Origin of the sequence: Citrobacter sp. CK202 (genome assembly GCF_030333225.1) — a bacterium.
GTDB lineage: Bacteria > Pseudomonadota > Gammaproteobacteria > Enterobacterales > Enterobacteriaceae > Citrobacter_B > Citrobacter_B koseri.
Genome location: NZ_JAOWGI010000015.1, coordinates 173015 through 214241, shown reverse-complemented (window position 1 = coordinate 214241; position 41227 = coordinate 173015). Strand labels below are relative to the sequence as shown.

The window sequence follows — 41227 nt, the reverse complement described above, 5'->3', positions numbered from 1 at the left end:
GGAAACGAGACTCGAACTCGCGACCCCGACCTTGGCAAGGTCGTGCTCTACCAACTGAGCTATTCCCGCTTAATCTTCGTTTTTCAGACTGTTATCTGAAATTCTGTGATTAAATTTGTTGCTGTCGTAATTCGCATTTCTGCGTCGTTACGGGAGGCGCATTATACGAGAAATCCTTTCTGCTGCAACCCCCTAAAACGCAATTTTTTCCGTTTTCGTTCTGAGTGTTGAATTTATCAGCAAAGCGTACAATTTAGCGCCAAATTCACCCCGCCGCAAGCACACCCGGCAGGCAAATCGTAAGCCGGATAAGACGCTTCGCTTCGCCATCCGGCAAATACGCCGTTTACAGCTTAATAAAATTCTCGCGGTAATAAGCCAGCTCCGCCACCGACTCGCGAATATCATCCATTGCCTGGTGCGTCCCCTGCTTGGTAAAACCGGCAAGGATTTCCGGCTTCCAGCGACGCGCCAGCTCTTTCAGCGTACTCACATCCAGATAGCGATAGTGGAAATAGGCTTCCAGTTCAGGCATGTACTTAAACAGAAAACGGCGATCCTGGCCGATGCTGTTGCCACAAATCGGTGATTTACCTGCCGGAACCCACTCTTTTAAAAATTCAATGGTCGCCAGTTCTGCGGCGCGATCGTCAAACGTGCTGGCTTTTACCCGATCCACCAGACCACTTCCGGTATGGGTACGCACGTTCCAGTCATCCATTAACGCCAGCTGTTCAGCAGACTGATGCACCGCAATCGTCGGCCCTTCCGCCAGGATATTCAGGTTGGCATCGGTCACCAGCGTCGCGATCTCAATAATGCGATCGCGCTCGGGATCCAGGCCGGTCATCTCAAGATCTATCCAAATGAGGTTGTTTTCATTGGCACTCATGCTATTTTCCACCCTTCAGAGGTCACAGTCAGTGTGACTATATTCATCTAAAATAGCGTGTATCATAGATGTTTTGCCCATTGCGGGCGACCAGGAGCCAGTACGATTGAGTAAAAATAAACTCTCCAAAGGCCAACAGCGCCGCGTGAAAGCCAATCACCAGCGTCGTCTAAAAACGTCCACGGAGAAGGCAGACTTCGATGACAACCTGTTCGGCGAGACCGCTGAAGGTATCGTCATCAGCCGCTTTGGCATGCATGCCGACGTAGAATCCGCCGATGGCGAGATTCACCGCTGCAACATCCGTCGCACGATCCGTTCGCTGGTCACCGGCGATCGCGTCGTCTGGCGTCCGGGTAAAGCGGCGGCTGAAGGCGTTAACGTCAAAGGGATCGTCGAAGCCGTACACGAACGCACCTCCGTGCTAACGCGCCCGGATTTCTACGACGGCGTGAAGCCTATTGCCGCCAATATCAACCAAATCGTCATTGTCTCCGCCATTTTGCCGGAGCTGTCGCTCAATATTATCGACCGCTACCTGGTGGCCTGCGAAACGTTGCAGGTTGAACCGATAATCGTGCTCAATAAAATCGATCTGCTGGATGACGAAGGGATGGACTTCGTTAACGAGCAGATGGATATCTATCGCGGCATCGGCTATCGCGTGTTGATGGTATCCAGCCATACGCAAGATGGCCTCAAACCATTAGAAGAGGCGCTAACCGGCCGCATCAGCATCTTTGCCGGGCAGTCTGGCGTTGGAAAATCGAGCCTGTTGAACGCCCTTCTGGGCCTACAGGAAGCGATCCTCACCAATGATGTGTCGGATAACTCCGGTCTGGGGCAGCACACCACGACCGCCGCGCGCCTGTATCACTTCCCGCACGGCGGCGATGTGATTGACTCCCCTGGGGTACGCGAATTTGGCCTCTGGCATCTCGAACCGGAACAAATCACCCACGGATTTGTCGAATTTCATGACTACCTGGGCCATTGCAAATATCGCGACTGCAAGCATGATACCGACCCAGGTTGCGCCATCCGTGAAGCGGTAGAAGACGGTAAAATTGCAGAAACCCGTTTCGAAAATTATCACCGCATTCTGGAAAGCATGGCACAGGTAAAAACACGTAAAAACTTTTCTGATATGGACGACTGACAACTACGCTAAGCATCGCTAGAATCGTCCCCTTTTTTCAGGATGCCGGCGTCAATGCCGGTTCAGGAACAACAATGGCCTGGAGGCTACCTTGTTAAACTCATTTAAACTTTCGCTACAATACATTCTGCCGAAACTATGGCTCACTCGCCTGGCGGGCTGGGGCGCGAGAAAACGAGCGGGCTGGCTGACCAAACTGGTTATCGATCTGTTCGTGAAATACTACAAGGTCGATATGAAAGAGGCGCAGAAGCCGGATACCGCCAGCTATCGCACCTTTAACGATTTCTTTGTTCGTCCGCTGCGTGACGACGTCCGTCCGGTGAATACCGATCCAAACGTACTGGTAATGCCGGCTGACGGCGTGATCAGCCAGTCAGGTAAAATCGAAGAAGATAAAATCCTGCAAGCGAAAGGTCACAACTACAGCCTGGAAGCGCTGCTGGCAGGTAACTACCTGATGGCGGACCTGTTCCGCAACGGCTCGTTTGTCACCACCTACCTCTCTCCGCGCGACTACCACCGCGTACACATGCCGTGCAACGGTATCCTGCGCGAGATGATCTACGTACCGGGCGATCTGTTCTCGGTGAATCACCTGACCGCGCAAAACGTGCCAAACCTGTTTGCCCGTAACGAACGCGTGATCTGCCTGTTTGACACGGAGTTTGGCCCAATGGCGCAAATTCTGGTCGGGGCGACCATTGTCGGCAGCATCGAAACCGTCTGGGCGGGAACCATTACGCCGCCGCGTGAAGGCGTGATCAAACGCTGGACATGGCCGGAAGGGGAAAGCGAAGGGTCCGTGGCGCTGTTGAAAGGTCAGGAGATGGGCCGTTTCAAACTGGGTTCAACCGTGATCAACCTGTTTGCGCCGGGTAAAGTCACGCTGGCTGAACAGCTGCAAAGCCTGTCAGTGACCAAAATCGGTCAGCCGCTGGCCGTTTCTACCGAACTCTTCGTGACCCCTGAAGCGGAACCCGCGCCGCTGCCGGAAGAAGAGATCAACGCCGAACACGACGCCAGCCCGCTGGTTGACGACAAGAAAGACGAAAGTTAAATAAAGGATCGCTGCTGTGCGCCTGATTATCACTTTTCTGATGGCCTGGTGCCTCAGCCTGGGGGCGTACGCTGCGACGGCCCCCGACGCCAAACTGATTGCCCAGGAACTGGAGCAGGCTAAAGCGGCAAAACCCGCTCAGCCAGAGGCCGTAGAGGCCCTCCAGTCCGCGCTGAACGCGCTTGAGGAACGAAAAGGTTCTCTTGAGCGCGCCGAACAATATCAGCAGGTCATCGACAATTTCCCTAAGCTGTCCGCGACGCTACGCGCACAGCTCAATAACTTGCGCGATGAACCGCGCAGCGTGCCGCCAGGCATGTCCACCGATGCGCTAAGCCAGGAGATCCTCCAGGTCAGCAGCCAGTTGCTGGATAAAAGCCGTCAGGCCCAGCAGGAGCGAGAGCGCGCCCGTGAAATCGCCGATTCGTTAAGCCAGCTTCCACAACAGCAAACGGATGCCCGTCGCCAGTTAAATGAGATTGAGCGGCGCATTGGCACCGCCAGCGGCAACTCCCCGCTCAACCAGGCGCAAAATCTGAGTATGCAGGCCGAATCCGCCAGACTCAAAGCGCAGGTTGATGAGCTGGAACTGGCGCAGCTTTCGGCGAATAACCGTCAGGAACTGGCGCGAATGCGCTCCGAACTGGCGGAAAAACAGAGCCAACAGCTGGATGCCTGGTTACAGGCATTACGCAATCAATTAAACAGCCAGCGCCAACGAGAAGCAGAGCGAGCGCTGGAAAGCACCGAACTGCTGGCGGAAAACAGCGCTGACCTGCCGCCGGGCATTATCGAACAGTTCAAGGTGAACCGCGAGCTGTCGCAGGCGCTTAACCAGCAGGCGCAACGCATGGATCTGGTGGCCTCACAGCAACGCCAGGCCACCAGCCAGACGCTACAGGTTCGTCAGGCCCTGAACACCCTGCGGGAACAGTCGCAGTGGTTAGGCGTATCGAATATGCTGGGGGAAGCCCTGCGCGCGCAGGTATCGCGTCTCCCGGAAATGCCCAAGCCGCAGCAGTTAGATACCGAAATGGCGCAGCTGCGCGTACACCGTATGCGCTACGAAGATCTGCTCAACAAACAACCGCAACTGCGTCAGATTCGCCAGGCCGACGGTCAAACGCTGACCTCTGAGCAGAGCCGCATTCTTGACGCCCAACTGCGTACCCAACGCGAGCTGCTGAATTCACTGTTGCAGGGCGGTGATACGCTGATCCTCGAACTCACCAAGCTGAAAGTGTCCAATAGTCAACTGGAAGACGCGCTGAAAGAGGTCAACGAAGCCACTCACCGTTACCTGTTCTGGACGTCTGACGTGAGTCCGATGTCGCTCTCGTGGCCTATCAGCCTCGTTCAGGATCTGCGTCGACTGATCTCACTGGATACGTTCAATCAGCTCGGCAAAGCCAGCATCATGATGCTTACCAGCAAGGAGACGTTGCTGCCGCTGTTTGGCGCGCTGGTGCTGGTTGGTTTTAGTCTCTATTCGCGCAAACATTTCACCCGTTTTCTGGAGCGTTCATCCTCCCGCGTCGGGAAAGTCACGCAGGATCACTTCTGGCTGACGCTGCGCACCGTGTTCTGGTCTATTCTGGTCGCCTCCCCGCTGCCCGTACTGTGGGCCACGCTGGGCTATGGGTTGCAGGAGGCATGGCCTTATCCTCTGGCCGTCGCCATCGGCGACGGGGTGACAGCAACGGTTCCGCTGCTGTGGGTCGTCATGATTTGCGCCACCTTTGCCCGCCCTAACGGTCTGTTTGTGGCGCATTTTGGCTGGCCCCGAAACCGTGTCGCGCGCGCCATGCGCTATTACCTGATGAGCATCGGGCTGATTGTCCCGCTCATTATGGCGCTGATTATGTTTGATAATCTTAACGATCGGGAGTTCTCCGCGTCGCTGGGGCGTCTCTGCTTCATCCTGATTTGCGGCGCGCTCGCGATTGTCACGCTGAGTCTGAAGCGCGCCGGTATCCCGCTGTACCTCGATAAAGAGGGCAGCGGCGACAATATGGTCAACAGTATGCTCTGGAACCTGCTGATGGGCGCGCCGCTCATTGCGATCCTTGCGGCCGCTGTCGGCTATCTGGCCACCGCGCAGGCGCTGCTGGCGCGACTGGAGACCTCCGTTGCCATCTGGTTCCTGCTGCTGGTTATCTATCACGTCATTCGCCGCTGGATGCTGATTCAGCGTCGCCGTCTGGCGTTCGATCGCGCTAAGCATCGCCGGGCCGAAATGCTGGCGCAACGTGCGCGCGGCGAAGAAGAACCCGCCCACTCCACCAGCCTCGAAGGGGCCGTCGAAGTGGATGAAAGCGAAGTGGATCTCGACGCCATCAGCGCCCAGTCGCTGCGCCTGGTACGTTCTATCCTGATGCTTATCGCCCTGCTGTCGGTCATTGTGCTGTGGTCGGAAATCCATTCCGCCTTTGGCTTCCTGGAGAATATCTCGCTGTGGGATGTCACCTCCACGGTGCAAGGGGTTGAAAGTCTGGAGCCGATTACGCTGGGCGCGGTGTTGATTGCGATCCTGGTGTTTATCATCACCACGCAACTGGTGCGTAACCTGCCCGCACTGCTGGAGCTGGCGCTCTTGCAGCATCTGGATCTGACGCCCGGCACCGGCTACGCCATCACCACCATCACCAAGTATCTGTTGATGCTGATTGGCGGGCTGGTCGGTTTCTCGATGATTGGCATTGAATGGTCGAAGTTACAATGGCTGGTCGCCGCGCTCGGTGTCGGTCTGGGCTTTGGTTTACAGGAGATCTTCGCCAACTTTATTTCCGGCTTAATCATCCTGTTCGAAAAGCCGATTCGTATTGGCGATACGGTGACCATTCGCGACCTTACCGGCAGCGTGACCAAAATCAACACCCGCGCCACCACCATCAGCGACTGGGACCGTAAAGAGATTATCGTGCCGAACAAAGCGTTCATCACCGAGCAGTTTATCAACTGGTCGCTGTCGGATTCGGTAACGCGTGTGGTGCTGACCATCCCGGCGCCGTCAGACGCTAATAGCGAAGAGGTGACGCAAATTCTGCTGACTGCGGCGCACCGCTGTTCACTGGTGATCGACAACCCGGCGCCGGAAGTATTCCTGGTTGACCTGCAACAGGGGATTCAGATCTTCGAACTGCGTATCTATGCCGCAGAGATGGGGCACCGTATGCCGTTGCGCCATGAAATCCACCAGTTGATTCTGGCGGGCTTCCATGAGCACGGTATCGATATGCCATTCCCGCCGTTCCAGATGCGCCTGGAAAGCCTGAATGGCAGGCAGACTGGAAGAACGCTGACATCCGCCGCCAGGAAAAGTCGCCCGGCGGGAAGTTTGTAAGCCGTAATAATGCCGGATGGCGGCTTCGCCTTATCCGGCCTACAGAACAGCAATGAACGCGTAGGCCGGGTAACGGCAAAAAGATTACTCCACCGCCCACTGGGGCTGGTTTGCCATCCGGCGGCTGTAGTTCTGATAAATCGCCATCGCTAACAGCGAGAAGAATATCGGGCCACCGGTCATCCACAGCGTGCTATTCCAGTCCCCGGCTTCAATCACCGGCTGAATGATGGTAAACACATTCGCAAACGTCACCACCAGCACGACCACGCCCGTTGCCAGCATCGTTGAAACATGGGTTTTGAAGATCACAAATGGCCGTTCCAGGCCTTCGCGAGACTTAAAGAACGGGAAGGCCAGCGCGAGGAACAGGTACGGCAACGTCATCGACACGTTCGCCATCAGCGTCAGTTTGTTGTAGAACGCCGACGCGGTATCACCGCCAAAAGAGACCAGCAGAATAAACAGACTCACCAGCAGACACTGCATCCACATTGCGGTGGCTGGCATACCTGCCGCGTTCAGCGTCGTCATCGGCGCAGGCCACAGCGCTTTTGGCGTTCCCTGGATAATGGCCTTCAATGGCGAGTAGCTCAGCGTAAAGAACGCGCCGGTATAGGCAAGGAACATGGAGAGGCCAGTGATACGCGCAAACCAGACGCCGGTCGCCATTGCCGCTTCCGGCGACAGATGCAGCGCGTTACCCAACGTCATCCCTAGGCTTTTCATCAGAATATAGGTGATATTTCCGAGGTTAACGGAGCCATTACTTAATACCTGTTGCCAGTTGGTGCTAACGCCCCATAAAAATATCGCCAGCGAATAACCAACGGAAATAACAATTGCCGCAAAAACAATTCCTTTCGCAAAGTTCTTTTCCGGCTTTTCTGTTTTATCCACCAGGCCGCCTACCGCTTCAATTCCGCCGTAGGCAAAAATAGCGAAAACAACAAATGAGAGCATGGCCAGGCCGGATTGATATCCGGGATTGGGCGAGGAGACAAAATTAATATTTTCCGCAAAATGCCCACCATTTAATAACAAAATAGCGACACTCACTAACAACAAAACTAAATTAAGACACATCACGGCAATCCCCCCTACTGCCGTAATACGCGCAATTTTATTAATTCCCTTTGATGCGATACAGGTCACCAGAATCATCCAGCCGACGGCGAGCAGACCAACAACCTGCGTCGGTTCAAGCCCGGCGATCCGCCAGTGCTGCGTCATATCTGCACCAAACAAGAACGTAGAGAAAGGCACCCAGACTTTCGCCGCAGTACTCACCATCCAGATAACATAGGAGGAGAACCACATAAAAGTGCCGATAAACGCATAACGCGGGCCAACGCTATTATTCATCCACGAATAGATTCCGCCCTCTTCTTTTCGATAAGCAGAACCCATTTCAGCCATCATTAAGGCAAATGGAATAAAGAATAATAATGCAGAAAAGATATACCACGGGATCGCGCTATACCCCATTAAATAAAACGCCGACGGGCTATTGGCAAAACCAAAAACGGACGTAAATATCATCAGGATGAGGCCAGCCAGGCTCATCTTCTTTATTGTCTGGTTCATGAAACCATCCCTTACTCTGGGCACGTTGGCTAAACGGCGCTCACCGGTTTGCACTGCCCCCTTGCAGAGGTCAGCAATAAAAATCAACACAGAATTGATACCTGAATGGTATCAAACATCCAGACTTATATTGTGGCTATAAGAGGGGAATTGAAAAAATGTGCTACAAAATGGCGCTCATTGCGCCATTTTGTTTCGCAAAAGAGGGGTTTTCAGATTTATGCCCGATCAACGGTAAAAGCGATAACCTCAGCGAGGCTTTCCGCCCCCAGCGCCAGCATCACCAGACGATCCACGCCCAGCGCCACGCCGGAACAGTCAGGCATCCCCACCTTCAGCGCCTCCAGCAGGTTGTTATCGATAGGCTGCTGCGGTAAGCCTCGCGCGGCGCGCTTACGGTTATCCTGCTCGAAGCGTTGTTGCTGCTCGCGCGCATCCGTCAGTTCGTGGAAACCATTCGCCAGCTCAATACCTTTGAAGTAAACCTCGAAGCGTTCAGCCACCCGATGGTCTTCAGTGCTGATTTGCGCCAGCGATGCCTGGCTTGCCGGAAAATGGTACACAAACGTCGGCTTCTCTTTGCCAATGTGCGGTTCCACGCCCATAGTAAACAGCAGTTGCAGCAGCGTATCGCGATCTTCTTCGGTATCCGCGATATTGCTTAAATCCAGCTTCGCCGCCGCTTCACGCAGTTGAGTTTTATCCGCAGACAGCGGATCAATCTCCAGATGGCGCTGAAACACCTGCTGGTAAGAAAGACTCTCCGCAGGTTGACATTCCAGCACCTGTTGCAGCAGGTCGTCCACTTCGTTCATCAAACGGTACATGTCGTAGTGGGGACGATACCACTCCAGCATGGTGAATTCCGGGTTGTGATGACGCCCCATCTCTTCGTTGCGAAAGCTACGGCACAGCTGGAAAACCGGGCCGCATCCCGCCACCAGCAGGCGTTTCATGTGGTATTCCGGGCTGGTCATCAGATAAAGGTTCATGCCCTGAGAGTGGCCAGGGCCGACGAAACGCGTTTCGAACGGGAACAGATGAATGTCCGTTACCGTCGCCTGGCTCATGCAGGGCGTCTCAACCTCCAGCACTCCACGATCGGCAAAGAAACGACGGATCTCCGTCATAATTGCCGCACGTTTTAACAGGTTAGGAATGGACGCGCTCGGCTGCCAGGTTGCCGTTTCGCTCATGGTACTTTCTCCGATTTAAGACAAGGGCACGAAGTCTACTCGTAACACGCCAGTGAAACAAATTTTGTGCGGGAATAATGCGCTCCGCCGGAAAAGTAAAAAAAGTGAAGCCAGGTGGTTTAGTAATTAAATTAATCAGAATCAATGATAAATCGACCCGTTGATGCGCTAAAAAAATCGAACACGTCAAATTTCCCTCACATCCGTAAGACTATACTGTTGTACCTATAAAGGAGCAGTGGAAACGCGTTCGCAACCCGCATCAATCAGGAGTTCAATCTGATGGTGTACGGGGACGAAATAACAACAATCTGGAGGAATGTCGTGCAAACCTTTCAAGCCGATCTTGCCATTATAGGCGCCGGTGGCGCGGGATTACGTGCTGCAATAGCTGCCGCGCAGGCGAATCCTAACGCTAAAATCGCACTGATCTCAAAAGTGTACCCGATGCGCAGCCACACCGTTGCTGCCGAAGGGGGTTCAGCCGCTGTCGCCCAGGATCATGACAGCTTTGACTACCATTTCCACGATACGGTAGCGGGCGGAGACTGGCTGTGTGAACAGGATGTCGTGGATTACTTTGTCCACCATTGTCCAACTGAAATGACGCAACTTGAGCAATGGGGTTGCCCGTGGAGCCGTCGCCCGGACGGCAGCGTCAACGTACGTCGTTTCGGCGGTATGAAAATTGAGCGTACCTGGTTTGCCGCGGATAAAACCGGCTTCCATATGCTGCATACCCTGTTCCAGACCTCTTTGCAGTTCCCACAAATCCAACGCTTTGATGAACACTTCGTCCTGGATATCCTGGTCGATGACGGTCATGCCCGTGGCCTCGTGGCCATGAACATGATGGAAGGCACGCTTGTGCAGATCCGCGCCAACGCGGTGGTGATGGCTACCGGCGGCGCAGGCCGCGTGTATCGCTACAACACCAACGGCGGCATCGTGACCGGCGACGGTATGGGCATGGCGCTGGGCCACGGCGTACCGCTGCGCGATATGGAATTCGTTCAGTATCACCCGACCGGTCTGCCGGGTTCCGGTATCCTGATGACCGAAGGCTGCCGTGGTGAAGGCGGTATTCTGGTCAACAAAAACGGCTACCGCTATTTGCAGGATTACGGCATGGGCCCGGAAACGCCGCTTGGCGAGCCGAAAAACAAATACATGGAACTGGGGCCGCGAGACAAAGTGTCTCAGGCGTTCTGGCACGAATGGCGCAAAGGCAACACCATTTCCACGCCGCGTGGCGATGTGGTTTACCTCGACCTGCGTCATCTGGGCGAGAAAAAACTGCTCGAACGTTTACCGTTCATCTGCGAACTGGCGAAAGCCTACGTGGGTGTCGATCCGGTTAAAGAGCCGATTCCGGTTCGTCCGACCGCGCACTACACCATGGGCGGCATCGAAACCGATCAGAATTGCGAAACCCGCATTAAAGGTCTGTTTGCCGTTGGCGAGTGCTCCTCTGTGGGTCTGCACGGCGCTAACCGTCTGGGTTCTAACTCTCTGGCGGAACTGGTGGTCTTTGGCCGTCTGGCGGGCGAACAAGCAATGGAACGCGCCTCAACCGCAGGCACGGCTAACGACGCCGCGCTTGATGCGCAGGTTGCGGGCGTTGAACAACGTCTGAAAGACCTCGTTAACCAGGAAGGCAACGAGAACTGGGCGAAAATCCGCGATGAAATGGGCCTGTCGATGGAAGAAGGTTGCGGTATCTACCGTACGCCGGAACTCATGCAGAAAACCGTGGATAAGCTGGCGGAGTTGCAGGAACGCTTCAAGCGTGTTCGTATCACCGATACCTCCAGCGTATTCAACACCGACCTGCTGTACACCATCGAGCTGGGTCATGGTCTGAACGTAGCGGAATGTATGGCGCACTCCGCGCTGGCACGTAAAGAATCACGCGGCGCTCACCAGCGTCTGGACGAAGGCTGCACCGAGCGTGACGACGTCAACTTCCTCAAACATACCCTCGCCTTCCGCGATGTTGATGGCACAACTCGCCTGGAATACAGCGACGTGAAAATCACCACTCTGCCACCGGCAAAACGTGTGTATGGCGCTGAAGCGGAAGCCGCCGATAAGAAGGAGAAGGCGTAATGGCTGAGATGAAAAACCTGAAAATTGAGGTGGTGCGCTATAACCCGGAAACCGACACCGCGCCGCACAGTGCTTTCTACGAAGTGCCTTACGATGAAGCGACGTCGCTGCTGGATGCGTTAGGCTACATCAAAGATAACCTGGCGCCGGACCTGAGCTACCGCTGGTCCTGCCGTATGGCGATCTGCGGTTCTTGCGGCATGATGGTCAACAACGTGCCAAAACTGGCGTGCAAAACCTTCCTGCGTGATTACACCAAGGGTATGAAGGTTGAAGCCCTGGGGAACTTCCCGATCGAACGCGATCTGGTCGTCGATATGACGCACTTTATCGAGAGCCTGGAAGCGATCAAGCCGTACATCATCGGCAACCCGCGTACGCCGGATCAGGGGCCAAACACCCAGACCCCGGCGCAGATGGCGAAGTATCACCAGTTCTCCGGTTGCATCAACTGTGGTCTGTGCTACGCCGCGTGCCCGCAATTCGGCCTGAACCCTGAGTTCATCGGCCCGGCTGCGATCACGCTGGCGCATCGTTATAACGAAGACAGCCGCGACCACGGTAAGAAGGAGCGTATGGCGCAGTTAAACGGTCAGAACGGCGTATGGACCTGTACCTTCGTGGGCTACTGCTCCGAAGTCTGTCCGAAACACGTCGATCCGGCTGCGGCCATTCAGCAGGGTAAAGTAGAAAGTTCGAAAGACTTTCTTATCGCCACCCTGAAACCACGCTAAGGAGTGCAACATGACGACTAAACGCAAAGCCTATGTGCGGCCAATGACGTCCACCTGGTGGAAAAAACTGCCGTTTTATCGCTTTTACATGCTGCGCGAAGGCACGGCGGTTCCGGCAGTCTGGTTCAGCATTGAACTGATTTTCGGCCTGTTTGCCCTCAAACATGGCGCGGAATCCTGGATGGGCTTCGTTGGCTTCCTGCAAAACCCGGTAGTGGTGATCTTAAACCTGATCGCCCTGGCGGCAGCCTTGCTGCACACCAAAACCTGGTTTGAGCTGGCGCCAAAAGCCGCCAACATCATTGTTAAAGACGAAAAAATGGGGCCAGAGCCGATCATTAAAGGTCTCTGGGTTGTTACTGCGGTTGTCACCGTAGTCATACTGTATGTTGCCCTGTACTGGTAAGGAGTCCGGGATGATTAATCCAAATCCAAAACGCTCTGACGAACCCGTATTCTGGGGCCTGTTCGGTGCAGGTGGTATGTGGGGCGCGATTATTGCGCCGGTAATGGTTCTGTTGGTGGGTATTCTGCTGCCGCTGGGACTTTTCCCGGGCGATGCGCTGAGCTATGAACGCGTACTGGCGTTCGCCCAGAGCTTCATTGGCCGCGCGTTCCTGTTCCTGATGATCGTCCTGCCGCTGTGGTGCGGTTTACACCGTATGCACCATGCGATGCATGACCTGAAAATCCATGTGCCAAGCGGAAAATGGGTATTCTACGGTCTGGCGGCGATTCTGACCGTTGTCACGGCAATCGGCATCCTCACAATCTAAGCCATACGCCCTCTTATCTGCGCGATAAGAGGGCGCTTTTTTATTTCCCCTTCTCCCTTATTTTTCCCGCCAGGTTCTACACTTAGAAAAAACCGCTAAGGAAAATCCCATGCGCCTGCTGCCTGTCGTTGCCGCCGTTACCGCTGCGTTTCTGGTCGTTGCGTGTAGCACGCCTGTCCCGCCCAGGGGCGTTACCGTTGTCACTGACTTTGATGCCAGACGCTACATGGGCACCTGGTATGAAATCGCGCGTTTCGATCACCGCTTTGAAAGCGGTCTTGAAAAAGTGACGACAACCTACAGTCTGCGGGATGACGGTGGCCTGAACGTCCTCAACAAAGGCTACAACCCGGACAGGGGCATGTGGCAGAAAACAGAAGGGAAAGCCTGGTTTACGGGCGACCCCAGCCGCGCCGCGCTGAAGGTATCGTTCTTCGGCCCCTTCTACGGCGGGTATAACGTCATTGCGATCGACAGAGAGTACCGCCATGCGCTGGTGTGCGGCCCGGATCGCGACTACCTGTGGATACTCTCACGCACGCCGACACTCTCTGAAGAGATGAAGCAGCAGATGCTGGCCGTCGCGACCCGGGAAGGGTTTGATGTCAGTAAATTAATCTGGGTAAAACAACCCGGCGCTTAACGCTTTTCCCGGAGGATTAGTGAGCGCTGAGCTTCAGCCCAATAATCCCCGCTACGATCAGCGCAAGGCTCGCCAGACGCGCAGGACTGGCGGATTCGCCAAGCAGCAAAATGCCGGTGATGGCAGCCCCTACCGCGCCGATGCCCGTCCAGACCGCGTATGCCGTGCCAACCGGTAAGGTTTTCATCGCCCATGACAACAGCGCCATACTGACAATCATCGCCGCAATGGTAATGACGCTGGGCGTCAGGCGACTGAATCCGTGAGTATATTTCAGGCCGACCGCCCAAACGACTTCAAGCAGACCCGCAATGAACAAAATTATCCAGGACATATCTGGCTCCAGAAAAATGGGGCCGTCCCCGGTGAAAGATACATTTGCAGGTCGTCCTGCAAAGCAGAGGTGTGAGAAAGCATTTTTGCCTGCGAAAAAATCAAATTCAACCCTTTTATTTTCCGCCGTTGCAAAAGCATGAATTGGGCGCAATTCGCAGCGCAGTTCACGCATTCGACGCTCATCGGACTTCTCTATGATGAGACGCTTTCTGAAGTCAGGAAGCCATCGCCTACTTCTGGATGCGGAAAGTTTATGTTAAAAATTTTAGTGATTGACCGCTGCCATTTCACCCGCACGGGGATAGAGGCCTGGCTTAATCATTCTGGCTTATTTGATTCTTCGTTCCTGGTATCAGGGTTGAATAACTTGCTACTGGCAAAAGAGCATATTTCCCAGTGGAAACCTCATCTGGTTATCGCTGACTTATATAGTTTTTTCAACTACAGCCACTCTTTTAAGCCAGCAGAGCCGCTCCTGATGGCCTGCGGAGCCACACCTTTAATTTTGCTGCAATCAGGCGGCGGACAGTACCAGGCCGATAGCGACCCGCTGTATCAGGTCCATGCCGTAGTATCGAAACAGGCCACGCTGCATGAGCTATCGCGGAATATTCAGGACGTGCTGCTTGCCCAGTCTGTTACTGACACGCCAAAAACCGCCACGCCGCTGCTTACGCCGCAGGAGGAAAAGGTGCTGACAATGTGGATGGAAGGTGCGGGAAACAACGCAATCGCGGCTGCGCTCGGTATTCACGGCAAAACGGTCTACACCTACAAACGCAATATCCGCATGAAATTGCATATGGATAATCGCTACTCGCCGTTTTTATCCTTACCGGAGCAAATCAATTAACGGTACGACGCCACGCCGTACCGTTCACATTTATTGCTGGGCTCTGGTCGCGGCGCCTGAAATGGCGCTGCCGCCTTCAGAGATATCCTGCCCAACGCCGCGTGTTGTATTACACGCAGTTAGCACGGAAGAAAGCACCAAAACAGAAAAGATCGCTGCAATTGTTTTCTTAACCATAACGTCTTCCTTTTCTAGCCAATGTTGTTTGTGTATAGCCACTTAAGCATAGACAAGATCCCGCAATGTGACGGGCGTTCGACGATTTTTTAAGACACCTGGAAGTAATTAGCTGGCAGCGTGAGAGATAGAATTGCCGAGATGTTTGATGTCTTCACCAAAGCCACGCGCGGTATTACACCCCGTCAGCAACGCGCCGGTGAAAAGAATGAGTGCTACAAGACTGATAAGACGTTTCATCATTCCTGCCCTGGAAAAGGTATGGCGCAGCTCAATGCCGCACCATAAATTCAACTTAGCAAATTGCTGACAAACTCCACGTCTGTTTTACCGGATGGCGGTAATACCCATGCGTCACGCAGTCGCCGTAGACCCGATAAACTTGCGCCATCGGGCATTTCAGACGTTGTCATCAATCTTAATGTCAGCGTCTTATTTAACGCGGGATACGTATTCGCCAGAGCGCGTATCCACTTTGATCACTTCGCCAATCTGGACGAACAGCGGAACTTTAACCACTGCGCCAGTAGACAGCGTAGCCGGTTTGCCGCCAGTACCTGCGGTATCGCCTTTCAGGCCTGGATCGGTATCTACGATTTCCAGTTCAACAAAGTTCGGCGGGGTCACGGTGATCGGCTGGCCGTTCCACAGGGTCACGATGCACTCAGCCTGATCCAGCAGCCATTTCGCGCTGTCGCCGATCGCTTTGGCGTCAGCAGACAGTTGTTCGAACGTTTCGTTGTTCATGAAGTGCCAGAACTCACCGTCGTTGTACAGGTAAGTCAGGTTCATATCGACAACATCAGCACCTTCAGCAGAGTCGGTGGATTTGAAGGTTTTCTCTACACGAGTGCCGGTCAGCAGGCGGCGCAGTTTAACGCGTGCGAATGCCTGGCCTTTACCCGGTTTAACGAATTCACTGGCTTCAACCGCATAAGGTTCGCCGTCCAACATGATTTTAAGACCAGCACGAAAATCGTTGCTATAGTACGTTGCCATAAGGCCCTCTGAAAATTGTTAACTGGTAGCTAAGCCACAAAATGGCGCATATTGTAACCCTAAATACCCCATCCAGAGAAGATTGGTTAGCGCAACTTGCCGATGTTGTGACCAATCCCGATGAACTACTGCATCTTTTGAATATAGACGCAGATGAAAAACTGTTGGCCGGACGCGACGCCAAACGCCTGTTCGCCCTGCGCGTACCGCGATCTTTCATCGCGCGTATGGAAAAAGGCAATCCCAACGATCCGCTTCTGCGTCAAGTATTTACCTCGCAGGACGAATTCGTAACCGCCCCCGGTTTTTCCACCGACCCGCTGGAAGAGCAGCACAGCGTCGTGCCCGGATTACTGCACAAATACCGCAACCGCGCGTTGCTGCTGGTAAAAGGCGGATGCGCGGTAAATTGCCGCTACTGCTTCCGTCGCCACTTCCCGTATGCGGATAATCAGGGCAACAAACGCAACTGGCAGGTCGCGCTGGACTACATCGCCGCACACCCTGAGCTGGATGAGATCATCTTCTCCGGCGGCGATCCTTTGATGGCGAAAGATCACGAACTGGACTGGTTGCTTACGCAACTGGAAACGATCCCGCACATCAAACGGCTGCGTATCCACAGTCGTTTGCCGATCGTGATCCCCGCGCGCATTACGGATGGGCTGGCAGCCCGCTTTGCGCGCTCTTCTCTGCAAATTCTGCTGGTGAACCACATCAACCACGCCAACGAAATTGACGACACGTTCCGTCAGGCCATGACGACGCTGCGCAACGCGGGCGTTACCCTGCTCAACCAGAGCGTACTGCTACGCGGGGTGAACGATAACGCGCAAACGCTGGCAAACCTCAGCAATGCGCTGTTTGACGCCGGCGTCATGCCCTACTACCTGCATGTGCTGGATAAAGTTCAGGGCGCAGCGCATTTCATGGTGAGCGACGATGAAGCGCGGCAAATTATGCGTGAACTGCTGACGCGGGTATCCGGTTATATGGTGCCCAGACTGGCGCGTGAAATTGGCGGGGAGCCGAGCAAAACACCATTAGATTTGCAGTTACGCCAGCAATAATTGTTCAAACGAGTGTCCGGTTTCGGACACTCGCCCTTAAAATCGCTTATTTGAATCCGTTCATATAGCGCGACGCTTTCCATATTATGTTATTTTAATAACATAACACACTGAATATATTTCAAAATTATATATTGATTCAAATTAAGTTACCTGATTAATAATTGGTTAGGGAGAACCTTTATGGCGATGAGTATCAAAGGCGTTAATACAGGCGTTATTCGCAAAGCGAATGAGTTTATTGCGCTGGCATTAAAAATAAAAGAACCGAGGAATAAGGAGTCGTTGTTTTTCCTGACGGCGCTGGAATTAAGAGATCTGCTGATCGCTCTGGAAAGCCGGCTGCACCAGAAGCATCACCTGTCCCCCAACGCTCGCCAACAATATGAAAAAGCACGGGATAGAGTCAGTAAAAAAATGCTTGAGAGTATTCCGACCATTCAGGAAGAGGAACTCAAAAACGCAGATATTAATCGCCGGGTGAATACATTAACGCTGGTAGACGACCAGAGCGAAAACGTCATGCTTTCTTTTACGCTGCATGACGGTAAAACATGCGAGCTGATAATTAATGAATTACAGATTGACGTTCTGGTGCGCGCAATTATTCGCGCTATAGATAATGCCGGTATGCGTGAGCTGGTGCTGCGTATTACATCACTACTGGATTTTCTGCCATTATATGATGCCGACTGTCTGGATAACGGTAATCTGGAATATGACGCCTACGCGCAACCTGAATGGAAGCACAATCTCTTCAGCCATTATCTGGCGGTGCTCTATCGTTATACCGATGAGACAGGTAAAACACATTTTAGCGGCGCCGTGGTGAAAAACCGCACCCCTTCTGGCAGCAAAGAGGCAGAGGCCATTTCACGCCGACTGCTTGATTTCAGCCCACGGCTGAAGAAGCTGGCCGGGAAACCGTGCCAGGTGTTTGTCAGAACGCTAACCGCTGATAAGACGCACAAACTCACTCAGGAGCAGTGCCTGCGCGCGTTGCATCATTTACGCGTTCAGTCGGTTGAGAAAGCGAAAAACGCCTGATGGCGCTGCGCTTATCCGGCCTACGACCACATGCGCCTGTATAGACCACTGTATTACACAAAATCATTCAACCTGCATCGCAGCGGCAAGCGAAGAAATCCCCAGCAGCACAGATAACTATGTGACTGGGGTTTCACAGCGCAGCCAACAAAGAGGCAGGTTGAAGAATGAAGTGTAATCAGTTAGGGCACTTATAAACCTGACCGTTCATTTCACTGGCGGTCGGGACAAAGCTGGACAACATTCCCTGCGTTGGGCTGCTGACGCCATAAATCACATTTCCGCCCATTGCCGCAGCCTGGTTACGCAGGTCGTTCGCTGCACCACGCATAGAGCCGCCCTCTTCACCGTGCTGACCAGAAAGCCAGTTGCTTTGCTTACCGGTCGCAGTGCCGATCAACTGGCACTCTGCGCCAGGCTTGTCTTCCACAAAACGCACACTTTGCCCGGCAGCGGTCAGTTGGTTGCTGGAGCTACAACCCGCCATCAGCAGCGCAGCACCGACGATCCCTGCTAAATATTTTACGTGCATGTTATTCCCCATAATCAATGAGCTGGACGCCACTCACGTCGTCCATGTCTGAATCTTATACTAAAAAGATGACCAAAAGAAAAACCCCCGAACATTTCTGCCCGGGGGTTTCTAAATTCTGGGAGATGAGCCCCCAAATCATTCTGGTTGCAGGGAGGCGGCCAGTTTGTTAATCCCCAGAAGCTTACTCAAGTAAGTGACTGGGGTTAGCAAACGCAGCCAACGCATCTGCGGCCTGAAGGATGCAGGGTGTGGCAATTACATCATGCCGCCCATTCCACCCATACCGCCCATGCCGCCGGCTGCGCCTAAGTCAGGAGCATCGCCTTTCGGCAGGTCAGTTACCATGCACTCGGTAGTGATCATCAGACCAGCCACGGATGCCGCGTACTGCAAAGCAGAACGGGTTACTTTGGTCGGGTCCAGGATACCCATATCGATCATGTTGCCGTATTCTTCGGTTGCTGCGTTGTAACCGTAGTTGCCGTCGCCGCTTTTAACGGTGTTAGCCACAACAGACGGTTCTTCGCCGCAATTCAGCACGATCTGACGCAGCGGGGATTCCATTGCGCGCAGCGCAACTTTGATACCCACGTTCTGGTCTTCGTTCTGGCCTTTGAGTTCCGCAATTTTAGACGCGACGCGAATCAGCGCAACGCCACCACCGGCAACTACGCCTTCTTCAACCGCAGCACGGGTCGCGTGCAGGGCATCTTCAACGCGTGCTTTTTTCTCTTTCATTTCAACTTCGGTCGCAGCGCCAACTTTGATAACCGCAACACCGCCTGCCAGTTTCGCTACGCGCTCTTGCAGTTTTTCACGGTCGTAATCGGAAGTGGCTTCTTCGATCTGCTGACGGATCTGAGTGACACGGCCCTGGATCGCAGACTCTTCACCCACGCCATCAATGATGGTGGTGGTGTCTTTGTTGATCACAACGCGTTTTGCCTGACCCAGGTCTTCCAGGGTAGATTTTTCCAGCTCCATACCGATCTCTTCAGAGATAACGGTACCACCGGTCAGGGTTGCGATATCTTGCAGCATCGCTTTACGACGATCACCGAAGCCCGGCGCTTTAACCGCCGCCACTTTCACGATGCCGCGCATGGTGTTAACCACCAGCGTAGCCAGCGCTTCGCCTTCCACATCTTCAGCGATGATCAGCAGCGGTTTGCCTGCTTTCGCAACGGCTTCCAGAACCGGCAGCATTTCGCGGATGTTAGAGATTTTCTTATCAGCCAGCAGGATGAACGGGCTTTCCAGTTCTACTGCGCCAGTTTCCGGCTTGTTGATGAAGTAAGGAGACAGGTAGCCACGGTCGAACTGCATACCTTCAACCACGTCCAGCTCATCCTGCAAACCAGTACCGTCTTCAACGGTGATCACGCCTTCTTTACCGACTTTGTCCATCGCTTCAGCGATCAGTTTACCTACGGTTTCGTCGGAGTTAGCGGAGATAGTACCAACCTGAGCAATGGCTTTAGAATCAGAGCACGGTACGGACAGGGTTTTCAGTTCTTCAACCGCAGCAGCAACCGCTTTGTCGATACCACGTTTCAGATCCATCGGGTTCATGCCCGCAGCAACGGCTTTCAGACCTTCAGTGATGATGGACTGAGCCAGTACGGTCGCGGTGGTGGTGCCGTCGCCTGCCGCGTCGTTCGCTTTAGAGGCAACTTCTTTCACCATCTGCGCGCCCATGTTTTCGAACTTGTCTTCCAGCTCGATTTCACGCGCTACGGAAACACCATCTTTCGTGATGGTCGGCGCACCGAAAGATTTATCCAGAACCACGTTACGGCCTTTCGGACCGAGGGTCACTTTCACTGCGTCTGCCAGTACGTTTACGCCGCGCAGCATTTTCACACGAGCGTCGTTACCGAATTTTACGTCTTTAGCTGCCATTTTCTCTTTCCCTTAAATTCGTATGTTCAGTGTCGTTCGCGGATTACGCTTCAACAATTGCCAGAATGTCGCTTTCAGACATGATCAACACTTCTTCATTGTCGATCTTCTCAGATTTCACACCATAGCCATCGTTGAAAATAACGATGTCGCCAACCTTAACGTCCAGCGGCTGCACAGTACCGTTATCCAGGATGCGACCCTTACCGACAGCGATGATTTCGCCACGCGTTGATTTACCCGCTGCGGAACCGGTCAGAACAATGCCGCCAGCAGATTTGGATTCAACTTCTTTACGTTTGACGATCACACGATCATGTAACGGACGAATACTCATTGATAGCTCTCCTTTGAGAAAGTCTTTATCAGTTATGGGTGACGCCGGCCCGTGAACGGTTTCCCGGCTAGTGACCAGAGAGATGGGGATGGGTTTTTGCCCCTTCAAGGGGGCAGATGAAAAAAAATTCTTATCAGCAGAAAATCGCGCGAAAACGGTAGGTCACCTCACATTTCATAACGATTTAAGGCGGCCCGTCATAAGTAAATCCGATTGTGTTACCATCGAAAATCTGCGCAGTTGCCCAAAAATTGGGCGTAACCGGATAGTGACTCATGAGTGGACTAAAACAAGAGCTGGGACTGGCTCAGGGCGTGGGCCTGTTGTCGACATCACTGTTAGGAACCGGCGTCTTTGCCGTCCCGGCGCTGGCCGCGCTGGTGGCGGGCAATAACAGCCTGTGGGCCTGGCCTGCGCTCATCGTTTTAGTCTTTCCTGTGGCGATTGTTTTTGCCATCCTGGGACGTCATTTCCCCAGTGCGGGCGGCGTGGCGCATTTTGTCGGGATGGCGTTTGGTTCGCGAATGGCGCGCGTCACCGGATGGCTGTTCCTGTCGGTCATCCCCGTCGGCCTGCCGGCGGCGCTGCATATCGCCGCCGGGTTCGGTCAGGCGATGTTTGGCTGGCACGGCTGGCAGCTTTTACTGGCGGAATTCGGCACGCTGGCGCTGGTGTGGTTCATTGGCTCTCGCGGCGCCAGTTCCAGCGCCAACCTGCAAACGATCATTGCCGGGCTGATTGTGGCGCTGATTGTCGCCATCTGGTGGGCGGGCGATCTCAAGCCGAACAAAATTCCGTTCCCTGCCCCTGCGGATATTGAGCTGCCCGCCTTGTTCGCCGCGCTGTCGGTTATGTTCTGGTGCTTTGTCGGCCTTGAAGCGTTCGCCCATCTGGCATCGGAATTTAAAAACCCTGAACGCGATTTCCCGCGCGCGCTGATGATCGGCCTGCTGCTGGCTGGCTCCGTTTATTGGGCGTGTACGGTGGCGGTTCTGCATTTTGACGCCTACGGCGCGCAAATGGCGGCGGCAGCGTCGCTCCCTGACATCGTCGTGCGATTGTTTGGCGTACAGGCGCTGTGGGTCGCCTGCATTATTGGTTATCTGGCCTGCTTCGCCAGCCTGAATATCTATATCCAGAGTTTCGCCCGCCTTGTCTGGTCACAGGCGCAGGACAGGCCAGATCATTACCTGGCGCGCCTTTCTGCCCGCCGCGTTCCCCGCAATGCGCTGAACGCCGTACTGGGCTGTTGCGTACTCAGCACATTGTGCATTTACATCCTTGAGATCAATCTCGACGCGCTGATCGTCTATGCCAACGGCATTTTCATTATGATCTACTTGCTGTGTATGCTGGCCGGGTGTCGGTTGCTGGCAGGACGCTATCGCGCGCTGGCGGTGACTGGCGCTCTGCTGTGTCTGTTATTGCTGGCGATGGTGGGATGGAAGTGTCTGTACGCGCTGATTATGCTGACAGCGCTGTGGCTGTTTTTACCCCGCAGGTTGGCTAAGCGTCAGCAGTTGTAGGCCCGGTAAGCATAGCGCCACCGGGCATTTATGCCGGATGGCGCCGCTGAAGCGGTTTATCCGGCCTACGGTTCAACGTTTGATTTAATCCTTGCGGTCGTCTTTATGATCTAAACGGTCACGCTCGTCATCTTTACGCTGAAACTCACCGTCAAACGTCTCGCCGCCCGTTCCGGCGCTAAAACCACCGCCGGGCATACGGGAAAAACGCAAATGCGGCAGCAACTTCATGGTCAGGTGTTTCTGCACGGGCGGCAATAAAAGAAGCAGCCCCAGGAAGTCGGTGAAGAAGCCGGGCAGCACCAGCAGCAGGCCCGCGATGATCAGCGACACGCTCTTGATCATCTCCGCCGCCGGACTTTCGCCAGCCGCCATTTTCTGCTGCATCAACAAAAAGTTCTTGAAACCCTGGTTTCGCACCAGCGACATACCAATGACCGAGGTGAAAATCACCAGGATCAGCGTCATCAGGACGCCCAGCACATGGGCGACCTGGATAAAAATAGAAATCTCAATGTAAACATAGAGAAAGATGGCAATAAACGGTATCCAGCGCAAAGGACTCTCCTGTAAATGACAGCCGTTTTCATCACGTCTGTCTGATATGGGTGCGCGATTCGCATGCGTCAGATGTTGAGACGGTTAGCAAAATTTCAAGCTGTTTGTACACTTATTTTTAGTGGTAATCCCAAAGCGGTGACCTATTTCACAAAATAATAAATAAGGGGTAACTTCCCACACTTTAAGTGATCCAGGTTACGGTAGAAATCCTGAAGCAGAATATGATCTCGAGTATCAGACCGATGCAGGGGATAATCGTCGGTCAGGAAACATTCGAAACCACATATATCCTGTGTGTTTATGTAATTATTGGCAGCTTGAAAAAGAAGGTTCACATGTTAAACAACATTCGTATCGAAGAAGATTTGTTGGGTACCAGGGAAGTTCCAGCGGATGCCTACTATGGTGTTCACACTCTGAGAGCGATTGAAAACTTCTACATTAGCAATAACAAAATCAGCGATATCCCTGAATTTGTACGCGGTATGGTAATGGTAAAAAAGGCAGCGGCCCTGGCCAACAAAGAGCTGCAAACCATCCCTAAAAGTGTGGCCAACGCCATCATTGCCGCATGTGATGAAGTCCTGAATAACGGCAAATGCATGGACCAGTTCCCGGTAGACGTTTACCAGGGCGGTGCAGGTACTTCCGTCAACATGAACACCAACGAAGTGCTGGCCAATATCGGGCTGGAACTGATGGGTCATCAGAAAGGTGAATATCAGTACCTGAACCCGAACGACCATGTGAATAAATGTCAGTCCACCAACGACGCCTATCCAACCGGTTTCCGTGTTGCCGTTTACGCGTCTATCGTCAAACTCATTGATGCAATCAATCAGTTGCGTGAAGGCTTCGAGCGTAAAGCCGTTGAGTTCCAGGACATCCTGAAAATGGGCCGTACCCAGTTGCAGGATGCTGTACCAATGACCCTCGGCCAGGAATTCCGCGCTTTCAGCGTACTGCTGAAAGAAGAAGTGAAAAGCATTGAACGTACTGCTGAGCTGCTGCTGGAAGTTAACCTCGGCGCGACGGCAATCGGTACTGGCCTGAACACCCCGAAAGAATACTCTCCGCTGGCGGTGCAGAAACTGGCTGAAGTCACTGGCTTTGCCTGCGTACCGGCAGAAGACCTGATTGAGGCAACGTCCGACTGCGGCGCTTATGTCATGGTACACAGCGCGCTGAAACGCCTGGCTGTGAAGATGTCTAAAATCTGTAACGACCTGCGTTTGCTCTCCTCAGGCCCACGCGCGGGTCTGAACGAGATCAACCTGCCAGAACTACAGGCGGGCTCTTCTATCATGCCAGCGAAAGTAAACCCGGTAGTACCGGAAGTTGTTAACCAGGTATGCTTCAAAGTCATCGGTAACGACACCACCGTAACGATGGCAGCCGAAGCAGGCCAGTTGCAGCTGAACGTAATGGAGCCGGTTATCGGCCAGGCGATGTTCGAATCTATCCACATTCTGAGCAATGCCTGCTACAACCTGCTGGAAAAATGCATTAACGGCATTACCGCAAACAAAGAAGTGTGCGAAGGATACGTTTATAACTCCATCGGCATCGTCACCTACCTCAACCCGTTCATCGGCCACCACAACGGCGACATCGTTGGTAAGATTTGCGCCGAGACCGGTAAGAGCGTCCGTGAAGTGGTGCTGGAGCGCGGCCTGTTGACTGAAGCAGAGCTGGACGATATTTTCTCCGCACAGAACCTGATGCACCCGGCTTACAAAGCAAAACGTTATACTGATGAAAGCGAACAGTAATCGTACAGGGTAGTAACACAGGAGGCACGTCAGATGACGTGCCTTTTTTCTTGTCATAAGTTACCAAATAACAACAATTTAATATCAACTTGTTAAACAACAAGGAAGGCTAATATGATAGTTTTAGAACTTATCATCGTTTTGCTGGCAATCTTTTTGGGTGCCAGACTTGGGGGCATCGGTATTGGATTTGCAGGTGGGCTTGGCGTTCTGGTTCTTGCAGCCATCGGCGTTAAACCAGGGAATATCCCGTTCGATGTTATTTCCATCATCATGGCGGTTATCGCTGCCATCTCCGCAATGCAGGTTGCGGGCGGTCTGGACTATCTGGTTAACCAGACGGAAAAACTGCTGCGCAAAAACCCGAAATACATCACGATCCTTGCACCGATCGTCACCTATTTCCTGACTATCTTTGCCGGTACTGGCAACATCTCTCTGGCAACCCTGCCGGTTATCGCTGAAGTGGCGAAGGAGCAAGGCATCAAACCTTGCCGCCCGCTCTCCACGGCGGTGGTTTCCGCACAGATTGCGATCACCGCATCGCCTATCTCTGCGGCGGTTGTGTACATGTCTTCCGTCATGGAAGGTCATGGCATCAGCTATATTCACCTGTTGTCCGTGGTGATTCCGTCCACTCTGCTGGCGGTACTGGTGATGTCCTTCCTGGTCACAATGCTGTTTAACTCTAAACTTTCTGACGACCCGGTTTACCGCAAACGTCTGGAAGAAGGGCTGATCGAGCTGCGCGGCGAAAAGCAAATTGAAATCAAACCGATGGCAAAAACCTCGGTCTGGCTGTTCCTGCTGGGCGTTGTCTGCGTCGTGGTTTATGCCATCGTCAACAGTCCAAGCCTCGGCCTGGTCGCAACACCGCTGATGAACACCACCAACGCGATTCTGATCATCATGCTGAGCGTCGCGACGCTGACGACCATCGTCTGCCGTGTCGAAACGGACTCCATCCTGAACTCCAGTACCTTTAAAGCGGGTATGAGCGCCTGTATCTGTATTCTGGGCGTAGCATGGTTGGGCGATACTTTCGTTTCTCACAACATCGACTGGATCAAAGACACTGCGGGTAGCGTGATTCAGGGCCATCCGTGGCTGCTGGCCGTCATCTTCTTCTTTGCTTCCGCTCTGCTGTACTCTCAGGCAGCCACAGCGAAAGCGTTGATGCCAATGGCGCTGGCGCTGAACGTCTCTCCGCTGACCGCTGTCGCGTCTTTCGCTGCGGTTTCCGGCCTGTTCATTCTGCCGACCTACCCAACGCTGGTTGCTGCGGTTCAGATGGATGACACCGGTACAACCCGTATCGGTAAATTCGTCTTTAACCACCCGTTCTTTATCCCAGGTACGCTGGGTGTTGCCCTTGCCGTTTGCTTCGGCTTCCTGTTGGGCAGCGTCATGCTGTAAGTTCTCCTCGCGGGGCGTATACGCGCCCCGCTTTCTTACCTCCGCTTTGACTAACATCCCGCCGCCTTCCGTTGTATAGTGACCACACTCTTGCTGCTCTTTCTGTTCTTTCGAGGTGTTTATGCTTGATGATAATAGTCAGGATATCTCCATCCCCGAGGCCGTCGTGGTGCTCTGTACCGCGCCGGATGAAGCAACAGCCCAGGATCTGGCCGCTAAGGTGCTGGCGGAAAAACTGGCCGCCTGCGCTACGTTACTGCCGGGCGCGACATCCTTGTATTACTGGGAGGGCAAACTGGAGCAGGAATACGAAGTACAGATGATTTTAAAAACCACCGTTTCGCACCAGCAAGCGCTTCTTGAATGCCTGAAGTCTCACCACCCGTATCAAACACCTGAACTTCTGGTTTTACCCGTCACTCACGGAGACACTGATTACCTCTCATGGCTCAACGCATCCTTACGCTGATCCTGCTGCTGTGTAGCACATCCGCCTTCGCCGGATTATTTGACGCACCAGGCCGCTCACAGTTTGTCCCTGCTGACCAAGCTTTTTCCTTTGATTTTCAGCAGAATCAACATGACCTGAACCTCTCCTGGCAGGTGAAAGACGGCTACTATCTTTACCGCAAACAGATAAGCATCACCCCCTCTCAGGCCGAAATTGCCGAAGTCCGGCTCCCGGCGGGCGTCTGGCATGAAGATGAGTTTTATGGCAAAAGCGAAATCTACCGCAAGCGCTTAAACATTCCGCTCATCGTTAACCAGGCCGCATCCGGCGCGACGTTAACCGTGACGTATCAGGGCTGTGCTGACGCAGGCTTCTGCTATCCACCGGAAACCAAAACCGTGCCGTTAAGCAAAGTGAGCGCCAGCACGGTGGCTAAATCCACGCCGTCGCCGGTCGCAGCGCAAACGGAAGAGACGCCGCAACCTGCCGCCCGGCTGCCTTTCTCCGCGCTGTGGGCATTGCTGATTGGCATCGGGATCGCCTTTACGCCCTGCGTCCTGCCGATGTATCCGCTGATTTCCGGCATTGTGCTCGGCGGTAAACAACGCCTCTCAACCGGACGCGCGCTGCTGCTGACCTTTATCTACGTACAGGGTATGGCGCTTACCTACACCGCGCTGGGGCTGGTTGTGGCCGCTGCCGGGCTACAGTTCCAGGCGGCGCTCCAGCACCCTTATGTGCTAATCGGCCTTGCGCTGATCTTCACGCTGCTGGCGCTGTCAATGTTCGGACTGTTCACGCTACAGCTGCCTTCTTCACTGCAAACTCGCCTCACGTTGATGAGTAACCGTCAGCAGGGCGGCTCTCCTGGCGGCGTATTTGTCATGGGCGCGATTGCCGGGCTTATCTGCTCGCCATGCACCACCGCGCCGCTGAGCGCCATTTTGCTGTACATCGCCCAGAGCGGGAACATGTGGCTTGGCGGTGGAACGCTGTATCTCTACGCGCTGGGCATGGGGCTGCCGCTGATTCTGGTCACCGTGTTTGGCAACCGTCTGCTACCGAAAAGCGGCCCGTGGATGGAACACGTCAAAACCGCTTTTGGCTTTGTGATCCTCGCGCTGCCGGTCTTTTTGCTGGAGCGGGTAATCGGCGACGAGTGGGGACTGCGTCTGTGGTCGCTGCTGGGCGTCGCCTTCTTCGGCTGGGCGTTTATTACCAGCCTGCACGCCAGACGCGGCGGGATGCGCATTGTGCAAATCATCCTGCTGGCGGCGGCGCTGATCAGCGTACGCCCGTTACAGGACTGGGCGTTTGGCGCAACACCCGCCCAGACGCAGGCGCACCTGAACTTCAAGCCGATTACGACAGTCGATGCGTTAAATCAGGCGCTGGCAGAGGCAAAAGGAAAGCCGGTAATGCTGGATCTCTACGCCGACTGGTGCGTCGCCTGTAAAGAGTTTGAGAAGTACACCTTCAGCGATCCGCAGGTTCAGCAGACGCTGGGAAACACCGTGCTGCTACAGGCTAATGTCACCGCTAACAATGCGCAGGATGTCGCCTTACTCAGGCACCTGAATGTGCTGGGTTTACCGACAATCCTGTTTTTTGATGCGCAAGGCCATGAGCACCCGAATGCGCGAGTGACGGGCTTTATGGATGCGACGACCTTTAGCGCACATTTGCGCGATCGCCAACCGTGAGCGACACTTTCTGTGGGAAAGACGGAGGAGAATACCGTGCAACGTGAAGATGTCCTGGGAGAAGCCCTGAAATTACTTGAGGTTCAAGGGATAGCAAACACCACGCTTGAAATGGTGGCAGAACGCATTGATTATCCACTTGATGAGTTACAGCGCTTCTGGCCCGATAAAGAGGCTATTCTGTACGACGCCCTGCGTTATCTGAGTCAACAGGTAGACATCTGGCGTCGCCAGCTTTTGCTTGATGAAACCCTTACCGCAGAACAAAAACTGCTGGCGCGCTATAACGCGCTTTCGGAGTGCGTGAGCAACAACCGCTACCCCGGTTGTCTGTTTATTGCTGCCTGTACGTTTTATCCCGATCCTGCCCACCCTATTCACCAACTGGCCGATCAGCAAAAACGGGCGGCGCATGACTTCACCCACGAATTGCTGACAACGCTCGAAATTGACGACCCGGCGATGGTGGCGAAACAGATGGAACTGGTGCTGGAAGGTTGCCTCAGCCGAATGCTGGTCAATCGCAGCCAGGCTGATGTGGATACCGCCCACCGTCTGGCGGAGGATATACTGCGCTTTGCCCGCTGCCGTCAGGGTGGCGCGTTGACGTAATTAGAGCCAATTTTGCGCTTTTTGCGTGAAAAGCAGGCAGTCAGCTGTCTTTTGTCATTTTTTTCATGGAAAGCCGTTGACGCCTGCGCCCCTTTACGGTTTAATGCGCCCCGTTGCCCGGATAGCTCAGTCGGTAGAGCAGGGGATTGAAAATCCCCGTGTCCTTGGTTCGATTCCGAGTCCGGGCACCACTATTTAAAGAAACCAGCCTACGGGCTGGTTTTTTGCTTTGTGGGGTTCCGGTAGATTTCTGGTCATTGCAGGACGTTATTTGCTTGCTGGATTTCTCGCCATTTTCTTAGATGTTCGTTGCATTTAAAGACATATATACCCTCTGACAAGCCTATCTCTTACTTCCAGCTACGCTTCTTTTCATTTCTAACTGTTCATAATGATGCAAAAGCACGAGGAAAACGGGGGAATCTGACAACATACGCCCTCCACTAGTCATATGGGGATCTTCACAAGTCCGTCCACCCGCAACATACACTTCTTTCCCTTTCACTTCTTACCATTACCAGAATCCCCCGCCCTCCACGCCATCATAAAATGATTTATCAGTAGTAATACTACTTGAGCTGAACGTATTGCATTATTAAACCTGAGTATCCGCTCTGAGCGATAAGCGGACCACATTATCTGAAGAAAGGCATCACTGATAATGTCGGGACAGCTCATACTAAAAAATGTATAACTTTTCTTTTCATCGACGATTCAGAAGGGATTTTAATGGTTTCGGTTGAGGAAATAAAAATGAAGTATCCAGGCGCAGATGCCTGGCAAATGGGTGACAGCCCGGAACTGGCTAGCGAGCTTGCGGACTTGATCAAAAAAGGGATCAAAACGGCCTCTTGCGGATCTTTTGCCTCTTACCAGCAGGAGGAATCTGCCCCGAGGATTGGGAGTTATAACATTATCCTTGATGGCCAGAATGTTCCGGTCTGCGTGATCAGACTGGTTTCAATGCGACTGGTGCGTTTTTGTGATGTGACTGAGGCGTTCGCCCGCAAAGAAGGTGAAGGCGATTTAAGCCTTGAATACTGGCAGAAAGAGCATCAGCGGTTTTTCACCCGCGAAGGTCATTTTTCTGAAGATATGGAGTTGATCGCAGAAGAGTTTGAAGTGGTTGAGATGCTGTAAAACGAGATAAACGGCTGATGTTTTATCAATTGCCATTTATAACAATGTCCGCTTCAGGCACAGAGCTGCCTGTCAGATTAGATAAAACTCTGTATTGTGACAAAGCCAGATCAAGTCTGAGCTAATACATATGAAGAGTGTATACAGGCTTCGCACCGCAGCAAACCGTTCTGACTTAATGGTAGATATCAAAGCGAGAAAGATTGAAAGACATATACAAACTGAAGAAAACCTGCAACCCCGGTAAAAATGAACTGTGTGAAAGAGTGGAATAACCCCTTGAAATAACAATACACCGCACACGCCGAAAAAAATCAGTCCATTGAGAATAATATATTTATGTAGAATCTTATGTGGTTCATTCACCTTATCTTTTCGCCATTCAATTACCCTTAAGTTAAATTAATCATATTACCATATGATAACTACAGCGATAGTCCCATCATTACGGATATGTAATTCATCTACGAGATCAAAAAACAAATTAGTTCTGCATATGACTAATTATTCATTTGTGACTCTACATAAATTTAAGAACATATCATTATTTTTAACTACACCTGGTTATTTCCTGAAGAAAAAGCTATTATTCGGCAGATTTTAATCCATTAGAAGAGAGTCAGGTATAAGCGGAATGTCGGCAAAATAAAGGATAACAGGTGATATGAAAAATAATAATGGACTAGAGAAACGCAGGTTTATGACACAAAATGAAATCAATTTAATTCTTAATGCTGTTAGTACAGGAACCTATGCAGTGCGTAATCGCTGTCTGGTTTTGCTGTGTTTTATTCATGGGTTAAGGGCAAGCGAAATATGTCGTCTGCGTATCTCAGATATTGACCTTAAGGATAAATGTATACATATTTACCGATTAAAAAAAGGATTCTCAACTACCCATCCCTTACTTGAAGAGGAAATTCGTTCGATAAAGTCCTGGCTGAAAATTCGCCTTACAAGCCAACATTCAGAAACTGAATGGTTATTTTTATCACGTAAAGGCAATCCCCTTTCAAGACAGCAATTTTATCAGATAATCGCCAGAGCCGGGAAGAAAGCAAAACTTGCAATTTGTGCCCACCCGCATATGCTTCGCCATTCCTGTGGGTTTGCTCTGGCAAATATGGGGATAGATACCCGCTTGATTCAGGATTACCTTGGCCATCGCAATATTCGTCATACTGTCTGGTATACTGCCAGTAACGCTGGTCGTTTTTATGGCATCTGGAATAAAACAAAAAACAGAGATGTCTGTAGCAAACTGTAAGGAAAGAAAAATATAGACAGTAAATAAGTCTGAATAAAGCTATGTGCCATGGATGGCACTGTAATAGTCGCATTAGCTATATGGTTATCTATTTTATGTTTCTACACTATATCCTGTGTTATTTTTTCTGGCCAGTATAATTGACACCTCTGACATGGTCTGAATAGTTATTCCCCCGCTGAATACGTTTTTCCCCTCTGAGAATATACGGAATAGTCTTCTTGTGATGTCTGATGAAATCTTTAGAATGAAGTCGCCCACTGACATGGGGCTTTGTGAGCTTCATAGAATAAAATGGGATAGTGGTCAATATGTGCAATTAATAATACATCCCTAGCTTTAGCTATCAGTTATTCGTATCACTGGAGCTGACTCTTTATCATTCTGATACCAGGAGAAATATTATGAACCGACGCCGTTTTCTTACTGCCAGAGAAGTTCAGGCCATGATGAAAGCCGTACGTCATGGCCAGACAGGAGAGCGAGATTATTGTCTTATCCTGCTGGCCTTTCGTCATGGAATGCGTATAAGTGAACTACTGAACCTGCATTACCGGGATTTTGATCTTTATGAAGGTCGGATCAATATCCGCCGACTGAAAAATGGTTTTTCTACTATTCATCCCCTCATGCCGGACGAGTGTGAAGCCATTGAATGCTGGAGCCGGGTTCGTGCGAGTTGGAAGGGAGCGCAGAAAATAAACGCGGTGTTTATTTCCCGTAAAGGCTCACAACTTTCCCGCCAGCAGGCATACCGTATAATACGTTCTGCTGGCCAAAAGGCCGGAACCAGCACCACCACACATCCGCATATGCTGCGACATGCATGTGGTTATGAACTTGCTGAAAGAGGTACAGATACACGTCTAATCCAGGATTACCTTGGTCACCGAAATATTCGCCACACCGTACGTTATACAGCCAGTAATGCCGCCCGGTTTGCAGGATTATGGGAAAGGGTAAACCCGCTAGAGGAAAAGCTACTAAAACAGAAGATCAAAAATGATGAACTATATAGTTCATTGATAACTAAGGAAAAATAAGACATTGAACAAGTCAATTGGGACCAAACTGTCTATATCGTAGAGGAATTTTGTAATTTTCTGCAACCTGTAAGTCCATTTTTTTTGCGAAAAAAAAATATCCAACTGATTTAAAATTGTTTTTTTACTCACATTTTTTTACGTTTCATACATCCTCACCTTTTTTCCGCACCTTTTCTCCGCACGTCGAGTTCTGCTTTCCACTTGTCTTGTTGATATAACTCACGATCACCTCAGATATATTCATCTATAGAAAACCAAAAAATAAGAATTAAATTCCAGAACAACGCATAAAAAAACGAAATTAAGAAATTTATTGCGACGAGTCAAAATGGTCCCAATTGACTCATCAGTTGGGTAAAAACTGCGCAAGATCGGCAGTCGAACTATTCGGCTTAAACCTGAAATGCCAGGAAGGTACAACGACTGCCAGTTTCGGTTCGTAATATCGACATTGTTTAAAGGAAAACCGCATGAAAATCAAAACACTGGCAATCGTTGTTCTGTCAGCACTGTCCCTGAGCTCCACAGCAGCCCTGGCCGACACCACCACGGTAAACGGCGGCACCGTGCATTTTAAAGGGGAAATCGTTAACGCCGCTTGTGCAGTTGATGCCGGTTCTATCGATCAGACAGTTCAGTTAGGCCAGGTTCGTTCCGCCAAACTCGCTGCTGAAGGCAACACCAGCTCCGCTGTGGGTTTCAACATTCAACTGGATGATTGCGACACGACCGTTGCGACCCAGGCTTCCGTTGCGTTCACAGGTACTGCTGTTAATGGCGCCAACCCTACCGTTCTGGCGCTACAGAGTTCCGCATCAGGCGGCGCGACTAACGTCGGCGTACAGATCCTCGACAAAACTGGCACCGCTCTGGGGCTGGATGGCGCGACCTTCAGCAGCGCTACCACGCTGAATGACGGTACTAACATCATTCCTTTCCAGGCTCGTTACTACGCAACTGGCGCAGCAACTGCCGGTACTGCGAACGCAGACGCAACCTTCAAAGTGCAATACCAGTAATTCAAACGTCTGACAGGGAAGCATTCCGGGCCAGGATGGCCCGTTATCCATAACAGGACAGGGGTGATAACGATGCAAGGAGTGAAATCAGGTCTGCTGATATTTCTGTTTCCGTCGCTGGCACTGGCTGGCAATCACTGGAACGTGACGTTGCCCGGGGGAAACATGCGTTTCCAGGGGGTCATTATTGCCGAATCCTGCCGCGTTGAAGCAGGAGATCAACAGATGACGGTCAATATGGGGCAGATCAGCAGTAATCGGTTTCATTCGTCAGGGGAAGATGCCAACCCCGTGCCATTCGATATTCATCTACAGGATTGCAGCACTGCCGTGAGTCAGCGCGTAGGCGTGTCATTTCGCGGAGTTGCCGACGGCAAAAACCCGGAGGTGCTTTCAGTTGGCGAAGGGCCGGGAATAGCAACCGGCGTAGGCATCGCTTTATTTGATAAAGACAATCAATTGATTCCACTCAACAGCCCGCCGGGTGCCTGGACGCAGTTGTATAGCGGCCCCACCACGCTTCATTTCGTGGCGAAGTATCGGGCGACCGGGAAGCAGGTCACCGGGGGAGCCGCCAATGCTCAAATCTGGTTCTCTCTGACCTATCAGTAATTAGCCAGCAGGTATGCCGGAAACAGGAAACAACGGTGAGTACGAAAGGGGAAAATGTGAAAAAAACACTGGAGATGACACGCGGCTTACTGGCGGGCTTTTTGATGCTCGCCGCAAGCGGTTTTTCCGCCAGCGCTGAAGCAGGCGTGGCGCTGGGCGCAACCCGGGTTATCTATCCGGCCGGACAAAAACAGGTTCAGCTGGCGGTGACCAATAACGACAATAACAGTACCTATCTGATTCAGTCATGGGTTGAAAACGCCGATGGCGGCAAAGATGGTCGTTTTGTCATCACCCCTCCGCTGTTTGCGATGCAAGGTAAGAAAGAGAATACCTTGCGCATTATTGATGCCACTAACAACCAGTTACCGCAGGACCGGGAAAGCCTGTTCTGGGTAAACGTAAAAGCCATTCCTTCGATGGATAAATCAAAGCTCAGCGATAACACCTTACAACTGGCGATTATCAGCCGCATCAAACTCTACTACCGCCCAACGAAACTGGCTCTGCCACCGGATCAGGCGGCGGAAAAACTGACCTTTAACCGTGACGGTTCATCGCTGACGCTCAACAACCCGACGCCGTATTACCTGACGGTGACCGAACTCAATGCCGGTACGCGCGTGCTGGAAAATGCGCTGGTGCCGCCAATGGGTAAAACCTCGGTCAAGTTGCCACCTGATGCCGGTAGCAACATTACCTACCGGACGATTAATGACTATGGCGCACTGACCCCACAAATGAAGGGCGTCCTGCGTTAACACAGGGGCCGTCCACCAACAGGACTCCCCCGCACATTACAATTAAGAACTGACAGCCGGGCGACTTCGGACCGGAGGGACTATGTCACATCTCAAATACGGACTGGACCGTTTGGGTTCCCAACGCGCCCGGCGCAAAGCATTCTCTATTTTTGTCCTTGCGCAGATACCATTGGCGCTTTGCCTCGCGGGTTTCGCGCGGGCAGATCTCTATTTTAACCCCCGTTTCCTGGCCGACGATCCCTCGGCCGTTGCGGATCTCTCTGGGTTTGAAAACGGGCAAGAGGTGCCGCCTGGCACCTATCGCGTGGATATCTATCTGAACGATGGCTTTATAACTACCCGCGACGTCACGTTTAACGCTGGCGCAAACGGTCATCGACTGGAACCGTGCCTGACCCGCAGCCAGCTCGCTGGCATGGGGGTCAGCACGTCGGCCATCACCGGTATGGATACGCTGGCGTCCGACGCCTGCGTACCGTTGACGGAAATGGTCAAAGATGCCACCACCCGCTTCGATGTCAGCCAACAGCGCCTGTACCTGAGTGTCCCGCAGGCTTTCATGGGCAATCGCGCGCGCGGTTATATTCCACCGGAACTCTGGGATGACGGGATTAACGCCGGTTTGCTGAACTATAACTTTACCGGCAACAACGTACATAACGATGCCAGCGACAGCAGCAATTACGCGTATTTAAACCTGCAAAGCGGCCTCAACCTTGGCGCCTGGCGTCTGCGTGATAACACCATCTGGAGCTACAGCAGTGGCGGTAGCGCGTCCAGTAATGAGAATAAATGGCAGCATGTGAACAGCTGGCTGGAGCGCGATATTACCCCCCTGCGCGCCCGCCTGACGCTTGGCGACAGCTACACCAACGGCGATATCTTCGACGGGATTAACTTCCGTGGCGCCCAGTTAGCCTCTGACGACAATATGCTGCCGGATAGCCAGAAAGGCTTTGCGCCGGTCATCCACGGCATTGCGCGCGGCACGGCGCAGGTCTCTATCAAACAAAACGGCTATGAAATCTACCAGAGCACAGTGCCGCCGGGCCCCTTCACAATTAACGATCTCTACGCCGCAGGCAACGGCGGCGATCTCCAGGTCACCATCAAAGAGGCCGATGGCACCAGCCAGGTCTTCAGCGTGCCGTGGTCTACGGTGCCAATGTTACAGCGTGAAGGGCACACCCGTTATGCAGTGACCGCTGGTGAATACCGCAGCGGCAACGACCAGCAGGAAAAACCAAAGTTCTTCCAGAGCACCCTCCTGCACGGGCTCCCGGCAGGCTGGACGCTGTATGGCGGCACCCAACTGGCCGACAACTATCGCTCCTTCAATTTAGGGGTCGGTAAGAACATGGGCGAGTTCGGCGCGGTTTCGCTGGATGCAACTCAGGCCAACGCCACCCTGCCTGACGACAGCTCTCACCAGGGGCAATCGATACGCTTCCTTTATAACAAGTCGCTCTATGAGACCGGCACCAACGTCCAACTGGTGGGATACCGTTATTCCACCCAGGGCTATTACAGCTTTGCCGACACCACTTACCGCAGGATGAGTGGCTATGACGTTGAAACCCAGGATGGCGTGATTCAGGTCAAACCCAAATTCACCGACTACTACAACCTTGCTTATAACAAGCGGGGCAAGGTTCAGATGAGCGTAACGCAGCAGTTGGGGCGCACTGCCACACTGTACGTGAATGGCAGCCGTCAAACTTACTGGTCAACCAACAAGGCCGACGAACAGCTACAGCTGGGGTTAAATGCCGCCGTTGACGATATCAACTGGACGCTGAGCTACAGCCTGACCAAAAACGCCTGGCAACAGGGCCGCGACCAGATGTTAGCGTTCAACGTCAATATTCCGTTCAGCCACTGGCTGCGTTCCGACAGCAAATCCGTCTGGCGGCACGCAAGCGCCAGCTACAGCATGTCGCACGACCTGGATGGACGGATGACTAACCTGGCCGGTCTTTACGGCACGCTGCTGGAAGACAATAACCTGAGCTACAGCATGCAAACCGGTTATGCCAGCGGTGGCGAAGGCAACAATGGCGGAACCGGCTACGCGGCGATGAACTATCGCGGCGGCTACGGCAACGCTAACGTGGGCTACAGCCACAGCGATGGATTTAAACAGCTGTACTACGGGATGAGCGGCGGTGTACTTGCCCATGCCAACGGCATCACCTTAAGCCAGCCATTAAATGACACGGTAGTGCTGATTAAAGCGCCTGGCGCCGGAGACGTGAAAGTCGAGAACCAGACCGGCGTACGTACCGACTGGCGCGGTTATGCCGTCATGCCGTACGCCACTGAGTACAGGGAAAACCGCGTCGCGCTGGATACCAACACCCTGGCGGATAACGTCGATCTCGATGATGCGGTGGTCAGCGTCGTGCCGACCCACGGCGCCATCGTCCGCGCCGAATTTAAAGCCCACGTCGGGGTAAAAATCCTGATGACGCTGACGCACAACGGCAAACCCGTGCCATTCGGCGCTATGGTCACTTCCGGCGATAACCAGAGCGGCAGCATCGTGGCAGATAACGGCCAGGTCTACCTGAGCGGCATGCCGCTGGCGGGAAGCGTTCAGGTGAAATGGGGCGAAGGGCCGGGGGCTAACTGCATGGCCCGGTATCGCCTGCCGGAAGAGAGCCAGAAACATGTGCTGAGCCAGCTCTTTGCAGAGTGCCGTTAAGGAAGGAATGATGATGAAAAAACCACTGTATTTCCTCGGCGCTGTGCTGACGCTGGCCTGCGTCAATGTCTTCGCCGCCGACAGCACGATTACGATTAGCGGCTACGTCCGCGACAATGCCTGCGCTGTCGCGGGAGAGTCAAAAGATTTTACCGTTGACCTGATGAATAACGCCGCTAAACAGTTTAATGCGGTGGGGGCGACAACCCCGCTCGTCCCATTCCGTATTGTCCTCTCTCCCTGCGGTAACTCGGTTACGGCAGTCAAAGTCGGCTTTACCGGCACGGAGGATAGCAGCAACACCAGTCTATTGAAGATCGATAGCGGTGCCTCGGCAGCCGCAGGCATGGGCGTGCAGATCCTCAATAATCAACAGACGATGCTGCCGCTCAATGCCGCGTCATCATCCATCGCGTGGACCACGCTCACGCCTGGGCAGACCAACATCCTCAACTTTTATGCACGCCTGATGGCTACGCAGATTCCGGTCACCGCCGGGCACGTCAATGCCACAGCAACATTCACGCTTGAATTTCAGTAACCGGAGGCTGAGATGAAACGCAACTATGTAGGGTGGCTTCTGGCAAGCGTACTGACAGCGGCCTCTTCAGGGCTTCAGGCCGCTGATATCACGATTACCGTCAACGGGAAGGTGGTGGCGAAGCCGTGCACGGTGTCTACCACCAATGCCGCCGTTGACCTCGGTGACCTGTATACCTTCAGCCTGGTAACCGCAGGTTCGGCTTCCGCCTGGCACAGTACCGCGCTGGAACTCACTAACTGTCCGATCGGCACCTCCCGGGTCATCGCAACCTTTAGCGGAACCGCAGACAGCACCGGTTATTACAAAAACCAGGGGACCGCCGGCAATATTCAGCTCGAATTGCAGGATGACGCAGGCACCACGTTAAACAATGGCGCCACGAAATCCGTTCAGGTGGATGACTCAACGCAGTCCACCCGCTTTCCGTTACAGGTCAGAGCGTTAACGGTCAACGGCGGCGCCACCCAGGGAACTATTCAGGCGGTGATTAGCGTCACCTATACCTACGCCTGAGTCAGGAGAGTTTGTCATGAAAAAAATCATCGCGCTATTCACCACACTGCTGCTGATGGGTTGGTCGCTGGATGCTGCGGCATTCACCTGTAAAGTCAATGATACCGGGCAGACCATGACCTCAGGGTCAGCGAATGTCTATGTAAACCTGACACCATCTGTTGGAGTGGGTCAAAACCTGGTCGTAGATTTATCCTCTTCAGTTTCCTGTAAAAACGACTCCTCCGGCGGCTCTATCATAGACTACATCAATTTAACCAGCGGCTCCGCCTTCGGTGGCGCGCTTGCGGCGTTTACGGGGAGCGTTTACTGGGCGGGGAATACGTATCCTTTGCCGATGAACGGTAATTCATCCGTCTATACCATCACTCATACGGATTATCGCGGATTGCCGCTGCGCATGTATCTGACCGCGACCGGAGCAGCGGGAGGCGTCGTCATCAACTCTGGCGAACTCATCGCGCAATTGAATATGCATAAAGTGGCCAGCGACGGAAACCCGAATAATTTCATCTGGAATATTTACGCCAGCAATAATGTTGTTGTCCCTACTGGGGGATGCGACGTATCAGCGCGTGATGTCACCGTGACGCTTCCAGACTATCCCGGCTCAATGGCCGTGCCGGTCACTGTCCACTGTGCGCAAAACCAGAACCTCGGCTATTACCTTTCAGGTACGACCGTCGATGCCGCCAACTCTATCTTCAGCAACACCGCGTCCTCCTCAGCGGCGCAGGGTATCGGCGTTCAGATGACCCGATACGGTAGTGTTGTTCCCGCTAACAACACCGTAGCACTGGGCACGGTCGGCACATCGCCGGTAAATCTTGGCTTAACCGCAACCTACGCGCGCACCAGCGGCCAGGTCACGGCGGGCAACGTACAGTCGATCATCGGGGTGACATTTGTTTACCAGTAACCCTCCCTCCCCGCTGGAGAAAACAAGGGTGGACTATATCCTGTCTCCCTGTTCAATGGCGGCGGAAGGACTCGCCAGAATGATGACCAGTAGTCAACGGCGACCGGTGCTGCTGCAACACCAGACGCAGGAGCGCCTTTCGCTACAGCTAACATCCGAGGTCGGAAGGATTGTCGTTTTTCTCCCTGACGATCCTTACTGGCTGCTGTTTATTCTTAGGGAAGCCGCCTTCCTGCTTGCTGAGGCAGAAACACCGCTGCCCATGCTGATCCTTAGCCGTAGTCCATCCGCCTGGCTATGGCAAACGCTGCTCTACCATGTTCCTGATAAACGGCAACTTACCGCCGTCCGGGCGGTCGCCTCCGACCTTCCTGGGAAACAACTGGCAGCGCTGCTACAGGGTGACTTCCTGCAATACCCGAAACTCCAGCAATTGTCCTTTTTAGACGCGCAGATACAGGGCAAACCGGCAGCGGGGTTAAGTAAAACGGAATTGAGCGCCACCCTCTCTCTTCTGTACGGATACAGCATCAACACACAGGCGAAGATCCGCGGTGTGAGCCAGAAAACACTTTATAATCAAAGAACGTCAGGACTAAAAAAGATGGTGGCGTCTCACCCGCATCTGATTACCCGCTTTCCTGGAAGCCAGAGCAAGACTCACAACAATCAGCTCATCGCCGCGCTATCTCCCTTTGAGCGCGAATTTATCCATGCCATTCATAGTCAACAGGTATTCCCGGTATTTCAACCCATAACCGACGGCCACCTGCGGTTGCAGGGGGTTGAAATCCTTTCCCGCTGGAGAAGAGGCGACAACGTATTGCTTCCCGGCGAATTTCTGCCGCAGATCCACGCCGAATACGCCTGGCTTCTGCTCACGGCCTTTGTGCTACAAATAGCAATCCAGAACATTAACCAACACCAGGGTAAGTTCTGGTTCTCAATAAATATTCCACCCTGCATCGCCAACCACGAAAACCTGCTGCGGATGATGGAAACGGCACGCCAGCAGCTACAGCAGCCGCAATGGTCGGGTAGATTAGTGCTGGAATTTGCAGAAACGGTCGATCTGCATCAGCAAGGAAGAACAGCAGAAAATATGGACAAAATCCAACGGCAAGGCTTTCGCATCTTCCTCGATGACTGCTTTTCACATAGCAGCGTAATGTTTCCCGTCAGGACAATCCGCTTTAGCGGCTACAAGCTGGATATGAGTATCGTGAATGATTTTCAACGCGATCCACATGCACTGGCGCTGATAAAGAGCCTGCTCTACTACTGCCAGTTGACGCAGAGTCGCTGTATTGCCGAAGGCGTCGATAGTCTGGAGAAATTCAATCAGTTGAAAGCGCTGGGAGTTGACCGCTTTCAGGGCTATCTTTTCTCGCCGCCCATCACTCACGATCGTCTGCCGGAGATAATCCAGCAATTTTTACCGAAACATCCCGCACCTCGCTGAACGCACGCTGCGCCTTACTGATTTCATAGAGCGCCGCATGACAGGGGATAACTTTTCTGAGACCGACGTGTTCCACGGTCCGGCGAAGGGCTAACCCCCATCATGCTGCGCGTTTTGTTATACCGCTTTTCAGAGTTTGAAGCTGCCGACCACTTTTTCAAGCATCTCGGTTTGCGATTCCATTGACTGGGCCGCTGCGGCAACCTCTTCTACCAGCGCCGCATTCTGCTGGGTCGCGCTATCAAGCTGAGTAATGGCGATATTAATCTGCTCAATTCCGCGACTTTGCTCATCGCTTGAGGAGCTGATCTCAGAGATTAAAACGCTCACGTCTTCAACCTTCTCCATTAAGCCGTCCATTGTCGTACCCGCCTGGCGAACCAGACCGCTACCTTGCTCAATACTGCTGACCGATTCTTCAATGAGCTTCTTAATTTCCTG

40 protein-coding genes and 1 tRNA gene (1 of these 41 only partly in view) are annotated in these 41227 nt (G+C 52.9%); 29 read left to right on the top strand and 12 right to left on the bottom strand.

Annotation, left to right across the window (positions count from 1 at the left end):
* Positions 1 to 346: 346 nt before the first annotated feature.
* Positions 347 to 892 (bottom strand): oligoribonuclease, encoded by a 546-nt coding sequence (orn, locus tag OGX84_RS02260; RefSeq protein ID WP_049011514.1) that lies wholly within the window; start codon positions 890 to 892, stop codon positions 347 to 349.
* A gap of 106 nt (positions 893 to 998) precedes the next feature.
* On the opposite strand from orn, the gene rsgA reads away from it, so the two are divergent.
* From rsgA to mscM, 3 genes are all read left to right on the top strand, one after another.
* Positions 999 to 2051: a small ribosomal subunit biogenesis GTPase RsgA gene (gene rsgA / locus OGX84_RS02255; protein WP_112001318.1), complete on the top strand. Its 1053-nt coding sequence runs from the start codon at positions 999 to 1001 to the stop codon at positions 2049 to 2051.
* 91 nt (positions 2052 to 2142) lie between these two features.
* Positions 2143 to 3111 (top strand): archaetidylserine decarboxylase, encoded by a 969-nt coding sequence (asd, locus tag OGX84_RS02250; RefSeq protein WP_012134448.1) that lies wholly within the window; start codon positions 2143 to 2145, stop codon positions 3109 to 3111.
* A 16-nt stretch (positions 3112 to 3127) separates the two neighbouring features.
* Complete coding sequence (gene mscM, locus OGX84_RS02245) at positions 3128 to 6454, top strand: miniconductance mechanosensitive channel MscM (protein ID WP_024130797.1); 3327 nt, start codon at positions 3128 to 3130, stop codon at positions 6452 to 6454.
* Between the two features lie 84 nt (positions 6455 to 6538).
* Here the strand turns inward: mscM and yjeM are convergent, their stop codons facing one another.
* Positions 6539 to 8041: a glutamate/gamma-aminobutyrate family transporter YjeM gene (gene yjeM / locus OGX84_RS02240; RefSeq protein ID WP_112001320.1), complete on the bottom strand. Its 1503-nt coding sequence runs from the start codon at positions 8039 to 8041 to the stop codon at positions 6539 to 6541.
* A gap of 218 nt (positions 8042 to 8259) precedes the next feature.
* On the bottom strand, positions 8260 to 9237 hold the full coding sequence (epmA, locus tag OGX84_RS02235) for an elongation factor P--(R)-beta-lysine ligase (RefSeq protein WP_012134451.1): 978 nt from the start codon (positions 9235 to 9237) through the stop codon (positions 8260 to 8262).
* Positions 9238 to 9561: 324 nt separating this feature from the next.
* On the opposite strand from epmA, the gene frdA reads away from it, so the two are divergent.
* The 5 genes from frdA to OGX84_RS02210 all read left to right on the top strand — a co-directional run bounded on the left by frdA (position 9562) and on the right by OGX84_RS02210 (position 13499).
* Positions 9562 to 11346 carry a fumarate reductase (quinol) flavoprotein subunit gene (frdA, locus tag OGX84_RS02230; RefSeq protein ID WP_286457335.1) on the top strand — a complete coding sequence of 595 codons (1785 nt, stop codon included), beginning with the start codon at positions 9562 to 9564 and terminating at the stop codon, positions 11344 to 11346.
* Positions 11346 to 12080, top strand: a complete 735-nt coding sequence (frdB, locus tag OGX84_RS02225) for a fumarate reductase iron-sulfur protein (RefSeq protein ID WP_104867865.1) — start codon at positions 11346 to 11348, stop codon at positions 12078 to 12080. The genes frdA and frdB overlap by 1 nt, the downstream gene beginning before the upstream one ends.
* 10 nt (positions 12081 to 12090) lie before the next feature.
* The gene (frdC, locus tag OGX84_RS02220; RefSeq protein WP_012134454.1) at positions 12091 to 12486 is read left to right on the top strand and encodes a fumarate reductase subunit FrdC; all 396 of its coding nucleotides are present in this window, start codon (positions 12091 to 12093) and stop codon (positions 12484 to 12486) included.
* Between the two features lie 10 nt (positions 12487 to 12496).
* Positions 12497 to 12856 carry a fumarate reductase subunit FrdD gene (gene frdD / locus OGX84_RS02215; protein ID WP_012134455.1) on the top strand — a complete coding sequence of 120 codons (360 nt, stop codon included), beginning with the start codon at positions 12497 to 12499 and terminating at the stop codon, positions 12854 to 12856.
* A gap of 109 nt (positions 12857 to 12965) precedes the next feature.
* On the top strand, positions 12966 to 13499 hold the full coding sequence (locus OGX84_RS02210) for a lipocalin family protein (RefSeq protein WP_047459488.1): 534 nt from the start codon (positions 12966 to 12968) through the stop codon (positions 13497 to 13499).
* Between the two features lie 16 nt (positions 13500 to 13515).
* On the opposite strand, the gene sugE is transcribed toward OGX84_RS02210, so the two are convergent.
* Positions 13516 to 13833 (bottom strand): quaternary ammonium compound efflux SMR transporter SugE, encoded by a 318-nt coding sequence (sugE, locus tag OGX84_RS02205; protein ID WP_012134457.1) that lies wholly within the window; start codon positions 13831 to 13833, stop codon positions 13516 to 13518.
* A 255-nt stretch (positions 13834 to 14088) separates the two neighbouring features.
* Between sugE and OGX84_RS02200 the strand changes: the two genes are divergently transcribed.
* Positions 14089 to 14688, top strand: a complete 600-nt coding sequence (locus OGX84_RS02200) for a LuxR C-terminal-related transcriptional regulator (RefSeq protein WP_047459490.1) — start codon at positions 14089 to 14091, stop codon at positions 14686 to 14688.
* Between the two features lie 30 nt (positions 14689 to 14718).
* Here OGX84_RS02200 and ecnB read toward each other — a convergent pair whose 3' ends face one another.
* From ecnB to efp, 3 genes are all read right to left on the bottom strand, one after another.
* Positions 14719 to 14865, bottom strand: coding sequence for a lipoprotein toxin entericidin B (gene ecnB, locus OGX84_RS02195; RefSeq protein ID WP_024130801.1), 147 nt, complete (start codon positions 14863 to 14865; stop codon positions 14719 to 14721).
* A 108-nt stretch (positions 14866 to 14973) separates the two neighbouring features.
* Positions 14974 to 15108 carry a lipoprotein antitoxin entericidin A gene (ecnA, locus tag OGX84_RS02190; protein ID WP_024130802.1) on the bottom strand — a complete coding sequence of 45 codons (135 nt, stop codon included), beginning with the start codon at positions 15106 to 15108 and terminating at the stop codon, positions 14974 to 14976.
* Positions 15109 to 15297: 189 nt separating this feature from the next.
* Entirely contained in the window at positions 15298 to 15864 is a 567-nt protein-coding gene (gene efp / locus OGX84_RS02185; RefSeq protein WP_012134461.1) for an elongation factor P, read from the bottom strand.
* A gap of 41 nt (positions 15865 to 15905) precedes the next feature.
* Between efp and epmB the strand changes: the two genes are divergently transcribed.
* Together epmB and OGX84_RS02175 are read left to right on the top strand one after the other, a co-directional pair.
* Positions 15906 to 16934, top strand: coding sequence for an EF-P beta-lysylation protein EpmB (epmB, locus tag OGX84_RS02180; RefSeq protein WP_112001321.1), 1029 nt, complete (start codon positions 15906 to 15908; stop codon positions 16932 to 16934).
* A gap of 183 nt (positions 16935 to 17117) precedes the next feature.
* A complete protein-coding gene (locus OGX84_RS02175; protein WP_112001322.1) occupies positions 17118 to 17981 on the top strand; it encodes a YjeJ family protein in 864 nt (287 codons plus the stop codon).
* A gap of 178 nt (positions 17982 to 18159) precedes the next feature.
* Here OGX84_RS02175 and OGX84_RS02170 read toward each other — a convergent pair whose 3' ends face one another.
* The 3 genes from OGX84_RS02170 to OGX84_RS02160 all read right to left on the bottom strand — a co-directional run bounded on the left by OGX84_RS02170 (position 18160) and on the right by OGX84_RS02160 (position 20755).
* Positions 18160 to 18513 carry a DUF4156 domain-containing protein gene (locus OGX84_RS02170; RefSeq protein WP_024130803.1) on the bottom strand — a complete coding sequence of 118 codons (354 nt, stop codon included), beginning with the start codon at positions 18511 to 18513 and terminating at the stop codon, positions 18160 to 18162.
* 258 nt (positions 18514 to 18771) lie between these two features.
* On the bottom strand, positions 18772 to 20418 hold the full coding sequence (groL, locus tag OGX84_RS02165) for a chaperonin GroEL (RefSeq protein ID WP_012134466.1): 1647 nt from the start codon (positions 20416 to 20418) through the stop codon (positions 18772 to 18774).
* A 43-nt stretch (positions 20419 to 20461) separates the two neighbouring features.
* A complete protein-coding gene (locus tag OGX84_RS02160) occupies positions 20462 to 20755 on the bottom strand; it encodes a co-chaperone GroES (protein ID WP_000027827.1) in 294 nt (97 codons plus the stop codon).
* A gap of 275 nt (positions 20756 to 21030) precedes the next feature.
* Between OGX84_RS02160 and yjeH the strand changes: the two genes are divergently transcribed.
* Entirely contained in the window at positions 21031 to 22281 is a 1251-nt protein-coding gene (yjeH, locus tag OGX84_RS02155; protein ID WP_071257317.1) for an L-methionine/branched-chain amino acid transporter, read from the top strand.
* An 84-nt stretch (positions 22282 to 22365) separates the two neighbouring features.
* Here yjeH and OGX84_RS02150 read toward each other — a convergent pair whose 3' ends face one another.
* On the bottom strand, positions 22366 to 22839 hold the full coding sequence (locus tag OGX84_RS02150; RefSeq protein ID WP_112001324.1) for an FxsA family protein: 474 nt from the start codon (positions 22837 to 22839) through the stop codon (positions 22366 to 22368).
* Between the two features lie 338 nt (positions 22840 to 23177).
* On the opposite strand from OGX84_RS02150, the gene aspA reads away from it, so the two are divergent.
* From aspA to OGX84_RS02065, 17 genes are all read left to right on the top strand, one after another.
* On the top strand, positions 23178 to 24614 hold the full coding sequence (aspA, locus tag OGX84_RS02145; protein ID WP_024130804.1) for an aspartate ammonia-lyase: 1437 nt from the start codon (positions 23178 to 23180) through the stop codon (positions 24612 to 24614).
* A gap of 114 nt (positions 24615 to 24728) precedes the next feature.
* The gene (dcuA, locus tag OGX84_RS02140; protein WP_012134471.1) at positions 24729 to 26030 is read left to right on the top strand and encodes an anaerobic C4-dicarboxylate transporter DcuA; all 1302 of its coding nucleotides are present in this window, start codon (positions 24729 to 24731) and stop codon (positions 26028 to 26030) included.
* A 121-nt stretch (positions 26031 to 26151) separates the two neighbouring features.
* A complete protein-coding gene (gene cutA, locus OGX84_RS02135; protein WP_012134473.1) occupies positions 26152 to 26499 on the top strand; it encodes a divalent cation tolerance protein CutA in 348 nt (115 codons plus the stop codon).
* A complete protein-coding gene (locus OGX84_RS02130; RefSeq protein WP_112001325.1) occupies positions 26475 to 28184 on the top strand; it encodes a protein-disulfide reductase DsbD in 1710 nt (569 codons plus the stop codon). Before cutA ends, OGX84_RS02130 begins: the two co-directional genes overlap by 25 nt.
* Positions 28185 to 28220: 36 nt before the next feature.
* Positions 28221 to 28796 carry a transcriptional regulator gene (locus OGX84_RS02125; protein ID WP_024130805.1) on the top strand — a complete coding sequence of 192 codons (576 nt, stop codon included), beginning with the start codon at positions 28221 to 28223 and terminating at the stop codon, positions 28794 to 28796.
* A gap of 115 nt (positions 28797 to 28911) precedes the next feature.
* A tRNA-Phe gene (locus tag OGX84_RS02120) sits at positions 28912 to 28987 on the top strand.
* Positions 28988 to 29525: 538 nt separating this feature from the next.
* Positions 29526 to 29936 carry an ASCH domain-containing protein gene (locus tag OGX84_RS02115; RefSeq protein WP_165383406.1) on the top strand — a complete coding sequence of 137 codons (411 nt, stop codon included), beginning with the start codon at positions 29526 to 29528 and terminating at the stop codon, positions 29934 to 29936.
* Positions 29937 to 30600: 664 nt separating this feature from the next.
* Entirely contained in the window at positions 30601 to 31203 is a 603-nt protein-coding gene (locus OGX84_RS02110) for a tyrosine-type DNA invertase (RefSeq protein ID WP_112001326.1), read from the top strand.
* A gap of 404 nt (positions 31204 to 31607) precedes the next feature.
* The gene (locus OGX84_RS02105; RefSeq protein ID WP_012134479.1) at positions 31608 to 32246 is read left to right on the top strand and encodes a tyrosine-type DNA invertase; all 639 of its coding nucleotides are present in this window, start codon (positions 31608 to 31610) and stop codon (positions 32244 to 32246) included.
* Positions 32247 to 32719: 473 nt separating this feature from the next.
* Positions 32720 to 33268, top strand: coding sequence for a type 1 fimbrial major subunit FimA (gene fimA / locus OGX84_RS02100; RefSeq protein WP_012134480.1), 549 nt, complete (start codon positions 32720 to 32722; stop codon positions 33266 to 33268).
* A 72-nt stretch (positions 33269 to 33340) separates the two neighbouring features.
* Complete coding sequence (gene fimI / locus OGX84_RS02095) at positions 33341 to 33880, top strand: type 1 fimbrial minor subunit FimI (protein ID WP_012134482.1); 540 nt, start codon at positions 33341 to 33343, stop codon at positions 33878 to 33880.
* A 56-nt stretch (positions 33881 to 33936) separates the two neighbouring features.
* Entirely contained in the window at positions 33937 to 34641 is a 705-nt protein-coding gene (locus OGX84_RS02090) for a fimbria/pilus periplasmic chaperone (RefSeq protein ID WP_181421298.1), read from the top strand.
* An 82-nt stretch (positions 34642 to 34723) separates the two neighbouring features.
* Positions 34724 to 37348: a fimbrial biogenesis usher protein gene (locus OGX84_RS02085; RefSeq protein WP_112001327.1), complete on the top strand. Its 2625-nt coding sequence runs from the start codon at positions 34724 to 34726 to the stop codon at positions 37346 to 37348.
* Between the two features lie 10 nt (positions 37349 to 37358).
* Complete coding sequence (gene fimF / locus OGX84_RS02080) at positions 37359 to 37889, top strand: type 1 fimbrial adaptor subunit FimF (RefSeq protein ID WP_047459519.1); 531 nt, start codon at positions 37359 to 37361, stop codon at positions 37887 to 37889.
* A gap of 12 nt (positions 37890 to 37901) precedes the next feature.
* Entirely contained in the window at positions 37902 to 38405 is a 504-nt protein-coding gene (fimG, locus tag OGX84_RS02075; protein WP_012134486.1) for a type 1 fimbrial minor subunit FimG, read from the top strand.
* Between the two features lie 16 nt (positions 38406 to 38421).
* Positions 38422 to 39324 (top strand): fimbrial protein, encoded by a 903-nt coding sequence (locus tag OGX84_RS02070; protein WP_112001328.1) that lies wholly within the window; start codon positions 38422 to 38424, stop codon positions 39322 to 39324.
* Positions 39325 to 39352: 28 nt separating this feature from the next.
* Positions 39353 to 40786: an EAL domain-containing protein gene (locus OGX84_RS02065; RefSeq protein WP_373886538.1), complete on the top strand. Its 1434-nt coding sequence runs from the start codon at positions 39353 to 39355 to the stop codon at positions 40784 to 40786.
* Positions 40787 to 40915: 129 nt separating this feature from the next.
* On the opposite strand, the gene OGX84_RS02060 is transcribed toward OGX84_RS02065, so the two are convergent.
* Positions 40916 to 41227, bottom strand: partial view of a methyl-accepting chemotaxis protein gene (locus tag OGX84_RS02060; protein WP_112001330.1) — the 3' portion only. It continues 1587 nt past the right edge of the window; only the last 312 of its 1899 coding nucleotides appear in the window; the start codon falls outside the window, past its right edge; it ends in the stop codon at positions 40916 to 40918.

What these genes read in the sequence shown, in the direction of transcription:
- OGX84_RS02110 (WP_112001326.1), top strand. Translation starts at nt 30,601, where the DNA reads ATGAAAAATAATAATGGACTAGAGAAACGCAGGTTTATGACACAAAAT.
- OGX84_RS02175 (WP_112001322.1), top strand. Translation starts at nt 17,118, where the DNA reads ATGGCGATGAGTATCAAAGGCGTTAATACAGGCGTTATTCGCAAAGCG.
- frdB (WP_104867865.1), top strand. Translation starts at nt 11,346, where the DNA reads ATGGCTGAGATGAAAAACCTGAAAATTGAGGTGGTGCGCTATAACCCG.
- groL (WP_012134466.1), bottom strand. Translation starts at nt 20,418, where the DNA reads ATGGCAGCTAAAGACGTAAAATTCGGTAACGACGCTCGTGTGAAAATG.
- frdD (WP_012134455.1), top strand. Translation starts at nt 12,497, where the DNA reads ATGATTAATCCAAATCCAAAACGCTCTGACGAACCCGTATTCTGGGGC.
- OGX84_RS02200 (WP_047459490.1), top strand. Translation starts at nt 14,089, where the DNA reads ATGTTAAAAATTTTAGTGATTGACCGCTGCCATTTCACCCGCACGGGG.
- dcuA (WP_012134471.1), top strand. Translation starts at nt 24,729, where the DNA reads ATGATAGTTTTAGAACTTATCATCGTTTTGCTGGCAATCTTTTTGGGT.
- fimI (WP_012134482.1), top strand. Translation starts at nt 33,341, where the DNA reads ATGCAAGGAGTGAAATCAGGTCTGCTGATATTTCTGTTTCCGTCGCTG.
- OGX84_RS02105 (WP_012134479.1), top strand. Translation starts at nt 31,608, where the DNA reads ATGAACCGACGCCGTTTTCTTACTGCCAGAGAAGTTCAGGCCATGATG.
- OGX84_RS02170 (WP_024130803.1), bottom strand. Translation starts at nt 18,513, where the DNA reads ATGCACGTAAAATATTTAGCAGGGATCGTCGGTGCTGCGCTGCTGATG.
- sugE (WP_012134457.1), bottom strand. Translation starts at nt 13,833, where the DNA reads ATGTCCTGGATAATTTTGTTCATTGCGGGTCTGCTTGAAGTCGTTTGG.
- frdC (WP_012134454.1), top strand. Translation starts at nt 12,091, where the DNA reads ATGACGACTAAACGCAAAGCCTATGTGCGGCCAATGACGTCCACCTGG.
- orn (WP_049011514.1), bottom strand. Translation starts at nt 892, where the DNA reads ATGAGTGCCAATGAAAACAACCTCATTTGGATAGATCTTGAGATGACC.
- yjeH (WP_071257317.1), top strand. Translation starts at nt 21,031, where the DNA reads ATGAGTGGACTAAAACAAGAGCTGGGACTGGCTCAGGGCGTGGGCCTG.
- cutA (WP_012134473.1), top strand. Translation starts at nt 26,152, where the DNA reads ATGCTTGATGATAATAGTCAGGATATCTCCATCCCCGAGGCCGTCGTG.
- OGX84_RS02210 (WP_047459488.1), top strand. Translation starts at nt 12,966, where the DNA reads ATGCGCCTGCTGCCTGTCGTTGCCGCCGTTACCGCTGCGTTTCTGGTC.
- OGX84_RS02070 (WP_112001328.1), top strand. Translation starts at nt 38,422, where the DNA reads ATGAAAAAAATCATCGCGCTATTCACCACACTGCTGCTGATGGGTTGG.
- fimF (WP_047459519.1), top strand. Translation starts at nt 37,359, where the DNA reads ATGATGAAAAAACCACTGTATTTCCTCGGCGCTGTGCTGACGCTGGCC.
- ecnB (WP_024130801.1), bottom strand. Translation starts at nt 14,865, where the DNA reads ATGGTTAAGAAAACAATTGCAGCGATCTTTTCTGTTTTGGTGCTTTCT.
- efp (WP_012134461.1), bottom strand. Translation starts at nt 15,864, where the DNA reads ATGGCAACGTACTATAGCAACGATTTTCGTGCTGGTCTTAAAATCATG.
- OGX84_RS02130 (WP_112001325.1), top strand. Translation starts at nt 26,475, where the DNA reads ATGGCTCAACGCATCCTTACGCTGATCCTGCTGCTGTGTAGCACATCC.
- epmA (WP_012134451.1), bottom strand. Translation starts at nt 9,237, where the DNA reads ATGAGCGAAACGGCAACCTGGCAGCCGAGCGCGTCCATTCCTAACCTG.
- ecnA (WP_024130802.1), bottom strand. Translation starts at nt 15,108, where the DNA reads ATGATGAAACGTCTTATCAGTCTTGTAGCACTCATTCTTTTCACCGGC.
- fimA (WP_012134480.1), top strand. Translation starts at nt 32,720, where the DNA reads ATGAAAATCAAAACACTGGCAATCGTTGTTCTGTCAGCACTGTCCCTG.
- OGX84_RS02115 (WP_165383406.1), top strand. Translation starts at nt 29,526, where the DNA reads ATGGTTTCGGTTGAGGAAATAAAAATGAAGTATCCAGGCGCAGATGCC.
- aspA (WP_024130804.1), top strand. Translation starts at nt 23,178, where the DNA reads ATGTTAAACAACATTCGTATCGAAGAAGATTTGTTGGGTACCAGGGAA.
- OGX84_RS02085 (WP_112001327.1), top strand. Translation starts at nt 34,724, where the DNA reads ATGTCACATCTCAAATACGGACTGGACCGTTTGGGTTCCCAACGCGCC.
- fimG (WP_012134486.1), top strand. Translation starts at nt 37,902, where the DNA reads ATGAAACGCAACTATGTAGGGTGGCTTCTGGCAAGCGTACTGACAGCG.
- OGX84_RS02160 (WP_000027827.1), bottom strand. Translation starts at nt 20,755, where the DNA reads ATGAGTATTCGTCCGTTACATGATCGTGTGATCGTCAAACGTAAAGAA.
- epmB (WP_112001321.1), top strand. Translation starts at nt 15,906, where the DNA reads ATGGCGCATATTGTAACCCTAAATACCCCATCCAGAGAAGATTGGTTA.
- yjeM (WP_112001320.1), bottom strand. Translation starts at nt 8,041, where the DNA reads ATGAACCAGACAATAAAGAAGATGAGCCTGGCTGGCCTCATCCTGATG.